The 57,671-nt window shown below is 62.5% G+C and carries 45 protein-coding genes and 1 pseudogene (2 of these 46 cut by a window edge); 23 read left to right on the forward strand and 23 right to left on the reverse strand.

Annotated elements, in window-relative coordinates; translation table 11 throughout:
* From IM737_RS19445 to IM737_RS19470, 6 genes are all read left to right on the forward strand, one after another.
* Positions 1-963, forward strand: the final stretch of a protein-coding gene (locus IM737_RS19445; protein WP_236896919.1) for a heme lyase CcmF/NrfE family subunit. 1,011 nt of this gene lie to the left of the window's left edge; the window shows 963 of its 1,974 coding nt (coding positions 1,012-1,974); the start codon falls outside the window, past its left edge; it ends in the stop codon at positions 961-963.
* Positions 960-1,400: a cytochrome c-type biogenesis protein gene (locus IM737_RS19450; RefSeq protein ID WP_236896921.1), complete on the forward strand. Its 441-nt coding sequence runs from the start codon at positions 960-962 to the stop codon at positions 1,398-1,400. Before IM737_RS19445 ends, IM737_RS19450 begins: the two co-directional genes overlap by 4 nt.
* A gap of 139 nt (positions 1,401-1,539) precedes the next feature.
* Entirely contained in the window at positions 1,540-3,072 is a 1,533-nt protein-coding gene (locus IM737_RS19455; RefSeq protein WP_236899971.1) for a Do family serine endopeptidase, read from the forward strand.
* A 61-nt stretch (positions 3,073-3,133) separates the two neighbouring features.
* Complete coding sequence (locus tag IM737_RS19460) at positions 3,134-3,805, forward strand: response regulator transcription factor (RefSeq protein ID WP_236896923.1); 672 nt, start codon at positions 3,134-3,136, stop codon at positions 3,803-3,805.
* A gap of 3 nt (positions 3,806-3,808) precedes the next feature.
* Positions 3,809-5,236 carry a sensor histidine kinase gene (locus IM737_RS19465; protein ID WP_236896925.1) on the forward strand — a complete coding sequence of 476 codons (1,428 nt, stop codon included), beginning with the start codon at positions 3,809-3,811 and terminating at the stop codon, positions 5,234-5,236.
* Between the two features lie 174 nt (positions 5,237-5,410).
* Positions 5,411-8,293 (forward strand): bifunctional [glutamine synthetase] adenylyltransferase/[glutamine synthetase]-adenylyl-L-tyrosine phosphorylase, encoded by a 2,883-nt coding sequence (locus IM737_RS19470; protein ID WP_236896927.1) that lies wholly within the window; start codon positions 5,411-5,413, stop codon positions 8,291-8,293.
* A gap of 7 nt (positions 8,294-8,300) precedes the next feature.
* On the opposite strand, the gene IM737_RS19475 is transcribed toward IM737_RS19470, so the two are convergent.
* Positions 8,301-9,953, reverse strand: coding sequence for a sensor histidine kinase (locus IM737_RS19475; protein WP_236896929.1), 1,653 nt, complete (start codon positions 9,951-9,953; stop codon positions 8,301-8,303).
* Between the two features lie 179 nt (positions 9,954-10,132).
* Entirely contained in the window at positions 10,133-12,772 is a 2,640-nt protein-coding gene (gene pepN / locus IM737_RS19480) for an aminopeptidase N (RefSeq protein WP_236896931.1), read from the reverse strand.
* Positions 12,773-13,096: 324 nt separating this feature from the next.
* Between pepN and IM737_RS19485 the strand changes: the two genes are divergently transcribed.
* The 3 genes from IM737_RS19485 to IM737_RS19495 all read left to right on the forward strand — a co-directional run bounded on the left by IM737_RS19485 (position 13,097) and on the right by IM737_RS19495 (position 19,233).
* Positions 13,097-14,947, forward strand: coding sequence for an ABC transporter ATP-binding protein (locus IM737_RS19485; RefSeq protein ID WP_236896933.1), 1,851 nt, complete (start codon positions 13,097-13,099; stop codon positions 14,945-14,947).
* A 339-nt stretch (positions 14,948-15,286) separates the two neighbouring features.
* A complete protein-coding gene (locus tag IM737_RS19490; protein WP_236896935.1) occupies positions 15,287-17,149 on the forward strand; it encodes an ABC transporter ATP-binding protein in 1,863 nt (620 codons plus the stop codon).
* 215 nt (positions 17,150-17,364) lie between these two features.
* Positions 17,365-19,233: an ABC transporter ATP-binding protein gene (locus IM737_RS19495; RefSeq protein ID WP_236896937.1), complete on the forward strand. Its 1,869-nt coding sequence runs from the start codon at positions 17,365-17,367 to the stop codon at positions 19,231-19,233.
* 2 nt (positions 19,234-19,235) lie between these two features.
* Here IM737_RS19495 and IM737_RS19500 read toward each other — a convergent pair whose 3' ends face one another.
* Positions 19,236-21,215, reverse strand: coding sequence for a putative bifunctional diguanylate cyclase/phosphodiesterase (locus tag IM737_RS19500; RefSeq protein ID WP_236896939.1), 1,980 nt, complete (start codon positions 21,213-21,215; stop codon positions 19,236-19,238).
* 252 nt (positions 21,216-21,467) lie between these two features.
* Between IM737_RS19500 and IM737_RS19505 the strand changes: the two genes are divergently transcribed.
* Both IM737_RS19505 and IM737_RS19510 read left to right on the forward strand, forming a co-directional pair.
* Positions 21,468-23,990, forward strand: a complete 2,523-nt coding sequence (locus tag IM737_RS19505) for a beta-mannosidase (protein WP_236896941.1) — start codon at positions 21,468-21,470, stop codon at positions 23,988-23,990.
* Positions 23,991-24,098: 108 nt separating this feature from the next.
* Positions 24,099-25,019, forward strand: coding sequence for a DMT family transporter (locus tag IM737_RS19510; RefSeq protein WP_236896943.1), 921 nt, complete (start codon positions 24,099-24,101; stop codon positions 25,017-25,019).
* Here IM737_RS19510 and IM737_RS19515 read toward each other — a convergent pair.
* The 3 genes from IM737_RS19515 to IM737_RS19525 form a co-directional block, all read right to left on the reverse strand.
* Entirely contained in the window at positions 25,016-26,308 is a 1,293-nt protein-coding gene (locus IM737_RS19515) for an NAD(P)/FAD-dependent oxidoreductase (protein ID WP_236896945.1), read from the reverse strand. The two genes, IM737_RS19510 and IM737_RS19515, sit on opposite strands and share 4 nt — an antisense overlap.
* Before the next feature lie 53 nt (positions 26,309-26,361).
* Positions 26,362-27,720 (reverse strand): FGGY-family carbohydrate kinase, encoded by a 1,359-nt coding sequence (locus IM737_RS19520; protein ID WP_236896946.1) that lies wholly within the window; start codon positions 27,718-27,720, stop codon positions 26,362-26,364.
* Between the two features lie 547 nt (positions 27,721-28,267).
* Complete coding sequence (locus IM737_RS19525; RefSeq protein WP_236896948.1) at positions 28,268-29,527, reverse strand: NADH:flavin oxidoreductase/NADH oxidase family protein; 1,260 nt, start codon at positions 29,525-29,527, stop codon at positions 28,268-28,270.
* A gap of 76 nt (positions 29,528-29,603) precedes the next feature.
* On the opposite strand from IM737_RS19525, the gene IM737_RS19530 reads away from it, so the two are divergent.
* Positions 29,604-29,978: a MerR family transcriptional regulator gene (locus tag IM737_RS19530; protein WP_236899972.1), complete on the forward strand. Its 375-nt coding sequence runs from the start codon at positions 29,604-29,606 to the stop codon at positions 29,976-29,978.
* A 380-nt stretch (positions 29,979-30,358) separates the two neighbouring features.
* Here the strand turns inward: IM737_RS19530 and IM737_RS19540 are convergent, their stop codons facing one another.
* The gene (locus IM737_RS19540) at positions 30,359-31,408 is read right to left on the reverse strand and encodes a LacI family DNA-binding transcriptional regulator (RefSeq protein ID WP_236896950.1); all 1,050 of its coding nucleotides are present in this window, start codon (positions 31,406-31,408) and stop codon (positions 30,359-30,361) included.
* A 298-nt stretch (positions 31,409-31,706) separates the two neighbouring features.
* Here IM737_RS19540 and IM737_RS19545 point away from each other — a divergent pair, with 298 nt between their 5' ends.
* Both IM737_RS19545 and IM737_RS19550 read left to right on the forward strand, forming a co-directional pair.
* Complete coding sequence (locus IM737_RS19545; protein ID WP_236896952.1) at positions 31,707-33,494, forward strand: methyl-accepting chemotaxis protein; 1,788 nt, start codon at positions 31,707-31,709, stop codon at positions 33,492-33,494.
* Positions 33,494-33,841 (forward strand): hypothetical protein, encoded by a 348-nt coding sequence (locus IM737_RS19550; protein ID WP_236896954.1) that lies wholly within the window; start codon positions 33,494-33,496, stop codon positions 33,839-33,841. Before IM737_RS19545 ends, IM737_RS19550 begins: the two co-directional genes overlap by 1 nt.
* Here IM737_RS19550 and IM737_RS19555 read toward each other — a convergent pair.
* From IM737_RS19555 to IM737_RS19570, 5 genes and pseudogenes are all read right to left on the reverse strand, one after another.
* A complete protein-coding gene (locus IM737_RS19555; RefSeq protein ID WP_236896956.1) occupies positions 33,799-34,941 on the reverse strand; it encodes an ROK family transcriptional regulator in 1,143 nt (380 codons plus the stop codon). The genes IM737_RS19550 and IM737_RS19555 overlap by 43 nt on opposite strands.
* 273 nt (positions 34,942-35,214) lie before the next feature.
* Positions 35,215-36,111 (reverse strand): ROK family protein, encoded by an 897-nt coding sequence (locus tag IM737_RS19560; RefSeq protein ID WP_236896958.1) that lies wholly within the window; start codon positions 36,109-36,111, stop codon positions 35,215-35,217.
* A gap of 135 nt (positions 36,112-36,246) precedes the next feature.
* Positions 36,247-36,375 (reverse strand): annotated as a pseudogene (locus IM737_RS21085) (MarR family transcriptional regulator); the annotation flags it as partial.
* Between the two features lie 136 nt (positions 36,376-36,511).
* Positions 36,512-36,793 (reverse strand): hypothetical protein, encoded by a 282-nt coding sequence (locus IM737_RS19565; protein WP_236896960.1) that lies wholly within the window; start codon positions 36,791-36,793, stop codon positions 36,512-36,514.
* A 9-nt stretch (positions 36,794-36,802) separates the two neighbouring features.
* Complete coding sequence (locus IM737_RS19570; RefSeq protein WP_236896962.1) at positions 36,803-38,776, reverse strand: methyl-accepting chemotaxis protein; 1,974 nt, start codon at positions 38,774-38,776, stop codon at positions 36,803-36,805.
* 384 nt (positions 38,777-39,160) lie between these two features.
* On the opposite strand from IM737_RS19570, the gene IM737_RS19575 reads away from it, so the two are divergent.
* The 4 genes from IM737_RS19575 (at position 39,161) to IM737_RS19590 (ending at position 43,632) form a co-directional block, all read left to right on the forward strand.
* Entirely contained in the window at positions 39,161-40,201 is a 1,041-nt protein-coding gene (locus IM737_RS19575; protein ID WP_236896965.1) for an HD domain-containing phosphohydrolase, read from the forward strand.
* 9 nt (positions 40,202-40,210) lie between these two features.
* On the forward strand, positions 40,211-40,714 hold the full coding sequence (locus tag IM737_RS19580) for a molybdopterin-dependent oxidoreductase (protein ID WP_236896966.1): 504 nt from the start codon (positions 40,211-40,213) through the stop codon (positions 40,712-40,714).
* Positions 40,715-40,802: 88 nt separating this feature from the next.
* Complete coding sequence (locus IM737_RS19585; protein ID WP_236896969.1) at positions 40,803-42,824, forward strand: ATP-binding protein; 2,022 nt, start codon at positions 40,803-40,805, stop codon at positions 42,822-42,824.
* Between the two features lie 193 nt (positions 42,825-43,017).
* Complete coding sequence (locus IM737_RS19590) at positions 43,018-43,632, forward strand: Crp/Fnr family transcriptional regulator (RefSeq protein WP_236896970.1); 615 nt, start codon at positions 43,018-43,020, stop codon at positions 43,630-43,632.
* Here the strand turns inward: IM737_RS19590 and hemN are convergent.
* The 9 genes from hemN to ccoN form a co-directional block, all read right to left on the reverse strand.
* A complete protein-coding gene (hemN, locus tag IM737_RS19595; RefSeq protein ID WP_236896972.1) occupies positions 43,629-44,975 on the reverse strand; it encodes an oxygen-independent coproporphyrinogen III oxidase in 1,347 nt (448 codons plus the stop codon). The two genes, IM737_RS19590 and hemN, sit on opposite strands and share 4 nt — an antisense overlap.
* 75 nt (positions 44,976-45,050) lie before the next feature.
* The gene (ccoS, locus tag IM737_RS19600; RefSeq protein WP_236896974.1) at positions 45,051-45,197 is read right to left on the reverse strand and encodes a cbb3-type cytochrome oxidase assembly protein CcoS; all 147 of its coding nucleotides are present in this window, start codon (positions 45,195-45,197) and stop codon (positions 45,051-45,053) included.
* Positions 45,194-47,374 carry a heavy metal translocating P-type ATPase gene (locus IM737_RS19605; RefSeq protein ID WP_236896976.1) on the reverse strand — a complete coding sequence of 727 codons (2,181 nt, stop codon included), beginning with the start codon at positions 47,372-47,374 and terminating at the stop codon, positions 45,194-45,196. The genes ccoS and IM737_RS19605 overlap by 4 nt, the downstream gene beginning before the upstream one ends.
* Entirely contained in the window at positions 47,371-47,841 is a 471-nt protein-coding gene (locus tag IM737_RS19610) for a FixH family protein (protein WP_236896978.1), read from the reverse strand. Before IM737_RS19610 ends, IM737_RS19605 begins: the two co-directional genes overlap by 4 nt.
* On the reverse strand, positions 47,838-49,400 hold the full coding sequence (gene ccoG, locus IM737_RS19615; RefSeq protein ID WP_236896980.1) for a cytochrome c oxidase accessory protein CcoG: 1,563 nt from the start codon (positions 49,398-49,400) through the stop codon (positions 47,838-47,840). The genes IM737_RS19610 and ccoG overlap by 4 nt, the downstream gene beginning before the upstream one ends.
* Before the next feature lie 133 nt (positions 49,401-49,533).
* On the reverse strand, positions 49,534-50,424 hold the full coding sequence (gene ccoP / locus IM737_RS19620; protein ID WP_236896982.1) for a cytochrome-c oxidase, cbb3-type subunit III: 891 nt from the start codon (positions 50,422-50,424) through the stop codon (positions 49,534-49,536).
* On the reverse strand, positions 50,424-50,591 hold the full coding sequence (locus tag IM737_RS19625) for a cbb3-type cytochrome c oxidase subunit 3 (RefSeq protein WP_236896984.1): 168 nt from the start codon (positions 50,589-50,591) through the stop codon (positions 50,424-50,426). The genes ccoP and IM737_RS19625 overlap by 1 nt, the downstream gene beginning before the upstream one ends.
* A gap of 7 nt (positions 50,592-50,598) precedes the next feature.
* On the reverse strand, positions 50,599-51,330 hold the full coding sequence (gene ccoO, locus IM737_RS19630) for a cytochrome-c oxidase, cbb3-type subunit II (RefSeq protein WP_236896986.1): 732 nt from the start codon (positions 51,328-51,330) through the stop codon (positions 50,599-50,601).
* Positions 51,331-51,339: 9 nt separating this feature from the next.
* The gene (ccoN, locus tag IM737_RS19635) at positions 51,340-52,944 is read right to left on the reverse strand and encodes a cytochrome-c oxidase, cbb3-type subunit I (protein WP_236896988.1); all 1,605 of its coding nucleotides are present in this window, start codon (positions 52,942-52,944) and stop codon (positions 51,340-51,342) included.
* A 144-nt stretch (positions 52,945-53,088) separates the two neighbouring features.
* Here ccoN and IM737_RS19640 point away from each other — a divergent pair, with 144 nt between their 5' ends.
* Both IM737_RS19640 and IM737_RS19645 read left to right on the forward strand, forming a co-directional pair.
* Positions 53,089-53,541: a hemerythrin domain-containing protein gene (locus IM737_RS19640; RefSeq protein WP_236896990.1), complete on the forward strand. Its 453-nt coding sequence runs from the start codon at positions 53,089-53,091 to the stop codon at positions 53,539-53,541.
* Entirely contained in the window at positions 53,538-54,233 is a 696-nt protein-coding gene (locus IM737_RS19645) for a sulfite exporter TauE/SafE family protein (RefSeq protein WP_236896992.1), read from the forward strand. Before IM737_RS19640 ends, IM737_RS19645 begins: the two co-directional genes overlap by 4 nt.
* Positions 54,234-54,271: 38 nt before the next feature.
* Here the strand turns inward: IM737_RS19645 and IM737_RS19650 are convergent, their stop codons facing one another.
* A complete protein-coding gene (locus IM737_RS19650; RefSeq protein WP_236896994.1) occupies positions 54,272-55,096 on the reverse strand; it encodes a universal stress protein in 825 nt (274 codons plus the stop codon).
* 171 nt (positions 55,097-55,267) lie between these two features.
* Between IM737_RS19650 and IM737_RS19655 the strand changes: the two genes are divergently transcribed.
* Positions 55,268-55,735 (forward strand): pseudoazurin, encoded by a 468-nt coding sequence (locus IM737_RS19655; RefSeq protein WP_442874150.1) that lies wholly within the window; start codon positions 55,268-55,270, stop codon positions 55,733-55,735.
* Between the two features lie 693 nt (positions 55,736-56,428).
* Here IM737_RS19655 and IM737_RS19660 read toward each other — a convergent pair.
* Positions 56,429-57,190, reverse strand: a complete 762-nt coding sequence (locus IM737_RS19660; RefSeq protein WP_236896996.1) for a GGDEF domain-containing protein — start codon at positions 57,188-57,190, stop codon at positions 56,429-56,431.
* Between the two features lie 132 nt (positions 57,191-57,322).
* Here IM737_RS19660 and IM737_RS19665 point away from each other — a divergent pair, with 132 nt between their 5' ends.
* Positions 57,323-57,520, forward strand: coding sequence for a hypothetical protein (locus IM737_RS19665; protein WP_236896998.1), 198 nt, complete (start codon positions 57,323-57,325; stop codon positions 57,518-57,520).
* Positions 57,521-57,536: 16 nt separating this feature from the next.
* Positions 57,537-57,671 carry the start of a tRNA dihydrouridine(20/20a) synthase DusA gene (dusA, locus tag IM737_RS19670; RefSeq protein WP_236897000.1) on the forward strand. Its footprint extends 822 nt past the window's final position, so only the first 135 of its 957 coding nucleotides appear in the window; it begins with the start codon at positions 57,537-57,539; its stop codon lies beyond the right edge, outside the window.

The raw sequence follows: 57,671 nt of genomic DNA on the forward strand, positions 1-57,671 counted from the left end.
GGCGGCCTGTTCGCACCGGTCAGCCGCGAAGGCGCGCTGATCCTCAACAACCTGTTCCTCGCCACGGCTGTCGGCGCGGTGCTGGTCGGTACCCTCTACCCGTTGGTGCTGGACGCCGTTGCGGGCACGACCATTTCGGTCGGCGCGCCCTTCTTCAATCTCACCTTCGGCGCGCTGATGGCGCCGCTGCTGCTGGTGCTGCCCTTCGGGCCGCTGCTGGCCTGGAAACGTGCCGATATCGTTGCGGCGGCACAGCGGCTGATCGGGGCGGCAGCTCTGGCGATCTTTGCCACCATTCTGATCTCCGCTCTTGGCGGCGTCACCATCTCGCTGGCACCGCTTGGCCTGCTGCTGGGGTTCTGGGTGTCATTCGGGGCGATGGCCGAACTGGTTGAGCGCAGCAAGATCGGTCGTATCCCCCTGCGCGAAAGCTGGCGCCGACTTGTCGGCCTGCCGCGCACCGCCTGGTCGACAGCGATCGCGCATTTCGGCATCGGTGTCACCGTGTTGGGTATCGTCGCGACATCCGCCTGGGAAACCGAGCTGGTCACAACGCTCAATCCCGGCGAAAGCGCAGAGCTCTCCGGCTACATAGTCGCCTTCGACAGTTTCGCGCAGAACCCCGGTCCGAACTACGTGTCCGACGAAGGCCGCTTCACCATCACCGCGCCGGGCGGCGCGACGCGCCAGACCATGGCGGACCGGCGCACCTATGTCGCGTCAGGCATGCCGACGACCGAAGCAGCCATCGAGACCTACGGCTTCTCCCAGCTCTACCTTCAACTGGGCGAACCGCTCGATGACACCCATGTCGTCCGCATTTGGCACAAGCCCTACATCACCCTGATCTGGTATGGCGCCATCCTGATGGCGCTGGCAGGCTTGCTGTCGCTCACCGACAGAAAGGCGCGCGTCGGTGTGCCAAGGCGGGCCACCAAGCCCGTAGCGGAGCCGGCCGAATGAACTGGCTGCGCGCGCTGGCGCTTCTGCTCATGCTGTGTGGTCCGGCACTGGCGGTCAGCCCTGACGAAGTCCTGCCCGATCCGGTGCTGGAGCAGCGCGCCCGCGACATCTCCGCTGAGCTCCGCTGCCTCGTCTGCCAGAACCAGTCGATCGACGACAGCGATGCAGACCTGGCCAAGGATCTCCGTGTGCTGGTGCGGGAGCGGCTTATGGCGGGCGACAGCGACGAGGCCGTGCGCCAGTATGTCGTTGATCGTTACGGCGAGTATGTCCTGCTCAATCCGCGCGTCGGAGCCCATACGATTCTGCTCTGGGTTGCCGCGCCGGTCCTGCTGCTTGGCGGACTGCTGACGCTGGCCGTGGTATCGCGTCGCCGGCGTCTCGTTGATGGCGGGCTCAGCGCCGAAGAGCAGGCGACATTGGACGAACTCAAGTAGCGTTCGCCACAATCGCCGCCGCAATCCCGCCTCCAACATTGCCAAAGCTTAATGTTGGCGCAACTTCTCCGAAAGGCGCGGCATTCCATATCTATGCCCACAAGCTGTTGAGGGCTTGCCGAAGGAGAATAACTTGAAGATGCGCTCGTCCATTCTGAAGCGTACCAGCCGCTGGCTCGGGGCATCGGCCCTGGCACTACTGGTCGGTATCGGCGGTGTCTCAACCGCTTTCGTCATGACCGGCCAGGCCGCTACGGCCCAGATCCAGCCCGCCGCCCAGATCGTGGTTCCCCCCACCGCCCAGCCGCATGCCGGCTTTGCCGACCTCGTCGAGGCCGTGAAGCCTGCCGTGGTCTCGATCCTGGTCGAAGCCGTCGAAAGCCCGCGCAACATGCAGCGCGGCGGCCAGGAGTTCAATTTCAACTTCCCCGATCTGCCTGACGGCCATCCCTTCCAGGACTTTTTCGACCAGTTCGGCGGGCCTGGTGGCCCCGGCGGCCAGGGTGGTCAGGAACAGCGCCCTCGTGAGTTCATGGCGGCCGGTTCCGGCTTCGTGATCTCGGCTGACGGCTATGTCGTGACCAACAACCACGTCGTCGAAGACGCCACCAAGGTGACCGTCGTGTTCGACGATGGCACCGAGAAGGTGGCTGAGATCGTCGGTACCGACGAGCGGACTGATCTCGCCGTGCTCAAGATCGAAGGCACCGACCTGCCTTTCGTCAACTTCGAGACCGAAGCCAGCCGCGTTGGCGACTGGGTCGTCGCCGTGGGCAACCCCTTCGGCCTTGGCGGCACCGTGACTGTGGGCGTTATCTCCGGCCAGGGTCGCAATATTGGCGGCTCCAACTACGGCGATTTCCTGCAGATCGACGCTGCCGTGAATACCGGCAATTCGGGCGGCCCGGCCTTCAACACCAAGGGTGAAGTGGTCGGCGTCAATACCGCCATCTATTCGCCCAACGGTGGCAATGTCGGCATCGCCTTCGCCATCCCGGCCGCGACCGTCAAGGGTATCGTCCAGCAACTGATCGACGACGGCAGCGTCACCCGCGGCTATCTCGGCGTGTCCATCCAGGACGTGACCCGCGATATCGCCGATGGTGTCGGCCTGGCCAATGCCAAGGGCGCCATCGTTCGCGAGCCAGCTTCTGACGGCCCGGCCGGTGCCGCCGGCGTCAAGTCGGGCGACATCATCACCGCCGTCGATGGCGATCCAATCGACGACGCACTCGATCTCAGCCGCACCATTGCCGGCAAGGCGCCCGACTCCACCGTCGAGCTGACCATCTGGCGCGATGGGGCCGAGACCAAGCTCTCGGTCAAGCTGCAGACCCTCAATGAGGAAGCTGTCGCCCAGGCCGAGCCGACCCCGCCAACGCCGCCGGCTGAACTGCCGACCGAGACCAGCGTCGGTCTGACCCTCGTGCCGAACGCTGACGGTTCGGGCGGTCTGCTGATCCAGAACGTCGATCCGGACTCGGCGGCTGCCGAAAAGGGGCTTGCCGTTGGTGACACCGTTCTCGAAGTCAACAACACGCCGGTCAACAGCCTGCAGGACTTCGAAGCCGCGATCGACGCTGTTAAGGCCAAGGGGCTGAACACTGCCCTGGTCAAGGCCAGCCGCGATGGCGAAGCCCGCTTTGTCGGCCTGCCGCTGGCGACCGACTAACCAAATATGCCCCGGAGCGCTGCTCCGGGGCACCTTTCCACACGCTGCCTTGGGGGCTCCCGTGAAGATTTTGCTGATCGAAGATGATCGGGAGGCCGCAAGCTATCTCATCCAGGCCTTGGATGAAGCCGGTCACATCACCCACCACGCCGCCGATGGCGAAACGGGATATGCCATGGCCTCGGGCATGGATTACGATGTGCTCATCGTCGATCGCATGCTGCCGCGCCGCGATGGCCTCTCCATCGTCGAGTCGCTGCGCGCCGAAGATGACAAGACCCCCGTCCTTATCCTGTCCGCCCTTGGCGAAGTCGACGACCGTGTGACCGGTCTGCGCGCCGGTGGCGACGATTACCTCACCAAGCCCTACGCCTTTACCGAACTGCTCGCCCGTGTCGAAGTCCTCGCGCGCCGCTCCAGCCCGTCCGAGGCTGCCACCAGCTACGCCGTTGCCGGCCTGTCGCTTGATCGCCTCAGTCGCAAGGTCGAGCGTGAAGGCGAGACCATCCTGCTGCAGCCGCGCGAATTCCGCTTGCTGGAATACCTGATGAAAAATGCAGGCAAAGTGGTGACCCGCACCATGCTGCTCGAAAACGTCTGGGACTATCATTTTGACCCGCAGACCAATGTCATCGACGTCCACATGTCCCGCTTGCGCAGCAAGATCGACAAGGGTCATGCTAGCCCCCTGCTGCACACCGTGCGCGGCGCCGGCTACATGATCCGCGAGTAGGCCTTGCATCGTCTCATCCAACTGTGGCGCACCTCGACGGTCAGGCTGACGGCAACGTTCATCCTGATCTTCGTGCTGTTCTCGATTTTGCTGCTCGGCTTCATCGGTTGGCAGTCGAGCGTCCAAATCCAGCGCCAGCAAGCCAATGACATCGACAACGAAGTGCGGGTGCTGCAACGCATCGACGCCAACCAGGGCATTCGTGCCGTTGCTTTCGCGGTGGAGCGGATTTCCCGCGCGCCGGGGCCGGGCGTATATTATCTCGGCGACGCCTCCGGGCAATACCTCCTCGGCAACGTGGCGGATGTGCCGGCCAATGTGCTGATCGAGCCCGGCACCTATAGTTTCGACTATGAACGCGCCAATGCGCTCGCCGAAGCCCCGCCGGACCCCGATGGTCTGGGCCCGGCGCCGCGGCAGGCAAAGTCAGGCTATGCCGTGGTCCGGTCAGTGGTGCTGAGCAACGGCATGCGCCTGGTTGTCGGCCGCGATGTCGTCGAACGGCGCGGCTTCTCCGCCATTATCGTGCAAAGCTTCCTGTTCGGCGTGCTGGGCATCATCGTGTTCTCGGTGCTCGCCGGCGGGATCACGGCGCGACGGGTGCTCAAGCGCATCGACACCATCCGCGACACCTCGACCAAGATCATGTCGGGTAACCTCAGCGAGCGCGTTCCTCTGACCAAGCGCAATGACGAGTTCGATGGCCTTGCCACCAACCTCAACGCCATGCTCGACCGTATCGAGCAGCTGCTGCAAGGCCTCAAGGAGGTTACCGACAATGTCGCGCATGACCTCAAGACGCCGCTGACCCGGCTGCGCAACCAGGCCGAGACCGCCCTGCGCGAGGGGGCCAGCGATGCCAGCCGACAACAGGCGCTGGAAACTACGATCGCCGAGAGCGACCGCCTGATCCAGACCTTCAACGCCCTGCTGATGATCGCGCGGGCCGAGGCAGGCACCCCCTCGGGGGCGCTCAGCGATATCGACGTCAGCGCCATCGTCGCCGACATGGCCGAGCTCTATAGCCCGGTTGCCGAAGACGAGAATATTGTCGTCGAAAGCGCCATCGAAGAGGGCGTTCACCTCCACGCCAACCGCGAGCTGATCGGCCAGGCCATGGTCAACCTACTGGAAAACGCGGTGAAATACGCCAAACCCGCTGGCGAAGGGCAGGGCCGGATCACCGTCGGCCTGCGCCGGGCCGGTGGCCGCGTGCTGATCGAGGTGGCCGATAACGGCCCCGGCATTCCCGAGGAAGACCGCAAACGCGTGGTTGAGCGCTTCGTCCGCCTGGAAAAGAGCCGGTCCGAGCCGGGATCAGGTCTGGGCCTGTCGCTGGTGGATGCCGTGACCCGGCTCCATGGCGGCACGTTCCGGATTGAGGACAATGCGCCGGGGGTAAGGGCAGTGGTGGATTTGCCGGGGGCTTAGGTGCCACGCCCTCGTGGTTCTGTTCTCGCGAAGCGCTCGCACCTCACCCTGAGGGCTACTGTTAGCGCAATGTACCAACAGCCCTCATGGTGAGGTTCGCTTCTTCAGCGCCTCGAACCACGAGGGCGTGGCACCAGCCTTGCTCCTTCGCCATCCCCAAGCTATCCCTCGCCCATGGTCATCAAGCTCGCACCGCTGCCGCCGATCGAAACGCCGCGCTTTTCCGCCTGGCTGGATGACTTGCCGGCCGATCACCGCGTCACGATCGAGGCCAGCGCCCCCACGCTCGGCCCGCTGCTCGAAGCCGCGCCATACCTGCTCGATCTGGCACGCGCCAATGCCGAGTGGCTCGCCACCACGCTGACCGACACCGCAGACGGTGCCTTCATCGATATTGTCGACATCGTCGATACCCTCGGTCGAACGGCCGGTGACGAGGATGCGCTGGCGCCCGTCCTGCGCATTGCCAAAGGCCGCACCGCCCTGCTGGCTGCACTGGCCGAGGCTGGCCGCGTCTGGACCACGGCCCAATCCACAGCTGCCCTGTCCGACCTGGCCGATGCCGCGCTCAATGCCGCCCTCAACCTGCTGATGCGTCAGGCGGCCGAACGTGGCCTTCTTGCCATCCCAGCCAGCGAGGCGACCGCCGCCAATTCCGGCCTCGCCATCTTCGCCCTCGGCAAGCATGGCGGGCAGGAGCTCAATTACTCCTCCGACATCGACATCGTCGCCTTCTACGACCTCGACAAAGGCGTGCTGGCCGATCCGTCGGAAGCCACAAAGATCTATTCGCGCATGGTGCAGAAGTTGGTCGGCCTGATGGAGGATCGTCGCCAGCACGGCTATGTCTTCCGCACCGACCTGCGCCTGCGCCCCGATCCGGGCGCGACCCCCGTTGCCATCTCCTTCGAGGCGGCGCTTGCTTACTACGAAAGCCGCGGCCAGAACTGGGAGCGCGCCGCCTGGATCAAGGCGCGGCCCTGTGCCGGCGACAAACAGGTCGGCGAGGCTTTCCTCAAGGAACTGGCGCCCTACATCTGGCGCAAGCATCTCGATTTCGCGACCATCGCCGATATCCAGGCGATGAAACGGCAGATCAACATCGCCAAGAATGTCGGCGACATCCGCGTCGAGGGCCACAACGTCAAGCTCGGCCGTGGCGGCATCCGCGAGATCGAGTTCTTCACCCAGACCCAGCAGCTGATCGCCGGTGGTCGCGACAAGGCCCTGCGCGTCAAGCCGACTGCCCATGCTTTGGCGGCCCTGGCTGATGCCAACTGGATAACCCCCAGGGCAGCGACGGAGCTGACCCAGACCTACTGGTATCTCCGCGCCGTCGAGAACCGTCTGCAGATGCTGCGCGACGAACAGACCCACATCATGCCGGGCACACCGGAAGAGGTTGCCGTCATCGGACGCTTGATGGGGGAAGACGACCTGCGCGCCTTCGAGGCCAGCTACCGCGCCGCGCTCGAACTGGTCGTGGGCTATTATTCCGAACTGTTCACCGAGGGCGAGACGCTCGGTGCCGATGGCGGCAACCTCGTCTTCACCGGCAATGACGACGATCCCGGTACGCTCGAAACGCTCGGCGCGATGGGATTTGCCGACGCCTCCAAGGCCATCGAGACCGTGCGCAAGTGGCACTATGGCAGCTACCCGGCCACCCGCGCTTCGGCTGCCCGCGCCCATCTGACCGAATTGCTGCCAGCGCTGCTGACCACGCTCGGCAATGCCGGCAATGCCGACGTGGCTCTGGCCAAGTTCGACGATTTCCTGCAGCGCCTGCCCACCGGCGTGCAGCTCTTTTCCCTACTGCGGGCGCATCCCAATCTGCGCACGCTGCTGGTGCAACTCATGGCCTCGGCACCGCGCATGTCTGAGGCGGTGATCCACCGGGCCCATGTCATGGATGGCCTGATCGACCCGGCCTTCGCCAATGACATCACGCATCGCGACGTGCTGATCGCCAAGGTCGATGCCTTCCTTGCCGAGGCGCGGTCCTATGAGGAGATCATCGACCGGGCCCGCATCATCGGGCAGGAGCAGAAATTCCTCATCGCTGCGGGACTCTTGTCCGGCACCGTCAGCGCCACCGGGGCAGGGGAGCAGTTCACCGCCCTGGCCGAGACGCTCGTCAATCGCCTCTTCGGCAGCGTGCGGGCCGAGTTCGAGCGCCGCCATGGCGTCATCGCGGGCGGCAAAGTCGCGCTGCTCGCATTCGGCAAGATGGCCAGCCGTGAGATGACGGTAACCTCCGACCTCGACTTCATCCTGCTCTACGACGCGCCCGAAGCCGATTCCGACGGCGGCAAGCCGCTGAGCACCAGCCATTACTTCGCCCGTCTCACCCAACGCCTTGTGGCGGCCGTGACCTCGCCGACAGCGGAGGGCGTGCTCTACGAGGCGGACATGCGGCTACGGCCTTCAGGCAATGCCGGGCCACTGGCCACCAGCCTCGGCGGCTTCCGCGCCTATCACCGCGACAATGCCTGGACTTGGGAACATCTCGCACTCAGTCGCGCCCGTGTCATCGCTGCCGATGACGCCATGGGATTCGATGTCGACGCGGAAATTGCCGAGGTGATGTCGCGCCCGCGCGACCACGGCAAGACTGTCGCGGATGTCGTGTCGATGCGCGCGCTGATGGCCAAGGAACGGCCTGCGCGCCACACCTTCGATCTCAAGCTGGCCGAAGGCGGGCTGGTCGATCTCGAATTCATCGCCCAGTCGGCGCAGCTTGTGGCGGGCGCAAGCATCGGCCTGCCACAAGCCCTGACCGCGCGCGTGCTGGCGCGGCTTGGCGAAACCGGTCTCGTCCCCGAGGGCGCGCGCCTGGCCGAAATCCACGAAACCTATTCCACTGTCTTGCAGGTGATGAGTTCGGCGCTGGTCAGCCCGTTCAAGGACGAAGCCTGGTCGGACGCCTTCAAGGAATTGCTGGCCGGGCTGACGCACTACCCCGATTTCGGGCGGCTGGAGCTGGATATTGCGGCGATGAAGGGCGAAGTCAGCGCGGCATCAGCAAAGTGGTACGAGAAGGCGCGGGCGCTTTAGCGGACGCCTATTCGGCAGCCACCAGCACGTCATTGCTGTGTAGCGGCAGGGAGATGGCCACCGTTGTGCCGAGCGAGGGGCTGGAATCGATGGCCATCCGTCCGCCGCTGAGTTCGGCAATAGCGCGGGAGATCGATATGCCCAGCCCTGGGCCGATGCCCTCGCGGGTGAAGGTGGCATCGCCCAGCGCGAAGGGTTGTGACAGGCTGGCCAGCCGATCCTCGCTCATGCCGACGCCCGTGTCGGTCACTTCGATCACCACGCCGTCGCGGGCTGCGAATGCTGCCAGCGTGACCCGCCCGCCCGATGGCGTGAAGCGCAGGGAGTTCTCGACGATATTGGCCACCATGCGGACCAGCCCGAGCCGGTCGCCCTGCACCACGGCCTCGCTCGGCTCGTCCAGCACGAAGGTCAGTCCGGCGCGCGCGGCCTGCTTGCGGAAGCGTTGGACAACGGTTTCGAGCACTTCATCTACCGGCACCGGGTCGCTGCGCATCGGCTTCTGCCCGCTTTCGAGTTCGGCCAGGTCGAGAATGGTCGCAAACGACGCCAGCAGGTGCTCGCCCGATGTCTTGATCGACTGCACATATTCGACATAGCGTGCGTCGCCCAGCGGTCCATAGGTCTGGTGCCGCATCAGCTCGGCAAAGCCGATAATGTGGTTGAGCGGTGTGCGGATGTCGTGGCTGAGATGGGCGAGGAAATTGGTCTTGGCATAGCTCGCCGCCTCCGCCTTGAGCTTTTCCTCATGGTAGCGCCGGGCCAGCAGGCGCTGCTCCTCGCGGATGGAATGGAGCAGCGTATCGGTCTTCTTGCGCTCGGTAACGTCGCTGACCAGCGTCATGAAGCCGCCATCGTCGAGCGGACGTTCGTCGATCAGCAGGCACGATCCGTCCTGCCGATGCAGTTCGAGCAGGCGGTTGCTCTCGTCCTCGTTGATCAGCTTCATATAGCCGCCCTGGATCAGGCGTTTGACCGCGTCGTGATAGGTGACTGACATGCTCGTCAGGTTGAGCCGGTCGCGATATTGCTGATTGCAGACCACCAGTGCGCCGGCCTTGGTCCAGCAGGCCACGCCCATCGGGATTGCGGCCGCCAGAGTGCGATAACTATGGCGCTGCACCATGTCGGGCATATCGCCCTTGCGCCGCCGCCAGGTGAGCAAAGTCAGCAGACCCGCCAGGGCAAAGGCGACGACACCGCGCTGGCCTAGCCCCATCAGGGTGCCGGTTGGTTCGGCCTCCAGGGCCAGCGCACCATGTGGAGCGGCCGGAACGATCTGGCCGAGAAGCGGAAGCTGAGCATCTGGTGATCCGACCAGGCTGGCGCGTGTCACCGTGGCGTATCGATGCGGGGTGTTGCCGATGGCTGCCGTCGCTGCGTCTGGAGCCAGTTCGGCGATCTCGCTGGCGATGGCTGCACCGATGATTGCCAGCTCGTGACGAGCATCCTCGAGGGTACGTGCCGTGTCATAGATGACAAAGAGGGTGGCGGATAGCAGCGAGGTGAGGGCTACGGCGGTCGTGATCGGCGATAGCAAAAGACGGAGTGGTCGCCGCGGCGCTTGCTTGTTCAGGTCGTTGAAGGAGCGCCCTGCCGCCCTGCCTTTGCCAGCGCCGAATCCATCGGCGCCGACGCCGGATTTCTCCGCCGACCGCATGAAATTCTCCGTCATGTGAGGAATTTAGCCTCAGCCCGATTTGCCTTTAACAAACAATGAATCACGGAACCGCGGCTGTCCATACCCCCTTGTGGAGGGGAAATGGGCCAACTCGCGAAATCGCGAGTCGGCTGAATCACTTAGCGGCGAAGAAAAATTCTTCCAACATTACCGGATGTTTAGCTTGCCAACATGCGGGTCAGTATGTCTGCGGTATTGCGGCTCAGGGAATTTACGGACTGCAGGCCGGTAAGCGCCGACTTCGCTGCGTCGCGCCGCTCGCTTTCGAGCATCGGCCACACCCGGAAGCCGGTCAGCACGCGCGCTGCCACCTGCGGGTTGATCTTGTCCACTTCGGCCACGAAATCGGCGACGAAGCGGAAACCAGCGCCATCGGCCCGGGCAAATTGCGTCGGATTGCTCATGGCGAAGGTGCCCATTAGCGAGCGTAGGCGATTGGGATTGGTGCGCGGAAAAGCCGGGTCGGCCAGCACCGTACGGATACGCTCGATCACCCCGTCCTGCGGTACCGAAGCGGTCACCGCCAGCCACTTGTCGTAGACCAGCGGATCGGCGGCAAAGCGGGCATGGAAGTCGGCCAGCATGGCTGGGGCATCAGCCGTCCAGGCGACGGCGCTGGCGCCCAGCGCCGCCAGCCGGTCGGTCATGTTGCGGGCCTCCGCATATTGCTGGGCAGCCAGACTTGCCGCACCAGCCGCTTCGCTGGCAACGAGCAGGCCGAGCAGCCGGTTGCGCAGCGCACGGCGGCCATTGCTGGCAGCATCGGGCGCATAGGGCAGGTCGCTTGCCAAAGCCCGATAAGCCCTGAGCATTGGCAGCGCCAGTGGGCCGAACACGGCCTTTAGCAGGTCGTCACGGACAGCATGAACCTGCGACGGATCGATATCCTTGCCAATGGTCCGACCGATCTGCGCCTCGGCCGGCAGGCTCAGCGCCAGCGCCTTGAATGCATCGTCCAGCGTCTCGCCGGCCAGCGTATCGCCGAACGCGTCGCTGAGCGCCTTGGCCGCCTCAGCACTCCACGGCTTGCCGTTGATTGCATCCACCGCCAGCGCCATGCCGACATCCTGCAATGCCTGCCAACGATTGAAGGGATCGCTGTCATGCCGGGCCAAGAACAACTGGTCGTCCTGCGTCAGGTTGGTTGTCATGTTGACCGGCGCCGAGAAGCCGCGCAGCAGCGACGGGACAGGCTTGTTGGCGATGCCCGTAAACGTCACTTCCGCCGACGCGCCGTTGAGCACGATCATCTCGTCCCGCACCTCGGCGCCACTGACGCCGCCCCACGCCATCGGGCTGCCATTGGGGTCGATGAGACCGAACTTAATCGGCAGCACCAGCGCCTCCTTGGTCGGCTGGCCCGGCGTCGGCAGCGTCTCCTGGCTCAGCTTGAGCGTGTAAGTCTGCGTCGTGGCGTCGTAGCTGTCGCTGACAGTGAGGCGCGGCGTACCTGCCTGCAGATACCAGGTCTTGAACTGCTCCAGGTCGATGCCATTGGCCTCGGCAAACACGGCGAGGAACGCCTCGATCGTCGTCGCCTCGCCATCGTGGCGCTCGAAATAGAGGTCCATGCCCTTGCGGAAGCCGGCTTCGCCCAGCAGCGTCGCCAGCATGCGCACGATCTCGGCGCCCTTCTCGTAGACGGTGGCCGTATAGAAGTTGTTGATCTCGCGATACTGATCCGGCCGGGCAGGGTGGGCCAGCGGCCCGCCATCCTCGGGGAACTGCGCACCGCGCAAGCTCACCACATCCGAGATACGCTTCACTGCGCGCGAGCGCTCGTCGCTGGTGAATTCCTGGTCGCGATAGACCGTCAGCCCTTCCTTGAGGCAGAGCTGGAACCAGTCGCGGCAGGTGATGCGGTTGCCGGTCCAGTTGTGGAAATATTCGTGCGCAATGACCCGCTCGATGCCCTCGTAATCGGCATCGGTCGCCGTCTCCGGCTGGGCGAAGACCAGCTTGTCGTTGAAGATATTGAGACCCTTGTTCTCCATCGCGCCGAAGTTGAAATCGCTGACGGCCACGATGTTGAAGATGTCGAGGTCATACTCGCGTCCGAACCGCTTCTCGTCCCACGCCATCGAGCGCTTGAGACTATCCATGGCCCACAGGCACTGCTGTTCCTTGCCATGCGTGCAGTAGATGGCAAGTTCGACCTTGCGGCCCGATGCCGTGGTGAAGCTGTCGGTGATCGAACCCAGGTCGCCCGCCACCAGCGCAAACAGGTAAGCCGGCTTGGGGAAGGGGTCTTCCCAGATGGCGAAGTGCATGCCGTCTCCGGCATCGCCTTCGCCGACCAGATTGCCATTGGCCAGCAGCACCGGCGCCACATCGCGCGGCGCCACCATGGTCACCTTGAACGTCGCGAGATTATCCGGCCGGTCCAGGTAATAGGTGATGCGGCGGAAGCCCTCGGGCTCGCATTGCGTGCACCACGTGCCGCTGGAGCGATAGAGCCCCATCAGCTTGGTATTGCCCTCGGGCTTGAGATTGACTTCGGTCTCCAGCACAAAGCGCCGCAGCGGTGGCTCGAACACGGTGAGCCCGTTGGTATCTGCAGCATAGGCCGAGAGCACCAGCGGCGCGCCGTCGATGGCGATCGAACCCAGCGCCAGATCGTCCCCGTCAAGCACCAGCGGGGTGCCGGGAGCCGTAGTCTCCTGCGGCTCGATGGTCAGCTGCGAGATAACCCGCGTCCCCTCGGGCAAAATCCGAAAGTCGAGGTCTACTGACACAATCCGGTAGGGGCTGGCAGCATAGTCCTTGAGGTAAATCGTGTGTTCGGTCTCGGTGCGCATGAAGGGGTCCGTCAAAACGTCGGTCTGAAATCGATTGTGGCTGCGCCGCAACAGCAGACTCGGCGCTTTCGTGTATCCTGTTCAGCCAGCGACCTCACAGGCTCACTCTTCTACGCCAATTGGGACGGCATTGGGGAGGGGGCTTCCTCTGGTCGCGACACGTGTCTCCTCTGCGCCAATTGCGGGCGTATCGAGCGCGTTATCCGACATTCCCGAACGGCACGTTGCCTTGGGCCGATCCTGCCTTGACCTCAAGTGCGCTTGAGGTTGTAGAGCGATGGCCAAGCACAACTGCCCCTTCGGGCGTAACTATGGTGGTCGACTATGCTGCGTTGGTTTGAACGGCGTCTCAATCCCTATCCGCTGGGTGAGCCAACCGAGCCACCCAAGGGACTGCTCGCCTTTTGCCTGCACTATAGCCACGGCGCCAAGAAGTGGCTGGCTTTGATGGCCTTCGCGGCTGCATCGGTCGCCATCGGCGAAATCGTCATCTTCGGCTTTATCGGCGATGTGGTGAACTGGCTGGCTGGAGCCGATCCCGAGACGTTCCTCGCCACCGACGGCTGGAAGCTCGCGCTGATGGGCGCAATGGTGGTCTTCATCCTGCCGGTCTTCGCGCTGGTCTCCACGCTGACCATGCACCAGACCCTGCTGAGCAATTTCCCCCAGCGCATTCGCTGGATGAGCCATCGCTACCTGATCCGTCAGTCGATGAGCTACTTCCAGGACGAGTTCGCTGGTCGCATCGGCGCCAAGCTGATGCAGACCTCGCTCGCCGTGCGCGAAGTGGTGATGAAGCTGCTCGATATGCTGGTCTATGTCGTCGTCTATTTCACCGGCGCGGTGATCCTGGCGGCTTCGGCAGATTGGCGCTTGGCTATACCATTCCTGGTCTGGCTGGCCGCCTATGTCTCGATGATGGTCTATTTCATCCCTCGCATGGGCAAGATTTCCGAGGCCCAGGCCGATGCCCGCTCGCTGATGACCGGCCGCATCGTCGACAGCTACACCAACATCGCCACGGTGAAGCTGTTCAGCCATTCCAATCGCGAAGAAAAGTTCGCCAAGGAGGCGATGGACCAGTTCCTCGACACCGCCTATCGGCAGATGCGCCTCTTCACCGTGCTCAACATGCTGGTGCTGTGGTCCAATTCGCTGCTGCTGTTTGCGACCGGCGCCACCGGCATCTGGCTCTGGCTCAATGGCCTGATGAGCCCGGGTGCACTCGCTGTCTCGCTTGGCCTCGTCATGCGCTTCCAGGGCATGAGCCAGTGGGTCATGTGGGAAATGTCATCGCTGTTCGAAAATATCGGCACCGTGCGCGACGGCATCGCCTCGCTCTCGGTGTCCCGCGTCGTCTCCGACACCAAGGGTGCGGAGCCGATCGGCACGGTCAAGGGCGACATCAAGTTCGAGAATGTCGGCTTCCACTACGGCAAGACATCGGGCGTCATCGACAACCTTAACCTGCATATCCGGCCGGGCGAGAAGATCGGCCTTGTCGGCCGTTCCGGCGCCGGCAAGTCGACCCTGGTCAACCTGCTGCTGCGCTTCTACGACCGCGCCGATGGCCGCATCCTGATCGACGGGCACGACATCGCCAAGGTCACGCAGGACAGCTTGCGCGCCAATATCGGCGTGGTGACGCAGGATACCTCGCTGCTGCACCGCTCGGTGCGCGACAACATCATCTACGGCCGCCCCGACGCGACAGAGGAGATGATGCGGGAAGCCGCCGACCTTGCCGAGGCGACCGACTTCATCCTCGGCCTCAGCGACCTGCATGGCCGCAAGGGCTTCGATGCCCATGTCGGCGAGCGCGGTGTCAAGCTGTCCGGCGGGCAGCGCCAGCGCATTGCCATCGCCCGCGTGCTGCTGAAGAATGCGCCCATCCTGGTGCTGGACGAAGCCACCTCGGCCCTCGATTCCGAGGTCGAGGCCGCCATCCAGGGCCAGTTGCAGCTGCTGATGAAGGGCAAGACCGTGATTGCCATCGCCCACCGCCTCTCGACCATCGCCATGATGGACCGGCTGGTGGTGCTCGATCAGGGCAAGGTGGTCGAGACCGGCACCCATGCCCAGCTGCTCGAGACCGGCGGCATCTATTCAAGCCTGTGGCACCGCCAGTCCGGCGGTTTCATCGACGCCGACCAACCGGAAGAGGCGGCGCAATGAACGAGATACCAGCAGTCTGCCCACCCTCCCCCTTGAGGGGAGGGTAGCGCAGCTAGGCCGGAAGGCCGTAGCGAAGCTGGGGAGGGGGTGGCTTAGTGACCACGAACAGACCCCCTCCCTTGATCCCTGCCCTCAAGGGGGAGGGTGTCGACTGAAGCATCCTAACCTCAACCAAGGAGAACCCCAATGGGTGACAATACCGAAACGGCCATTACCGCGAGCGCGGGTCCCGCAACCAATCCCGGGGCACTGAGCCAACGTCGCAAACCCATGGACCGATACCGAACCTGACCTGAGCCAGAAACTCCGTCAGGCGCGGCTCACAATAATGAGCTCAAAATGTTCAACCGCGTCATCGACTATTTCGACCATCTCTATTCGCCCACCGCGCTCGCCAAGGATCGGCAGCCGCCCATGGGCCTCCGTCCTTTCGTCAGCTATTTCATCGATCAGTTCCGCGCGGCCTTCATCATCCGCATTGCGCTGGTCTCGATCGGCTCCATCGCCGACGCGCTGATGCCCGTCTTTGTCGGCCTCGTGGTCGGCATGCTGGCCACCACCAGTCCCGGCGACATGTTCACCGTGAACGGCCAGACCTTTCTCTGGATGATCGTTGTCGTGGTGGTCGTGCGCCCGCTGACCTTCCTGCTCGATACGCTGATCCGCAACCATGGCATCGTCCCCAACCTGGTCGATCTTGTGCGCTGGCAGAGCCATTGGCATGTCATCCGGCAGAGCTGGACCTTCTTCCAGAACGATTTTGCCGGCCGCATCGCCAACAAGATCATCCAGGCCGGCGAAGCCATCGAAATCGGCGTGAACCTCACCATCGACGCCGCATGGTATGCGCTCGTCTTCGTGGTGGTGGCCATCATTGTGCTGGCGCAGCTCGACCTGGTTCTGCTAGTGCCCGTCGGCGTCTGGCTGCTGCTCTATGCCATCCTTTTCACCATCACCATGCCGCTCATCGCCCGCTATTCCGAGGAACTCTCGGAGAGCAAATCGGTGATGACCGGCCGGATCGTCGACAGCTACACCAACATCCAGACGCTCAAGACTTTCTCGACCGGCGAGCACGAAGACCTCTACGTCGCTGACTCGATCAACGACCACGCCGTCAGCTTCCGTAAGCTGATGCGGGTGTTCACCTACATGTGGTCGATCCTGTTCCTGCTCAATGCGGGCCTGGTGGTCTCGGTCACCTGGATTGCGCTGACCGGCTGGAACCAGGGCGTGCTCTCGGCGGCTGCCGTGGCGACGGCCATTCCGTTCGCGCTGCAGATCATGAATATGAGTGGCTGGATCCTCGAAATCGGCTCCAACATCTTCCGCCAGGTCGGCAATGTCAGGGACTCGATGGACACCATCGCCCAGCCCCTGACCATGTTAGACAAGCCGGAAGCCAAGCCGCTCGCGGTCAGCAAGGGCGAGCTGCATTACGACAATGTCAGCTTCAACTACTGGCGGGGCAAGCAGGGGAGCGTGATCGACGCCTTCAACCTGACGGTCGCGCCGGGCGAGAAGATCGGCTTAGTCGGACGCTCCGGCTCGGGCAAGTCGACGCTGGTGAACCTGGCCCTGCGCATGTTCGATGTGCAGGATGGCGCCATCCGCATAGACGGGCAGGACGTTCGCGACGTGACGCAGGAAAGCGTGCGCGCCGCGATCGGTCTGGTCAGCCAGGACACCTCGCTGCTGCACCGGTCGATCCGCGAAAATCTCAAATACGGCCGCCAGAATGCGAGTGACGAAGAGATGATCCGGGCCGCCGAGCAGGCCAAGGTGCATGACGTGATCATGTCGCTGGTCGATCCCAAAGGGTTCACCGGCTACGACGCCCATGTCGGCGAACGCGGAGTCAAGCTCTCGGGTGGCCAGCGCCAGCGCGTCGCCATCGCCCGCGTGCTGCTCAAGAACGCCCCCATCCTGGTGCTCGACGAAGCGACCTCGGCCCTCGATTCCGAAGTCGAAGCGGCGATCCAGGAGCAACTGACGACGCTGATGCAGGGCAAGACGGTGATCGCCATCGCCCACCGCCTCTCCACCATCGCCTCGATGGATCGGCTGGTCATCCTGGAGCAGGGCAAGATCGTGGAAGAAGGTTCCCACGCCCAACTCCTGGCCTCGGGCGGCCACTATGCCCACCTCTGGGAACGCCAGTCGGGCGGCTTCCTCGATCTGGACGCGGTGGCGGCGCAATAGCCGTCCAAAGCAAGCAAGAATACCTCCACCTAGCCTCCCCCTGACAAGGGGGAGGAATCCGGCCGGTGGGGTTGTCCAAAATGTTGCCTCATACCCGATCTGTCCCTCCCCCTTTTCAGGGGGAGGTTAGGTGGGGGTATCCTTCCTTGGTCGCAGCGGAGTGATTTGCACCAGCAACCGTTGTTCGGCCACAGATTGAGCACTAGCGTAATCCCATGAGCCTCTTCTCGCCCCTCCACCGCATATTCGAGTCGTGGCTCGACCCCTTCCGACCCGTCGACAATCTCCAGCCACCGTCCTCGGGGCCGGGTTTCTTCTGGCACTATATCGGCCAGGCCAAGCTGCCCTTCCTGTCGCTGCTGATCCTGGGCGGTGCCGTGGCGCTGGTGGAAGCGGCCTTGTTTTATTATGTCGGCCGCCTCGTCGACATTCTCGATGCCGCCAACCAGGCCAGCGGCTGGTCCGGACTCATCGCCGCCAGCGGCAGCGAGCTGGCGATCATGCTCGTCGTCGTGCTGGGCGTCCGCTTCATCGTCACCTGGCTCTCAGCGGTGGTCGAAGAGCAGACGGTCAATCTCGGCTTCTACAATCTCGTCCGCTGGCAGGCCTATGCCCACGTCATCCGCCAGAACCTGAGCTTCTTCCAGAACGATTTCGCCGGCTCCATCGCGAGCAAGGTCTGGCAGAGCGGCGGCGCGGTGGGCGATTTCATGGTCGCGCTGCTGCAAGTCGTGTGGTTCATCGCGGTCTACGCCATCGCTACCCTGGTTCTTGTCGCCCAGCTCGATTGGCGACTCGGCGTCGCCGTCGCCCTGTGGATTGTCGCTTTCTCGGGCCTCGCCGCCTACTACGTGCCACGCATGCGCTCCCGCTCTGCCGCGGCAGCCGAAGCCGCCTCGGCGTTGACGGGCAGGGTGGTGGACAGCTTCTCCAACATCCAGACGCTCAAGCTTTTCGGCTCCAGCGATCAGGACGATCGCTTCGTCCGTCGCGGCTTCGACAATTTCCTGACCTCGATGACGGCGCTGGCCCGCACGCTCGTCGGCGTGCGCACCGCCATGGGAATGCTGTCAGGCATCGCCATAGCAGGCATCGGCGCTCTCTCGGTGCATCTGTGGACGCAGGGCCTCATCTCGGTCGGCGGCGTCGCCTTCACGCTCGGCCTGGTCCTGCGCCTCTACAACCTGCTCGGCCGCATGATGAACCAGCTCAATGGTCTCATGCGCAATTACGGCACGGCGCAGAACTCAGCCGACCTCATCGCCCGCCCCCTCGGTTTGGTCGATGCGCCCGACGCCAAGCCATTGGTCGTGACGCAGGGCGCCATCAATTTCGAGCGTATCGATTTCCACTACGGCAAGCCGAGCGGCGTCATCGAGCAGCTCGATCTCACCATCGCCCCCGGCGAACGCGTCGGCCTCATCGGCCGTTCGGGCGCCGGCAAGTCGACCCTGGTCAACCTGCTGCTCCGCTTCTACGACCTGCAAGGCGGTCGCATCACCATCGATGGCCAGGACATCTCCCGCGTCACCCAGGCCTCTCTCCGCGCCAATATCGGCGTCGTGACCCAGGATACCGCGCTGCTCCACCGCTCCGTCCGCGCCAACATCGTCTTCGGCCGCCCCGATGCCACCGACGAGGACATGATCAGCGCCGCCCAAATGGCCGAGGCCGACGAATTCATCGACAACCTCGTCGATTTCCGTGGCCGCACCGGCTACGACGCCCAGGTCGGCGAACGTGGTGTCAAGCTTTCCGGTGGTCAGCGCCAGCGCGTCGCCATCGCCCGCGTGCTGCTCAAAAACGCCCCCATCCTGGTACTCGACGAAGCCACGTCCGCGCTCGATTCCGAGGTCGAGGCGGCGATCCAGGAACAGCTCACCACCCTCATGCAGGGCAAGACGGTGATCGCCATTGCCCATCGGCTGTCCACCATCGCTGCCATGGACCGGCTTGTGGTGTTGGAGAAGGGCAGGATCATCGAGCAGGGCACCCACGCTCAGCTTCTGGCTGCGGGTGGGCAATATGCCCAGCTCTGGCAACGCCAGTCCGGCGGCTTCCTCGATCTCGACGCTGCGGAATAAGGCTAGCTGACGGCGCCGAACATGCGGCTGCGACCGCCGCCCCAGTCCTGGCGTTCGTTGTCCAGATGCTTCAGAGCCAGTTCTTCGTTCATCGGGCGGCCGAACAGGTAGCCCTGCATCACGGTGCCGCCCAGTCCAATCAGCGCCTCGAGCTGCTCTTCGGTCTCGATGCCCTCGAACACGCAGGAAATGCCGAGGTTGCGGCACAGGTCGATCGTCGTCTTGATGATAGCGCGACTGGTCGGATCATTGGAGACTTCCGCCACGAAGCTGCGGTCGACCTTGATGCGATCCAGCGGCAGCTTCTGCACATGGGTCAAGCTCGAATGTCCGGTGCCGAAATCGTCCAGCGCAATGCGCGAGCCCAAAGCCAGCAAGGCCAGCAGGGCTTGGTTGGCTTGGTCCATGTCCCGCATAACGGCAGTTTCGGTAATTTCGAAGTCGATCCGGCATGGCTTGCCCGCCTGGGCCACCAACGCAGCAATCGCTTCGATGGCTGTTGCCGAGCCCAGGTCATGCGCCGACAGATTGACCGACAATCGCAGCGGCTTGGGCAGCCTCCCCGACACCGCCAGCGCCTTACGGAGCACCGTCTGGGTGATCTTGGAGATCGTCCCCGTACGCTCGGCCAGCGGAATGAATTCCGCCGGCGACACCTCGCCCAGCACCGGACTACGCCAGCGCGCCAGCACCTCGTAGCCGGTCGTGCCGTTGCTGGCGATATCGAATTGCGGCTGGAACAGGATGTAGAGTTCGGCGTCCAGGTTGGCCGTGTGCAGTGCATGCTCCATTCGCCGCACGCGGTTCAACTCGTCGGCGTGACGATCCGAAAACACCACGGCCCGGCCGCGTGTCTCGCGCTTGGCGACCCAGGTCACGTAGTCGGCGCGGTCGTAAAGCGTGTCCGCCGTATCGCCAGCCCGCGACAGTGCGAAGCCGGCCGATGCCGATAGATGCACCGTGCCAAGCTTGGTCTCGAACGATGGCCGCATGGCCGCCGTCAGCACATCGCCGCAGGCTTGTAGCGAGGCCTCGTCATTGGCGCCATCCAGCACCAGCGCAAACTGGTCCGAGCCAAGCCGGGCCACAAATGTCGACGGCCGCCGCAAAGCATTGATGCGGTGGCCGACTTCGATCAGCACCTGGTCGCCGGCGATCTGGCCAAAAATATCGTTGATCGACTTGAAGCTGTCGAGGTCCAGCCGTGCCACGGCGATCTGGCTGCCATCGGCCTGGGCCCTGGCCAGCGCCTCCCGCAGATGCTGCTCGAACCGTCTCCGGTTGGGCAGGTTGGTCAGGCTGTCGACATTGGCCAGCCGATAATTCTCGTCCGACAGGCGCTGCGTCTCTACCTGCTTGCGCACCATTTCGGACCGCGATGCGACCAGCGCGCTAAAATCGCGATAGTTGTTGAGCATGATGAAGATCAGTGCGGCGAGCACCAGCACCATGTTGATGGCGATGGCCATGAATGTCTGCTGGCCGGCCGTGGCAAACATCACCAGGAATGGACCCATCACGCAGATCGCCACGATCAACGCCGCACCCCGGGCATGCATCAGGCAGAACATGCAGCCAATGCTGGTAATGCCCATGTAGAAGGCGACATGCGACCGTTGATAGGCGTCGCCATACTGAAACAGGCTGAGCGACCATGTTGTGAACCCGATGGCCAGCACCGCTGCCACGACCAGCAGCACGGTGAGCGTTCTTCGGGCCTTCTCGAGGCTGAGGATCACATTGCGACCGCGCCACCAAAAGGTCAGGCGAGCCACGCTGATGACGGTGAGCAAGGCCGGCACATAGGCAGTAAGCATTGCGGGGGCGGTGTGCAGGTGGGTAGCCGCCAGGATAAACGTATTGGCCAGCAGCATCGCATAGAGCAGCGGAATTTGCCGGGACAGGGCACGCGCCTGGGCCAAGACCAGTTCCGGATCCTCCGGAACGGCAAAGAACCGCAACACTGACTTTACCGCCGACATGGCCACGAGCCCCCTCGTTCAAGACCCACGGTACAAGCACAAACCCTAACACATACGTAAACGCTCGCGCTATCGGACCTTCCCTGGCTGATTTCTGCATGTGCAACGATGCAAAACACCCGAAATTTTCACTTTCGGCCCCATTGGAAGCCGCGGCAAGACCGGGTAGAACCCTCCATGAAATCGATTGCGCTGGGAATATCCGGCGCGCCTAAACGCCCGCAATGCGCCGCGCGGCCCGAGGAGACCACGATGCCCATCCCAGCCACTTATTCCGCCCTCGATCTGGCGGGCACCTTCGCCTTGTCCTCGCCGTCAGTGAGCGACATCAGCCTGCCGATCACCCTGCCGGGCGATGTGCATACCGCGCTGTTGGCCGCCGACCGCATCCCCGATCCCTATTACGGCGAGAACGAAAAGACCGTGATGTGGGTCAACGAGACCGCCTGGTCGGTCGAGCGTAGCTTCAACGCCAGCGCCGCCGATATCGACGGCTACCTGACGCTGACCCTGGCCGAGGTCGACTGCATCGCCACCATCCTGCTCAACGGCGAAGTCATCGCCCAGACGCAAAACAGCTTCATCCGCAACGACTTCGATGTGTCAGGCAAGGTCCGCCAGGGCGACAATACCCTGCGCATCGAGTTCGCCATCGCCCCCGACGTCGCCAAGGCCCGCGCCGACGCGCATCCGTTCCCGATCCCCTTCACCAAGAACTACCAGACCAATGGCCTGAAGGGCATCCACATGAACTTCATCCGCAAGGCGGCCTGCCACGCGGGTTGGGACTGGGGCATCTGCATCATGCCCATCGGCATCTATGGCACGATGAGCCTGCGCAAGTCGCGCCTCGCCCGCCAGGAGAGCGTGCAGGTCGATCAGGCCCATGGCCAGAACTCGGTCGAACTCTCGATAAAGACTCGGCTTTTCGCCTTCGCTCACGGTGAGGTGGAACTTGAACACACCATCGATGGCCAGGTGATCACGGACAAGGTCTCGGTGCAGAAGGGCGAGAACGTCTTCACGCACAATGTCACCGTCCACAATCCGAACCTGTGGTGGCCGGCGGGGCAGGGCGAGCAGCCACTCTACGAGCTCGTCACCAATCTTGAAGGCGAAAAGACCACCCGCCAGATCGGCCTTCGCAAGCTCGAATGGATCGTCGAGGCCGACGAGATCGACCACAGCTTCAAGTGCCGCATCAATGGCCGCGACATTTCTATGCTCGGTGCTAACTGGATCCCGGCCGACGCCATCCCCTCGCGCATCACGCCTGCGGTCATTCGCGACCTGCTCGACAGCGCCAAGGCCGCCAACATGAACATGCTGCGCATCTGGGGCGGCGGGCAGTACGAGCCCGACTACTTCTACGAACTCTGCGACGAGCTCGGCATCCTGATCTGGCACGACTTCATGTTCGCCTGCATGAGCTACCCGTCCGACCGGCCATTCCTCGACAACGTCCGGACAGAGATCACCCAGCAGGTCCGCCGCCTCAGCCACCACGCCTCCGTCGCCCTCTGGTGCGGCGACAACGAAGTCATCGGTTCGCTGCACTGGTATCCCGAAACCAAGGCCGCCCCCGAGCGCTACGTCGCCAATTACGACCGTCTGAATTCCATGCTCGGCAACATCGTCGAGGATGAAGACCCAGCCCGTCGCTTCTGGCCGTCCTCGCCATCCATGGGCTACCTCGACTTCTCCGACGGCTGGCACGCCGATACCCGTGGCGACACCCATTATTGGGACGTCTGGCATTCGGCCAAGCCGTTCGAGGCCTACCGCACGGTCAATCCGCGCTTCGCCTCCGAATTCGGTTTCCAGTCCTTCACCTCGATGAACGTCATCGAGACCTTTGCCGAGGAAAAGGACCGCAACCCGTCATCGCCGGTCATGGAAAACCACCAGCGCAATGCCGGCGGCAATGCGCGCATCCTCGAAACCATGACGCGCTACTTCCGCTTCCCGCGCGATTTCGACCAGATGGTGTTCCTCAGCCAGATCCAGCAGGGTCTCGCCATCAAGACCGCCATCGAATACTGGCGCTCCACCAAGCCGCGCTGTATGGGCACGCTGTTCTGGCAGATCAACGACATCTGGCCGGTGGCAAGCTGGTCGAGCCTCGATTACGGCGGGCAGTGGAAGCTGCTGCAATACATGGCCAAGCGCTTCTTCCTGCCGGTCAACGTCGTGGCCGTGCCGCATCACGACGAAGTCGCCACCAATTCGCGCGGCACGCCGGTCGAGAACGCGCCGCCGACATCTATCCTGTTCCGCGGCATAAACGATACCGGTCGCCCGGTCAGCATCGCGCTCGAAGTGCGCGCCGTGAAGATCGCGGGTGGTGATCGCGTGGTCTTCTCCGGCAATACAGCCATCAGCCCGGATGGGGCGATCACCGTCACCTCCATCCCCTTCGACAGCCTTGCTGCCGACGAGTTCCTGTTCTTCTCCTGGCGCGACGCCAAGGGCAACCTCCTCGGCGAAAACGACTACTTCCCCAAGCCCTACAAGGCCTACGAACTGGTCCAGCCTAAGGTCCGCGCCGCCTGGTCCGAAGTCGATGGCCAACTGGTGCTGACCCTTACCAGCGACCAACCGGCTCTCTTCGTCACCGCCACGGTCGATATTCCCGGCTACTTCTCCGACAACGCCGTCACGCTCCTGCCGGGCCGCCAGACCGACCTAACCTTCACCCCCCGACACGGCGCCACGCCGTCTGCGGCAGAACTGGTACAGTCGCTCAAGGTGCGGAACCTCAGCGAGACGTTCTAAACAGCTCTGAGGAACAAGTTTTGCCGCCCTTGTCATTGACAGGGGCGGCAGCATCTTTCATCGCTAGACCAGACAGCGCGCCACCCTCTGCCGCCCTTCGGAACCATCATGTCCGCTCAGATTGCGCCCGTCGAAGAGCGCCACAATTCCGGTATCGGCATACTGCTCTTGTCGCAGTTGATCCTGCTGTTCCTGGACACCTCCGCCAAGTGGATGTCCAATCAGGGCATCCCCACGGGCGAGATCGTCTTCATCCGCTATGCGGTCCACGTTGCGCTGATCCTGGTCTTCGTCTGGCCATTGCGGCGCGGCGGGCTGTTCCGCACCGCCAACTGGAAGCTGGAAGTGCTGCGCGGCGTGTGTCTGCTGCTGACCACCGGTGGCAACTTCCTCGCCATGCGCTACCTGCCGCTCACCGTCACCGGCGCACTCATTTTCACCAGCCCTCTGATGGTCTGCGCGCTGTCCGGTCCATTGCTCGGGGAAACGATTGGCTGGCGGCGCTGGCTGGCGATCATCGCCGGCTTCATCGGCATCCTGATCATTGTACGCCCGGGCACCGAGGCGTTCCAGCCAGCGTCTCTGCTGGCCCTGGTCGCAGCCTTCTTCGTGGCCCTGTTCTCGATCATCACCCGCAAGCTGGCCGGCGTCGATACCGCCCTGACCCAGCAGTTCTATGCCGGCGCGGTCGCCCTGCTGCTCATAACGCCCTTTGCCTTCACCGGCTGGGTTTGGCCGTCAGACGGCATCACCTGGCTGGCCTTCTTCGGCGCCGGTACCGTGGGCATGATCGGCCATATCCTGATTTCGGTGGCACACCGCTTCGCGCCGCCGTCCACACTGGCGCCGTTCAACTACCTGACGCTGCTCTACCTCGCCATCGTCAGTTGGCTGATCTTCAACCAACCACCCGACCAGTGGTTCTACCTGGGCGCCAGCATCATCATCGCCAGCGGTCTCTACATCTGGCTGCGCGAACGCTCGCTCAATAAGCGGGCGACGTCGGTGGACGACGCCATCGTCGACTAGGCCTCAGTCATTTCCTTGATCGGCGCTTTCTTCTCTGCATCGCCCTGCGTGATCAGCCGGGCGCTGCGCTGGCCGCTGAGATAGATCCACAACCAGCTCAGTGCCACGGCGAGCCGGTTCTTGGTGTCGATCAGGAAGTAGATATGGGCGATTCCCCAGACCCACCAGGCCATCCAGCCCTTGAGCTGGAACCGTCCGAAATCGATCACCGCCGCCCGCTTGCCGATGGTCGCCAGGTCGCCGGCATGCTTGTAGCGGAACGGGATCTGTTGCCCGAACCGCCCCAGCCGCGCCTTGATTACCCGCGCCGCATGCTTGCCGCCCTGCTTGGCGCCGTCGCCGACACCGGGCACGGGCTTGCCATCAGGCATGGTGATTGTTGCCGTGTCGCCGACCACGAAAATCTCCGGATGCCCAGGCACGGTAAGGTCCGCCTCGACCTTCACCCGCCCGGCCCGATCCGGCTCCACGCCCAGCCACTTTGCCGCCGGCGACGCCTGCACCCCTGCCGCCCAGATGATGGTCGCGACATCTAGCCGCTTGCCACCATAGACCACGCCACCGGCATCGATCTCGGTCACCGCCGCGCCCAGTTCCACCTCGACGCCAAGGTCGCGCAAGGCCTTGAGCGTGTAGTCCGATAGTTCCTGCTTGAAATTGGCCAGCACCCGCTTGCCGCCCTCGATCAGCACCACCCGCGCCTCGTCCGGCGAGATGCTGCGGAACTCGCCTTTGAGCGTCACCCGCGCCAGCTCGACAATGGCGCCCGCCATCTCGACCCCTGTGGGTCCCGCGCCGATCAGCACGAACGTCAGCAGCGCCTTGCGTTTAGCTGGGTCCGTTTCCCGCTCCGCTGCCTCGAAGGCCAGCAGCAGTTTGCGCCGGATGGTGGTCGCATCCTCGAGCGTCTTCAACCCCGGTGCGAACTGCTCCCATTCGTCATGCCCGAAATAAGCATGTCGGGCGCCGGTCGCCAGGATCAGGCTGTCATAGGGAACGCGGCTGCCATCTTCCAGCACCACCGCCTTTCCGGCTACATCGACGCCGGTGACCGTTGCCAGCAGCGTCGTCGCCTCACTGCGCTTGCGCAGGATATGGCGGATCGGCCAGGCGATTTCCGAGGTGCTGAGCGATGCCGTCGCCACCTGGTAGAGCAGGGGCTGGAACAGGTGGTGATTGCGCCGGTCGATCAGGGTGATGTCGACATCGGCCCTTTCAAGTGCCTGCGCCGCAGCCAGTCCGCCGAAGCCGCCGCCGACGATAACAACGCGATGCCTCTTGCCGGCCATGCTGCCCTCCTTTGGCTGCCCACTATGTGGTGCCTAAGGGCTTGTATGGCAAACTAGATCGTGGCTCGCCACCGCTCAGCGTAGTCGTCGAAGCCGGCATGCTCCAGCGGGGCGATCACCGTCCCCGAACTGCTTCCCGCCGGTCCACCAAACAGCATGCTCGCGCCAAGGCTGGTTCCCGTCGCATCGCCTGAAGCGCTGACTTTCGCGCCCGTTAGCCGCCCCAGGGCAGCGGCAAAAAGCGTGTTCCGCGCCAAGGGTCCCTCAATGATGATTTCGCGGCCCAATCCGCAGAGGCCCAGGCAGGCCTCGGTCACCAGCGCCAGATAAAGCGAAACTGCCGCCGTCCGCTGGCCCGCGCTCAGGGTCTCCGGCTCTACCGTCCAGCGCCCGACCGATTGTGGAAACGGCCCGACGCCCGGCACGAAACTGGGCAGAGCCTGAATGCCGCCAGCGATCACCGCTTCGATATCGTCCGCGTCCGGCGCCACCGCGCCCGGCGCCAACATGTCGAACTCCCGCCCGCCCATGAACCGCGCCGTCGGCACGGGCCGCCCGAATGCATCGACATTGGCCAGGCTATCCCGCAAGGGATCCAGCCGCCCGGTATCGCCACCGACCGTCATCGCAATGGCCCAGGTGCCCGTCGACAGGATCGTGAATGGCGCCTCGTGCTGTCCCAGATGCGGCAACAGCGACGCATTCGAATCGTGGATGCCACACGTCACCGGCGTACCGGCCCGCAGCCCGGTTATCGCCGCGACATCCGCCGTGATCGGTCCCAGCACCGATGCCGCCGGCCGCACCGCCGGAAACAGATCAGCCCAGCCCTCATTCACCACCAGACTCGAAAACGCTGAAGCGTCCGGCGCCCACAGATCGGTGTGGCACCCCAGCGACGTCACTTCGTTCGCCATCACGCCCGTCAGCCGCCACGCCCAATATTGCGGGTACATCAGGATGTCAGTTACCTCGGCAAATCGGTCAGCATAAACCCGGCTCTGCCAAAAAATCTGCGCCCCCAGATTGAGCCCGACCGGCAGTCGCGGCGACAGGCTCTCGGCAAAATCGGGCCGCGCCGCGCCATAGGCCTCGCCGGTCTCCTCCGGCCCGCTATGCTCATAGTCCAATACCGGCAGCGCCAGGCGATTGCCCGCCATGAGCGCCGCTGTCGCCCCATGCGTCGTGATCGACACCCCATCGACGCCATGCTCGGCATGCAGCGCCTTGAGGCTCTCCACGATGAAGCCCCATAGCCGCTCCACATCCATATGCGGATAGAGTCCGTCACGGCGCACCGTGTTTGGCGTGCTGCGCGCCGCCAGCTGGCTCCGCGTCTCCGCGTCGATCAGCACCACCTTGGCATTGGTCTTGCCGATATCGATGACAGCGATGAGGCGGGGCAGGGGCATGGACGAGCTCGTGGAACGTTATCCAGCCGCAATACTGGATTTCAAATCCAAGCGCCATCGCTAACATGTTAGCGTCCGGTGCAATCCGGCTCTGCCGCCAGCGACCGGCCAAAATCCGCATTCTGCGCTATGTGCCCGCCAATGACCTCTATCGCCCGCGCCCGACGCTTCAGCGTAGCCCCGATGATCGACTGGACGGATAATTTAAGGGATCAAAGTAGTTGCATGGCGACGTGCACGCGTCGTGCATACAATGGTTCACCCTCCAATTTCGGAATACCTCTGTTCACCGAAGAGCGTTCGGCCGAGGTGGTCAATGCCCGCATGGGCGCAGATCGAGGACACCCGCGCCGCGATCGCCTGGCAAACGTCGCTACCGCGCCGCCGCCCGGGGCTCTGTCCCCGATGTCACGCAGGTGCGCAAAGCAGGTGAAGTGGATTTGCGAACCGGGGACGAAATCTACCTGACACCCTTCGTTTGCGAAGCTGCGCCTCGACAACCAGGGGATCTCGTCTTCCTTGATCAATTGGGCGAGACTCTCTGCGATCACGTCCGAGATGATATCCACCGGCGGTAATTGCAGTTACTTTTCTGCCCATGCCTCCAGTCCCGGGTTGCATGTAGCAAAGCTGGCCCGGCAAGTCTGGTGCGCTCCGAGCGTCCCAAGCGACGAATTTGCTCCCGAGCCAGGGCAGCTTCAACCAATATAGATACAATTCTCGGTCTCGAAGGCGAACAGGGAAGCTCGACTGTCGCATCGAAGCCAGCAAGCCAACGTCGTGGAAGGTCCGGCTCGAAAACCATGGCCGTCGCGATTCCCACCATGGACACTCCGGCATGCGATCCACCGCCTTCCAAGGCTAGCTCCGCTGTCGATCTATCCAAAATCCCCCCGGTGACCATGATCGGCATCTTCGCTGTACGACTGATCTCGCGGGCAAAGTCGATGTAGTATGCCTCACGCCGAAGGGTGCTATCGGCCTTGTTCACGTTCATTCCGGTGGGGCTTTCATAGCTTCCGCCGGAAATCTCAATCAGGTCGACATCAAGGCTATTGAGGAACCCCACCACCGCTGACGCATCTTCTACTTGAAATCCGCCCTTCTGAAAGTCAGTGGAATTGAGCTTCACCCCCAAAGAGAATTTAGGGGATACCAGCAGCCGTATCGCCTTGATAATCTCGATAAGAAATGTCGCTCGTTTCTCCAAAGAGCCGCCCCAACGATCGTTTCGAAGATTGGTTAGTGGCGACAGGAACTGGCTGATCAAATAGCCATGCGCCGCATGCAGCTCAACCCCGTCAAAGCCGGCCTGTTCAGCCATGGACGCCGAGCGTGCAAACGATTGAACGATTCGTTCTATTTCTTGAGCGCTCAGTTCCTTTGGTGTGCTGAAAAAGAGTGGAGAAAGTCGGCCTAACTTGAGTGCTACTGGCGAGGGGGCGACTGTTGGCTGCCCGAGGTTCGAATAGACTTGCCTGCCGGGATGGCTGAGCTGCAACCAAACTTGGCCACCACTGGGACGTGCGGTAGCGGCCCAGGCTCGGAACGGCTCAAGGGGTTGGAGGGCATCAAGAACGATATCGGCGGAACCCGTCATGGCCGTGCCGTCGATCATCACATTTCCTGTGATGATCAGACCGGCTCCAGCTGCGGACCAGCGCGAATAGAGCCTGAGCATTCTGTCGCCGGGCTGATGATCATCGTCGGCAAGATTCTCTTGGGTCGCGGCCTTGGCAATCCTGTTTGGAAGCACCGTGCCATTGGGCAGCGTGAGCGAATGGAGAAGGGCAGATTGATGAGACATGGGATTTGCGCAGCCAGTTGAAGTAACAGCGCAATCACACTAAACCTTCAACCATGATTGAAGGTCAAGGCAGATGATGCGGATAGGCGAGTTGGCGCGTAGGAGCGGGATTAGGAAATCCAGAATCCGGTTCTATGAGAAACATGGGCTCGTGCAGTCCGCATCTCGCGGCGAAAACGGCTACCGAGAATATGCGCCGTCTGATCTGGAAAGGCTGACAACAATCCTCGACGCGCAAGAACTGGGCTTCACACTGGCAGAGATACGTGAGCTCACGGCACAGCTCTCCAGGGGTGCGGCGCTCCCCGGCGTCGTTGTCCCGGCGCTGGAGGGGAAGATTGCCGATCTCGATGCCCGCATTTCTGCCCTGACGAAAGTGCGGCAACGAATGGCGACACTGCTGGAGGAGGAGCGGAAATGCATCCCTGCCGAAAGCGATGTGAGTGGTTAGACATGATGAACAAGATACCTGAGACATCCGCGAACGAAAACGGGATGCTTTGAACGGCGCCAGGGGCTCCGGGCGTCAGTCGTGAGGCCGTTCCATAGTCCTTTGCCGAAAATCGGTCTCCCCGGACTGTGCCATTCTTGCCGACACCTCGTGCTGGGGCACGAGCATCGCGGATGCGGCGGTAGAAGGCGGCGCCAGACACATCGTCTACAGTTCATCCAATGGAGTGCGTGCCGCGCCCGACGGGTACGACGGCAAGGCCAGAATCGAGGCCCATATACGAGGTCTACCCGTGGTGACCACCATTGTCCGTCCTGCCTTGATGCCAGTCTTTCAAGGCCATAGGTCCGCAAATTTAGGCGGACACCCGATCTATGCGGTCACTTTGGCCCGCGCAGCGGTACGGGTCCCGTGGATTGGCGGACAAGAACGCTCGGTAGTTCCCTCTTCTGCAAGCTTCGCTTCTCAGGATTCCCGTTCAACTGCATCACCAACAGTTCGGCCAAGGGTCGGCAGGCGCCTGTAAGCGGAGAACTGGTGACGGTCAGAGGTGGGGACATCTCGGACGAGTGGTAATGTGGTACGTGGTCATCGTGGGCGATGACGGAAATATCTTGCGGCACCCGGAGCCCCTTCTCCCTGATCGCGCTGAGGGCGCCCGCTGCAATCTGGACAGAACCGCAGACGAACGCAGTGGGGCAACGGAGCCGATCCGACTCCAAAGCACGCATGACAGCCGAATATCCATGCTGTTCGGTCAACTCACCATGCAAGATGGGGGCTTCTGACGACTGGATTCCCAGTTCTGACAGAGTGTCCAAGAATCCAGTTCGACGGTCTACGGCATAAGAGTGGTGTTCAGGTCCATTGATCAATGCAATGCGGCGGTGGCCAAGCCCGCAGAGCATCGTGACTGCTGCCGAGGAAACGTAGTGGTTGTCGATGTCGTAGTAAGCATATTCATCAAGAGGGCTCACGCGACCGTGGACGACAAACGCCAAGTTATGTTCCCGGGCGAGAGCTATTCGGGGATCGTCCAGACGAGGCGAATTGAAGATGAACCCGTCGATCACGCCCTTGGATATGAGGCGGTGATAGGGCGTCAATTCATCGTCGCCAGCGGCAGCCACGTGCAACATCAAGTCGAGATCATGGGCCGCCAGGGCCGTCGATAGACCCGCTACCACGCCGAAGAAACTGGTGTCTTCCGCCAAACTCTCGGCATGAGGCACCACCAATGCGATAATTCCCGAGCGACCACTGACGAGCTTGCGAGCAAGTTGGTTCGGCCGGTACCCCAGGCGCTCGGCTTGTTCCGTCACTCTGATGCGGGTGTTTTCGTTAACCTCTGGGAACCCGTTTAGCGCACGACTGACTGTGGCTGGTGACAAACCGAGCGCGCGCGCTATGTCTTTGAGCGTTGAGGGCATAAGGCGTCCACGTCGATTTGAAGGTCCGCAAGTTGTAGCTGGAAAGCTAACAGAGTGTTAACGGACCCCCGCTGAAGATCGACTCAAAACGTTTTGAGTCGATCTTGGGAAATGGGTCTCGGACTTGATCCAGGTCAATTCGAAACGCTTACCTCTTGGCATAATGCAGACGCGAGAGTCTTGCCAGTATGCCACTTGCTCAAAATGTGAGCAGCTTCGCTTAAATATCAGCGCTCAAGGATTCAATTAACCAATTGGGCCTACCCTCCTGTTGCCCCCAATGAAAGGACGCAGGCTTATGGGTTTCCCCCTCTTCCAACGCGGTAATACAGACAAGAGCCTGGCTAACGCCGACACGCTTGCAGCGCTCCACAAGTCGCAAGGCATCATTGAGTTCCAGCCGGACGGCACCATCCTGACTGCCAATGAGAACTTCCTCGGCGTTGTGGGGTACACGCTGTCTGAGGTTCAGGGGCGGCATCACAGCATGTTCCTTGAGCCTGCCTATGCAGGATCTGCGGACTACAAGGAATTTTGGGCCAAGCTTGTGCGGGGCGAGTTTCAGCGGGCGCTTTTCAAGCGCATCGGCAAGGGCGGCAGCGAGGTCTGGATCGAAGCGTCGTACAACCCGCTTCTTGGCAAGGACGGCAAAGTCTACCGTGTGGTCAAGATAGCCACCGACGTTACCGAGAGGCACAACCAGTCGGTAGACGCGCGTGGCCAGATTGCCGCGATATCGCGCTCGCAGGCGGTCATCGAATTCAGCCTTGATGGAACGGTGCTCACCGCCAACCAGAACTTCTGTAGCGCGCTCGGCTATCACCTTGACGAAATCAAGGGCCAGCATCACCGCATGTTCGTTCGACCACAGGACGTGGCGAGCCCGGAATATGCCGAGTTCTGGCGCAGCTTGGGGCGGGGCGAATTCCAGGCCGCAGAATACTTGCGCATTGGCAAGAACGGGCGCGAGGTCTGGATCCAGGCCTCCTACAACCCGATTTATGATGGAAGCGGACGCCCCTACAAAGTTGTCAAGTACGCAACTGACATCACCGCCCGCAAGGCGGCGGTCAACGAGCTGAGCCATGTGCTGGGTCTACTCGCGGAAGGCAATTTGACATGCCACATCGACGGCACTTTCCCCGGCGAGCTGGACCAGGTCCGGGTGGCATTTAACGAAACAGTTGGGCGCTTCAGCACAATCGTGCAGGAACTACGCCAAACCTCCGGGGCCCTTCGCGCGGCAACGGGGGAAATTCTGGCGGGCGCCAACGATCTGGCGGAGCGGACAACGCGGCAGGCGGCCGCAATCGAAGAGACGAGCGCGGCAGTCGAACAGCTGTCGCAGGCCGTCACTTCCAATGCCAAGCGTGCTGATACCGCCCGCACTACAGCTCGAAGCGTATCGGATGGCGCTAAAGTAGCCGGCGACGTCATGGGGCAGGCCAACGATGCCATGGAGGCTGTCACCACGCAGGCATCCAAGATTTCCAATATCATCGGGCTGATTGACGACATCGCCTTCCAGACCAACCTGTTGGCACTGAACGCTTCAGTGGAAGCGGCGCGGGCGGGTGACGCCGGCAAGGGCTTTGCCGTGGTGGCCGTGGAAGTCCGGCGGCTGGCGCAGTCGGCTGCGAGTGCCTCGAGCGATGTGAAGGGACTGATCGAGCAATCAAGCGTTGCCGTGTCCCAGGGGACCAAATTAGTGGCGTCCGCCACTGAACAGCTCAACTCGATGGTCGGGCGCGTTCAGGAAAACGCCCTGCTGATGGACGAGATAGCCAGGGCCAATGGCGAACAGGCCAGTGCCATTGCCGAGGTCAACACGGCTATCCGCCAGATGGACGAAATGACCCAGCACAATGCGGCTTTGGTTGAGGAGACCAACGCGGCAATTGAACAGACAGAGGGACAGGCCGGCCGCGTCGATACCCTTATCGAAGTGTTCGTGGTCGACGCAACAACGAGCCCGATAGTCAAGGCGAAGCCTGGTCAGAGTCCCAGACCCAGTAAAGCAGCAGCGGCCAGAACTTACCTCACCGATGGTGCTGCCGCCATTGCAGCCGATTGGAACGAGTTCTGATGGGGCGCATCAATCAGACCATCGCGTTTGGGCCGGTTGCCGGAAGCGACAGAAATGTCATTCACCTGTCGCCGGCCCATCCGAGTGCCAGGCAAAATGAGCGTGAGGCCATCGGGCAACTGGCCAGCCATACCAAGGCGCTCGCGGACCTCATGGTCCAATTGAGTGCCGAGGTCGCTACGCTCAATACCTCTGGCGATCTTTCGGGCCATCTGGGGTCCGTCGCAGTCGGTTTCTCCCGACTGGGAAAGACATTCAGCACAGCGGGGACAGCCTTGGATGGTTGGGACATCCAAGCCAAGCCTCAGCCATCAACGGATATCTCGTCAGAGAAAAACGCATTGTAAAGCGGTCTCAAGGCCGCGCCCTTTGCAGGCGCATGAGCGCCTGCCACCCCACGCTTCACATGTGGCGGGTTGGCCCAGGCGTATTGCGGCAGCTGCGAGGTCATCTCGGCGATCAGCGTCCCGACAAGGTCCGGCGGGAGGCTTCCATCGATGACCAACAGGGGCAGGTCCATGGCATCTGTCAATGCCTGTACCGATTGTGCCAGGGCCGCCGCAGCCTTACTTGCCCAACGGGCGACTACCTCGTCCTTGTTGGCCCCGTCAGCCATGGCCACCTCTTGCAGCCATGATTGGGCGCCGACCAAGTCATAGACGCGGGCCGACTGGGCCTCCTGCGCCACCAACATCCGTCCCAACCCGCCATGTCGTGCTTGTGGAGCGACCCAGAGCTTCCCATCCAACAGCATACCCGACTGCACAAACCGGTCGACAAAGAGATAGAGATAGTCGGCAGGACGCGGGTGCGGTGTTGCCGCCAGCTCGGCCCACGCTCCGGCAGCTCCTGTGGAGTACATTGTCACCGGTACGTCGATCGTGCGTTGCAGCTCTGCGCAGAAGGTGCGCTCATCCCAGCCCTCCGAATGTGTGCCCAGGACGGTCTGACACAAGCGGTCGAAGTCTGCCGGTGCGGCGACACCCAGGCCAACGAACCGCTCCCTCACGATGGGTTCCTGCCGTTTCATTGCCAGGTCGAACGCCCGACCGACCGCCGCGGCGACATGGCTATAGGAACACTGTTCGATGGCGAATTCCTGCTCATGCAAGATCTGTCCACCAAGGGAGCGGATGAAAAGGTAGCACTGGCCAAAGCCGATTTGGCATCCGGCCGAGTAGGCTCCTTCCGGATTTAACCACAGCGCCAGTCCTGGTTGCCCGCGCCTGCCGCGTACTCGGTCACCCTGAAGGAGTAGATTGCGGCCCAAAAGATCGTCGATCAAACGACTGACCGTCGCCGGGCTTAGGCCGGTGATGCGCCCAGTGTCCGCTGCGGTGCTGCCGGGGTTGGCGGCAATGGCCGCCAGGACGGACCGCAGGTTTGAGCTGTGCACCGCACTTGCGTCCAGCCGCTTTGGACCGGGTTCAAAAACTATGCGCCGCAATAGCACCCCCCATTCAGCCTGACGCCAAGCATGACCAAGGCTCGCGCATCCTTCGTGCGTTCAATAGCCGGGGAAATTGGTGGTTTTCCCAATCCTACGGTCGGCCCATGCAGTGAATGGCCTCGGGATGAAGCCTCACGATGGCTGACACCAGGTCGAAACGGGCGGACGATCAAGCGAGGTGACCAGCCGGTGGGGCTTCGAAAGCTGGTACACTGGTTGCGTTTTGCCGGCCCGCTACATGCGCGGCTCGCAACCTTGATGGGAGCAGGTTCAATCCACAATATCTGCGGCATCCCGTGAAAAGAGCCGGCGGAAGATCGGCTTGAGCGCGGCACCGCGCGCCGCCGCCGCCCCTCCGAGGCGACCAATTTCGACAATAGGCTTGTCCGAGCTCAACACAGGAAACTCTTGCACGCGCTGGCAAACGAGATCCACCAACCGCTCTACCACAGGCCGAGACATAACCCCATCAACGATGGCAACGCTGAACTCCATGACGGCAGACGTGTTGATGATGACCTTGGCAAGGGCGCGGCTTGACTCGTCAAGCCACTCGCCAAGTTCTGGCTCCAAGGCACTCCAGTCCCAATCGATCGGATTTCCTTTCGGCACCGGCTTGCCCGATGCCTTCAGGCGCTGCTCAAGAGCGAAGACGGACGCCGTCAGATGGACGAACTGCTGCTTGCCGTCGCGGTCGGTAACCATCATAGAACCCAGGTTCGCAGAGTTCCCAGATGGCCCTTCCCACAAACGTCCCTCGGCAACCAGACCAGCGCCAATGAAGGTCCCCACCTGCAGGTAGGCGATGTTGTTCGGGCGCGGCACTGGATGTGCAGCCAGTTCCGCCCAGCACGCAGCATTGCCGTCATTGAACGCGTAGACGCGCAGTCCGGTCAGTTCTTCAATCTTTGCCGCGACGTCGAGATTGAGCCACGCCTTCGCGACATCGACTGGAGTATCGAGCAGACTGGCACTGCTGGCAATTCCTGTGGGCATGGCCAGGCCGATGCCCAGGATGCGCGAGCGATACTCCGCCGGCACCAGGCCGACAAGAAGCTGCGTGAGTGACGCGATCTCCTTCAAGACGGTCGACGCCTGCGGAAAATCGTATTCCTGCCGATGCTCGCCCAGGATCTCGCCGCCCAGATTGCGGATGAGGATATGCATGTGCCGCCTGCCGATCTCACAGCCAACGCAGAAAGCGCCAGCCGGATCCATGTAGATCGGCACAGCGGGCTGTCCACGCTGTCCACGGCGCGCGTCACCACGATAAACGAGTCCGACGCTCTCCAACTCGCTAAGGATGCGCGAAACCGATTGCGGACCCAAACCGGTCCTGCGCGCAATCTGCGCCGCCGAAGAACCAGGATCCGTCGCCACGACCGTTAGTACGGCACGCTCATTGTTCTGGCGTAGACCAGACGATGCCATACGTCGGGCCAAAGGCTCGAAAACGTCGCGCTTGCTCAATGCGATTCCCACAATGCACCGCCGCTCGGGCGAACAGTTCCAGACTGGAACTAATGCAGCGCATGCGAGGAGTTGTGAAGGCCACAGTGCAATTTGGCTATGGAATCGGTTGAGATTCTCTCGTTTGAACGTTGAGAATACGTATGCATTCTGAAAGTTCCCGAGCTATTCCGTCCAGCAGTTGAACTATGTGCTCATGATTCGCCAAAGGGATCCCTTCCAGATCATGCAACTGGATGACGAGATTGAGCATGCGCAGCGTTGTGCGCACACTTTCCAGATCGGCCGCAGCGGCAGCGGCATTCTCCACGATTGTCGTGGCCCGCAGGAGCGCCACCCGCGCCTGCAGGTCGATGACGTTTGACGTGATGTCGTCCATCAGAGTGGATCAGAACTCATTCCAGTCGACGGCCAAACCATCGCGCCGAACCGTCGGCCTTCGGGGGGCGGCGACCAGTTTGGGGGTGGGGACGATAACGTGGAGCGGCCTCACGCCGAGCTTGAAGACATCGATCAGGCTTTCAAGATTTGCGGCCTGGCCTTCTGTCTGTTCGATGGCGGCGTTGGTTTCTTCCACCAGGGCGGCATTGTGCTGGGTCATCTCGTCAAGTTGCCGAACGGCTGTGCTGACTTCGGCGATTGCCGCCGCCTGATCACGGCTTGCCCCGGCAATCGATTGCATCGTCTCGGCGCTTTGCTTGACGGTCGCAAGGACGTTGGCAATCCGCGCAGCAGCTCCACTCACCAGTTGCGTGCCCGTACTGACCTCGTTTGAGCTCTGTTCGACCAGCCCTTTGACCTCTGTCGAGGACTCGGCGGCTGACTGAGCCAGGCGCCGGACTTCCTGAGCGACCACGGCGAACCCCTTGCCGGCCTCTCCGGCGCGCGCCGCTTCCACCGACGCATTGAGCGCCAGCAGGTTGGTCTGGAAGGCTATATCGTCGATCATGCCGATAATGTTGGATATGCGTTTGGACGACGTGTTGATGCGCTCCATGGCCTGATTGGCCTGCTCCATCGACGCGCCGGTTTCCGCCGCGCCGTCCACGGCGGTAATCGCCAGCTTGGATGCGCTTTCGGCTTGACGGGCATTGTCGGCAACGGTCGCCGCGAGCTGCTCCATTGCAGCCGAGGTTTCCTCGATCGTTGCAGCCTGGCGGGTCGTGCGTTCGGCGAGATCGTTGGCGCCAGCCAGGATTTCGCCGGTTGCAGTTCGCAATGCCCCCGAAGTCTCGCGCAAGTCACTCACGATTTCGCTGAGCTTGTCGGCTACGGCATTGGTGTCGCGCTGCAACTGGCCGAAAGCACCCTCGAAGTGTCCCTCGACGCGGCGGTCGAGTTCAGCCCGCGCCAGGGCCGAAAGGACGCTGGCCGTCGCGTCCAGGCCCTGCTCGACCGTGCCGAGCAACCTGTTGACGTCTTCGGCCAAGAGGTTGAGCTCGCTGTCGGCGAAATCGGCAACCACGCGCTGGCTAAGATCGCCAGCGCTGGCGGCGGAAACCACTGTGCCGAAAGCGGACTGCAACTGTGCCATCATCGCCCGACGGTCTGTGTCACGGCGCGCGCGTGCCGCTGTCTCCGCTTCCGTCAATTCGGCCACCTTGAGGCCGTTGAGGCGGAAGATTTCGGCCGCGGCCGCCATGCGACCGATCTCGTCCTGACGGCTCGAAAACGGAATGGCGTTGCCGAAGTCACCGGAGGCTACCGAAGTGAGCGCTTTCTCCATCTGGCGCAACCGGTTCGCCACACTCTTGAGGATCACATAGGCGCCATAGCCGATGGCAATGGCAGCGATCAGCGCCGCGCCGACCATCGCCCATTGCACGAGCGACTGCAGCGCGGCCTGGCTCTCGATGTCCTCAACCGCTTCTTCTTCCAGCAGGGTAATGTACGCGGCAACGGCTGTGCTGACCGGATCGATGGCGGGGTAGAGGCGTTTCTCTGCGAATTCGACGAGCGCCTCGGCGTCCTGCGCCTTGATAATGGCATCCAGTTCGGCCACGGCCTCGTCTGCCGCAACCATTGTTAATTCGATAGTTTCGGCTGCCGCCTGCTCAGCCTCGGTGCGCGCAACATTGGCCGACCAGGCCATCATAATCGTGGATTTTGCCTGGTTCGTAATCTGGCCCGACTTTGCCCAGTCGACAGTGCCGGCGCGCGTCTTGTGGACATTGTCGACAATGGAAACGGCGTAGGAGTCCACCATCGTCTTGAGGTCGCGCATGGGCTCAATGTGAGCTGCCAGCAGGCTTCTGGTCTGAGCGCTCAGTACGTTGAGCGTAACAAAGCCCGCCCCTATCAGCACCACGATGATGGCCGATAACAGCGAGAGAGAGATGATCAATCTTGTCTTGAGCGACATGAAACCGGCGTCCTGTGCCGCGAGATCGTGGTGAGAGTCCGGGCGGCGGCGGAGCAATCACGCAATGGGGGCTTGCACCTTCCAACGCGTCCCAACGCGTTAGGCAGGCGGGAACGAGGGACTGGCTTACGCGCCTTTTCCGTTAGATTCGTTCCATAGAAATATTTAATACGTATGCAATTTTAACAAATGTTTACAAGAGCGCCCTTCGCCAGGGCAAATGCTCGATTTTGCCGCCAAGTGGAGCGCATATATTGGGGATTTCGGCGGTTTGTGCACTAGGGAGTGTGGGCGCGTCTTAACGTTGGGGAAACGATCTCGGCACGCTTCAATAGTATTCCTTCCTGGAACTTATTATAAATGACGATGTTTTGGAGATGGCCGATGCGTGTGATCATCGTTGAAGACAACTCAACCAACCTGGCGGTGCTAAGTGGCATTGTTAGTCGTATGGAGGGCGTCCTCTGCGTCGGCTTCACCGATCCCGGCGAGGCTATGGCGGATCTGCTGACCCAGCCCTGCGACCTAGCGATTGTCGACTTCTTCATGCCCGGCCTAAATGGCCTCGAACTCATCCAGGCGATGCGTTCAATGCCCCAGCACGCCCATGTGCCCGTCGTCATGATCACCGCGGACGCCGACCGTAAGCTCCGGCTGGACGCCATAGCCAGCGGCGCCACCGATTTCCTGACCAAGCCTGTCGAGCCGGTTGAGCTGCGCTCGCGCGTCACCAATCTCCTGGCTTTGCGCAAGGCCCAGAATTCCCTTGCCGAGCGGGCTCAGAGTCTGAAGGCCGAGGTGGATCTCGCAACTGAGCATCTGCAGCGCCGCGAGGAAGAAATCGTCTATCGGCTGGCGCGCGCCATCGAGTTTCGCGACAATGAGACCAGCGAGCACGTGGGTCGCGTTGCTCAGGTCTCCCGGCTCATCGCCGAGGAAATGCAGCTCAACGAGAGCTTCGTCCGTGTCCTGGCCCTGGCCGCGCCGCTCCATGATGTCGGCAAGATCGGTGTTCCGGATTCCATATTGAACAAACCCGGGAAGCTTGATCCGGACGAACGCGCGATCATGCAGCGACACGCTTCCATCGGCGCCCAAATTCTCGCCGATGGCGATTCCGATCTGGTTCGAATGGCGGCGGCAGTCGCTGCCAGCCACCATGAGCGCTGGGACGGCAAGGGCTATCCCCAGGGTCTGGAGGGTACCGAGATTCCTTTGTCGGCCAGAATAACCGCAGTTGCCGATGTCTTCGATGCCCTGTGCAGCGAGCGCAGCTACAAACCGGCCTGGCCGATCGAGGTCGCCCGGGAAGAAATTATGCGCTCGTCCGGGAGCCATTTTGACCCCGCCTGCGTGGCCGCGTTCGACCGCGCCTGGTCGCGTATTTCGGCCACTGTCACCCCCCCCCTCGTCATCGCCGCCTAAGGATTCCCAATGCGAACTCCGCTCGCCAGCACCCTGATTGCCCTTGCTCTGCTGCCTCATTCCGTTCTTGCCGAAACGCTTTCCCTGCCCAGCGACCCCGTGGTTCTGACGGTGAGCGGTAGCATTGCCAACACCAATATCGAGCAGACGGCACAGTTCGACCTCGCCATGCTTGATGCCCTGGCCCAGCGTACGACGGTGACCGAGACACCCTGGTACGATGGCGAACAGACCTTCAGCGGCCCACTGGCAGCGGCACTTCTCAAAGCGGTTGGTGCTGAGGGCAGCGTGGTCATAGTCACTGCCCTCAATGGCTATTCTGCCGAGATACCATTGACCGACTTCCAAGACAGCCCCGTCATCTTCGCGTCTCGTCTCAATGGTGAGGTCCTCTCGGTCCGGGACAAGGGGCCGCTCTTCGTGATCTACCCGTTCGACGCCAAGCCCGATCTCTACAACGAGGTCTATTTCGGTCGGTCGGTCTGGCAGGTCACCGCAATATCCGTCCAATAGAATGTCCAGGCGCCTGTTCAAGTCGCGACGGCTGGTTTCTCGTCGCATCGGCGCCGGCATCATCCTGCTGGCAGTGGCCAGCGCCGTCTTGCTGGTCGCGACGGTCTGGCTGTTTGTCAGCCTGCGCGAAAGACAGGACAGCGTGGCGCAAAGCGTTCGAGAGGACGCAGTCTGGGCCGCATTTCAGGCCGACCGAGAAGCCGCGCGACTGATCGAGGCCGCACTCGATCCAGTAGGGTCCACACCCGAGCGCCTGACGCTGCAATACGACCTGCTCTACAGTCGGATCGGCTTGCTTGGTGGTGGCAAGTACGTCATTGCCTTCGGCGAGGCGCCAAGCGTTTCGGACAGCGCCGCGTTAGTGTCGGAGCGCGTTCTTGCGCTGGCTCCAACGATGGATTCAATTGCCGCCGATCCTACGGCAGCGCCCCGCGAAGTCGCGGCCATCCTGGCGCAGGCCAGGCACATTCAAGAGGCGACTGGAAAGCTTCTTATGGCAGCAAATGCTGCAGTCAACGGCATGCGCGTAAAGGAGCGCGCTGAGGCTCTGGTCACCTATGGGTGGATTGGCGCATCCGTTACGGCGCTAACTTTGGTCCTGGTTCTGATCGTAGCGCTGCTGGCGGCGCAACTGGTGCATATTTCTCGAAGCGGTCGCGAGATCGAATTGCTCAGCCGGCGGCATGCCCGCAGTGCGGAGCACGCGCAGGCGGCCAACCGGGCAAAGTCGAGTTTCCTCGCCACCATGAGCCACGAAATCCGAACACCGCTCAACGGCATTATCGGGATGGCCGACGTTGTCGATGCCACCGTCCTCACCACCGAACAGCGCCAGCAACTGCAGGTGATCCGCCAGTCCGGCTATGTTCTCCTCGATGTCATCAACGACATACTGGACTATTCCAAGCTTGAAGCGGGAGCGGTGACAATCGACAGGCGCAGCTTTGCGCTGGCTGATATCATGGAGTCGATCCGCGCGATCATGCAGCCTCGGGCAGCCAGTGCGGGTCTTGTGCTTGCCATTCACTACCCCGACGTCGCGCTCACCACAGACGCCGGACGGCTCCGCCAGATTTTGATCAACCTGGTGGGCAATGCCATCAAGTTCACCGCGGCGGGTGAGGTATCCATCAAGGCTGAGATCGTGGGAGAGAGGCTGGTCTGCAGCGTCAATGATACCGGTCCCGGTATTGGCACCGACGACATGCCCCGCCTATTCAAGGATTTCAGCCAGCTCGACAGCTCCAACACGCGGTCGCACGGTGGTACCGGGCTGGGCCTTGCCATCTGCAAGCGCCTTGCGAAGGCGTTGGACGGGGATGTCGGCGTCGAGAGTCAGTTGGGGCAGGGAAGCCGGTTCTGGATCGACATTCCCGTGGCGGATGTGCATGCGGCTTCGCAGAGCGAGAAAACACAGCCAGCGCCCGATCCAGTTATGCGATCGGGAACGGCCCTGGTCGTGGACGACAACGAGGTCAACCGCACTGTCGCAGGCGCCCTGCTGAAGCGAATGGGGTACACCGTCCTCTTTGCCAACAATGGGCAGGACGCCCTGGATTGCCTCGCCAAAGCCGGCCCCGATGTTGTCTTCATGGATATGCAGATGCCCGTACTCGATGGGCTGGAAGCGACGCGCCAGGCGCGCGCTATGGGACTGAGCACCCCAATTATTGGCTTAACGGCCAATGCCTTCGATACGGACCGGAGGGCCTGTCTCGCGGCTGGTATGAACGAGTTCATCGCCAAGCCGGTTACCCGCGACAAGCTCGCGGCCGTGCTCGACAAGGCGCAGCCACCATCCGAGATACAACTGCCGGCTTCGGAGGTCATCGTCGACCTGGAATATCAGCGTGTTCTTGTGGATGAACTGGGTCAGGACACGTTCGACGCGTTGCTCGCACAGTTCCGCCAGGACGCGGTGAGCCTGATCGACCAGGCTTTGAGCGCTCGGGCCGAACTGGACGGTGACAGGCTGGACGGCGTCTTGCACACCCTCAAAGGGGCCTCGCTTACGCTCGGTTTCCGGCGGCTCGCCGAACAGGCCGAACACCTGCGACACGGTGAAACCAGTCCGTCGGCAATCGAAAATCTGCGCCGTTTCGCTGCCTGACAAATGCGGCTGCGTTAGACCTAGATCAAAGGGCGCAGCCCGGAGATGCGCTAGAATCCCACGATTGCGTCTCAAATCGTGGTGACCAGTGTCGATAAACCAGCCAGATTCAGCTGAACCGCTCGCCTGCCGCCACTGTGCCGTGCGGCGCGCGGGCGTGTGCGGCGCCCTCAGCAATGAGGAGCTTCAGGTCATGTCGCGCCATACGCGGACCGTCGTGTACCAGGCCGGGACCGAGGTGTTTGGCGATGAAACTGCCATCACCGGCTATTCCAGCGTAGTCAGCGGAGTGATCAAGCTGCTCAAGGTATTGGAAGACGGGCGGCAGCAGGTTGTCGGCCTCAAATTCGCCCCTGATTTCGTGGGGCGTCTGTTTGCTACCGACAATATGCTTTCGGCCGAGGCCGCGTCCCTGGTCAGGCTGTGCCATGTCCCGCGCGCGGTGCTGGAGGGCCTGCTGCAGCAAAGCCGTCCTCTGGAGCGCCGACTGATGTCGGAGGCACTGCGGGAGCTCGACGAGGCTCGCGAATGGATGGTCACCCTGGGCCAGAAGTCGGCTTCCGAGCGGGTCGCCAGCTTTCTCTACTTGATTGGCGTGCATCTCTGCCCGGAATTCAGCGTGGTCCCCGGCACGATCAGCTATGAACTGCCATTGACCCGTCGCGACATTGCAGACTTCCTGGGCCTCTCGATCGAGACCGTCTCGCGCCAGCTCACCGAGCTGCGGCGCCTTGAGATCATCGCCATTCGCAACAAGCGGCACATCACTATTCCCGATATCGGGCGGCTGCGCGGCCGCTGCGGCTAAACGGCCTTTGAGTAGCGCGCCGCGCCGGAGTCGAGATAGGCGTCCAGACCGGCGGCCACGGTCCGCACGAAGGGGCGGCCAGCATCGGTGACTTCAAGGCAACCCGGCAACAGCCGGACCAGCCCGAGTTCATCGTCCATCGCGATCGCAACCGCATCCTCGATCACGGCCTCCGCGCTCCCCCCGAAGCGCGCGCGCAGGTGGGCGAAGTCGAGCCGGAAATCGCAAAGCAGGCGCTCGATGGCATAACCGCGCAGGATATCGTCTGCGGTGAACGCGACGCCGCGATCCACCGCGCTTTGGCCCGCCTGCACCCGCCGCTGATACTCGTGCGTCGCCACCACATTCTGCACATGGCCCTGCGGCAAACGGCTGATGGCCGAGGCACCCAGTCCTATAAGCGCGTCCTGCTCGTCGGCAGTATAACCCTGGAAATTCCTGTGCAGGCGACCCGACCGGTTGGCCACGGCGAGCGTGTCCTCAGGCAAGGCGAAGTGGTCGAAGCCGATGCGTTCGTATCCGGCGGCGACCAGCACTTCCACTGCGGCATGGCTCTGCCGATAGCGGTCGAGGGCGCCTGGGAGCGCTGCCTCGTCGATCATTGTCTGGTGCTTCTTCATCCAGGGCACATGGGCATAGCCGAACAGGGCGACCCGATCGGGGGCAAGGGCCGCAACCTGCAGGGCGGTTTCCGTTGCCCCCGCGACGGTCTGGTGCGGCAGCCCATAGAGCATGTCGATATTGACCGATGTCACCCCGACTGCACGCACCGCATCGACGACGCTGCGGGTTTGCTCGAAGGTCTGGATACGATTGATGGCGGCCTGCACCTTGGGATCGAAATCCTGTACGCCAATGCTCGCGCGCGTCATCCCAGCCTCGGCCCATGCCGAAAAGCGATCCGCGGCCATGTCATTGGGGTCCAGTTCCACACTGAACTCGACCTGCTCGCCGAACGCAAAGGAACGGCGCAGGGCTCCCGCCATTCGCACGATGTCATCGGCAAGCAGCAGCGACGGCGATCCACCGCCCCAGTGGACGGCAGTGACCTGCCGGTCGCCCAGCAGCGAGCCGATCCGTTCGATCTCGGCCTCGAGCGCGTCGAGATATGCCACGACCGGCGCATGGCGATTGACCTGTTTGGTGTGGCAACCACAGAACCAGCAGAGCCGATCGCAGAAGGGCACATGCAGATAGAGCGACAGCCTTGCCTCGTCCGGCAGCGCGCGAAGCCAGCCTTCATGGGTTTCTGGCCCAATGCCAGCATGGAAATGCGGCGCGGTCGGATAGCTGGTGTAACGCGGCACGGGCTTGGTCAGGAGGGTGGCAAGGTCTTCGGTCATGGTCGTCTCGGGTTTGGCGCGCTTGGTCTAGCGCCGATCTGCGAAACTCACTTTGATCCCGGTCAAGCCGTTCGGTCAGGGATAGTCGTCGTTGAGCAGGATGCGCTCGCCGGCTCCCTCCACATCGTCATACTGGCCGCTACGCAAGGCCCACATGAAGCCTGCCAGGGCGAGCAGTCCCAGACCCATTGCCGAGAGCACGAGGAGGACGAGACCGTTCATGTTGGCATTCCATTGGCTGAGGGCGCGCCTGCAAACCGCAGGCGCATGGCATTGATCACAACGATCATCGAGGATGAGGACATGGCGATGGCGGCCCAGAGGGGGGTGACCAGTCCGGCGGCCGCCAGAGGCAGGACGACCAGGTTATAGGCGATGGAGAGCCCCAGGTTCTGGCGAACCAGGCGATCAGCCTTACGCGCGAGCCACAGGGCATAAGGCACGCCATCGAGTCGGTTATTGGTCAGCACGAAGTCGGCTGCTGCCCTGCCCGCATCGGCAGCCGATGCGGGGGCAAACGACACGTCGGCAGCGCGCAGGGCCGCAGCATCGTTGATGCCGTCGCCAACCATGGCCACGAGGCCGGTCTCATGCATGCGGGAAATGGCTTCGGCCTTTGACTGCGGTGTCATGGCGTGAGTGTGGTCGGCAATGCCGAGTTGCAAAGCTATGGCCGAGACGGCCTGTTCGCGGTCGCCAGACAGAAGATGTGTTGCGACTCCCTGCCGATGCAATTGGGCGACCACCGACGCAGCCTCGGGACGTGTCTCATCTGCAAATTCGAAAGCGGCTACGGGGTCGCCGTCGGCAGACAGCCACGCGACCGGGCCAGCGGAGGCAATCTGATTGGCGCCGCAAAACTCAGCGCTACCGAGCCGCCACAAAATGCCATCGCGGCGCAGTTCCACGCCGCGCCCCGGGCTTTCCACGCAGCCCGGAAAGACGGGGACGCGACAAGCCCCGGCCAAGGCGGCAGAGAGCGGGTGGCTGCTGGCACCGGCAAGCCCTGCCGCAACCGACAGCAAGGCTGGATCGCCGAATACCTGTCCTGACAGGCGCAGGTTGCCGGTGGTGAGCGTGCCGGTCTTGTCGAAGGCGACATGCCGGACATCGGCCAGCCGCTCCAATGCAGCGCCGTCCTTCATCAGGATGCCGCGCGCAAAGAGCCGGCCAGCGGCGACGACATGCACGATCGGTACCGCCAGCGCCAAAGCACAGGGGCAGGTTACGATCAGCACCGATACCGCATTGAGCAGGGCGGTGCGCCATCCGGCACCCAAAGCGAGCCAGGCCAGCAGTGTCGCCAGCGACGCGATGTGGATCACCGGTGCGTAATAGTCTGCTGCCCGATCGGCGATGCGGCGATAGCGTGTGCGCGCGCCTTCGACTGCCTCCATCAGTGCCGTCGTGCGCGACAGGAATGAGTCCTGCACCGGCCGCAACGCGGTGACCTGCAGCGCCGAGCCGACAATCAGGCCACCTGCGGGCAGCGCGTCGCACGCCTTGATGTCCTGCGGCATCGCCTCGCCATTGACCAGCGACAGGTCGGCCGTGCCCCGGCCCGCCGCGACAATGCAATCCACCGGAATGCGATCACCGGCCCGCAGCAGCAGGTTCATGCCCGGCACGATATCGGCCGAACGAACAAAGCTCATGGTGCCGTCATCAAGCATGCGCAAGGCGCCGCGCGGCGCCAGTCGGGCCAGGTTCGCCGCCGCGTTGCGCGCCTGTCCACGCATGAGGTGATCGAGCGTGCGCCCGATCAACAGGAAGAACAGCAGCATGGTGGATGCGTCGAAATAGGCATGCGCGCCGCCCAGCTTCGTTTCGACCAGACTGATCGCAGTGGTGGCGATCAGGGCAATGGCGATAGGCACATCCATATTGGCCCGTCCGGCGCGGAGGGCATTCCAGGCCGAGCGGAAGAAGGGCATGCCGGCATAGGCCACGGCAGGCACGGCTACGAGTGCCGAAAGCCAATAGAACAGGATGCGCGCGTCACCCTCGACACCCGACCAGACCGCCTCGGAAAAGAACATGGTATGGGCGGTGGCGAAGCCGGAAACGACGAGCGCGGACACCAGTTCGCGCAGGGCAGGGTCCCTGGTGCTGGTATCGCGCGGGTCGAGCGGGTGGTTGCGGTAACCGTTGCGTTCGACCACGCGTGGCATTTCCGCCAGGTTGGCAGCATCGTCAAAATCGATCTGCACCCGCCGCCTGCCCAGATTGACCCGGGCGGCATGAACACCGGGCATGCTCGAAAGCGCGCCTTCGATCGTGGCAATGCAGGCGGCGCAATAGGCGTCCGGCACGGCCAGGCAGATGCGCCGTGTGCCATCGGGACCCGGCTCGACAAATTCCTCCAGCGGGAGAGCGTTGTCGGCTGTTGCTAGGCTCATGGTACGCTGATCCGCGCCTCACGTTCGACCACGCCAAGCGACGTCGGTGCAGTGGTGATGCTTACATCCCAGGCGCCCGATGCCAGGTCTATTGGCGCTTCATAGCCGCGCGGCGTTGCCGACAGGGCTATGGTGGCATCGTCATGCCCGCCAACGGGCCGGTGGATGAACGCCTGCACATCGGCCAGTTCCAGCGATCGGGCATTGCCCTCCGACGTCAGCACCAGAACGCCAGCTTCATAGCTGATGCCGAACGACCAGCCGGCTTTATGCTGGGCGCTGATGGCATCGGCTTTCTCCTGAAACTCCTGGCTGGCCACGTAGCTGTTCTGCACCACCAGGCCCGTCCAGGTGCGCGACGCCGACACCGCCATGATGGCGTTGACGGTGACAATGACCCCGAAAAAGGCCACCGTGATCAGCAGCATATGCCGCCCGGTGAACTCGCCGCTCGATGCCTTGCTCATTGCTGTTCCTCGGGTGCTTCAAAATGGACCCCGGCCGAAGCCGTCGCAGTCCCGTCGGCCGCCGTGACCGTCATCACGAAGTCGGATTTCGAGGCCAGTTCCCCGGCCGGCGAGCGGACATAAACACGCAGGGCCAGCACGACGTCGGGTTCCACGGTGACATGCAGTTCCCGTGTCGGCTCTTCGGCAACACCCGGGCCGGTCATGGTTGCGCCCGGCAACCCTTCGAGGGTCAGGACAAGATCGCGCGGCTGGGTCGTCATGTTCAGCAGCTTGATGTCATAGCCGTTCTGGATCGACCCATCGGCCAGCATGACATAGAGCGGATTGCGGTCGTGCAGCACGTTGAGCCCGACGCTGGGCCGCAAGGACAGGGCGGCCAGCATGGCCAGCCCGATGGCGGCCCAGATGACAAAGTAGACCAGCGTTCTTGGCCGCAACACGGAACGCCAGTTCGTGGTCCGGATGGCCTCGACAAAGCCGCGGCCGGCACCTCGCACCCGTTCGGGATGGATGGCGCCATTGGCGTCCTGGGCAACGCCCATATTGGTGCTGTAGTCGCTGAGCGTGGCGTAGGATATCAGGCCGCGCTCGCGCCCGAGTTTATCCATCACGCTATCGCAGGCGTCGATACACAGGGCACAGGTGATGCATTCCAGCTGCTGCCCGTCGCGGATATCAATGCCCATGGGACAGACGGCGACGCAGGCGTTGCAGTCCACGCAGTCGCCGACCGACTTGCCAGACGTGGTCTTCTTGGCGGCCTTGCCGCGCGGCTCGCCACGCCAGTCATTATAGGTCACGGTGAGGGAGTGCTCATCGAGCATGGCGGCCTGGATGCGCGGCCACGGGCACATATAGGTGCACACCTGTTCGCGCATCAGCCCACCGAAGGTGTAGGTGGTGGCGGTGAGGATGGCGATGGTGAAATAGGCGATCGCCGGCGCATCGAGCGTGACCAGATCTGCGGCCAGTGTGCGTGCATCGGCGAAGTAGAAGATCCAGGCGCCGCCCGTGGCCGCGCCGATGATCAGCCAGATACCGTGCTTGAAGATGCGCTTGGTGAGCTTGGCCGCCGACCAGGGGGCGGCGTCGAGCTTGATGCGCGCGTTGCGATCGCCTTCGATGGCCCGTTCGACGGCCATGAACAGATCGACCCACACAGTCTGCGGACAGGCATAGCCGCACCAGGCGCGGCCGACTGTGGAGGTGATCAGGAAGAGGCCGACGCCTGCCATGACCAGCAATCCGGCGACATAGTAGAACTCGTGCGGCCAGATCTCGATGAAGAAGAAGTAGAATCGACGATTAGCCAGGTCGAGCAGAACGGCCTGATTTGGCGCGTAGGGCCCCCGATCCCAGACCAGCCAGGGGGTCACGTAGTAAATCGTCAGAGTGATCGCCATGACCAGCCATTTGAAACGGCGGAAATGGCCCTCGGCTCCCTTGGGAAACACCTTGCGCCGCGCCGCATAGAGCGGCTGTTGCCGCCGCTTGGCGGAGTTGACCGCCTCTACGTCATGCTGCTCATGGGTTTGGGTGTTGTCGATGATAATCATGCCTTGATCCTCGATCGCACCATGCGGTGCGCCACGCCGCCCGCCCTTGATCTGCGTCAAGCGGGAAACAAGAAGGGGGCGCCACGACGCCCCCTTTCACCCCTGCCGCTTCTGCATGTCGGCCGACGGTGATCTAGAGGCCGCCTCCCAGGCCATGGACGTAGACGGCAAGTTGCTTGAGCGTCACGTCGTCCAGCTTTTCGGACCAGGCCTGCATCATGCCGTGGCGCGGGCGGTTGATCTGGGCGGTGATGGCCTCTAGCGTGCCCTCGTAGAGCCAGATCTTGTCGGTGAGGTCGGGCCCACCGAGTTCGGTCATGCCGCCCCCGGTCTCGCCGTGGCAGGCGGCGCAATTGTCGGCGAACAACTGTGCCGCCTCCGGCGTCGCTGCACCGCCCTCGACCCCGGCCAGGTTCGCAACGTAGCCTGCAAGCGCCTCGAGCGAGGCGGTGTCGAGCAATTCGTCCGCGCCGAAATTGGGCATGAGGTTGAAGCGCGTGTCCGGATCGGTCGGCGAACGCACCCCATGGGCGATGGTGAGGTAGACCTCTTCGATCGTGCCGCCCCAGATCCAGGAATCGTCATTGAGGTTGGGATAGCCCGGGCTGCCTGCAGCTCCGGTGCCATGGCACTGCGAGCAGTTGACCTTGAAGGCTGACGCACCGGCGGCCGTGGCGAAACGCGCGAGTTCTGGATCCGCCAGCACCTGATCGACCGGCAGTTCGGCAATGCGGGCCACTGTCACCGCATTGGCCGTGTCCACTGCCGCCATGGTATCGGCGAATTCGGCACGGCTCGAATATCCCAGCACGCCCGTCGTTGCCGAACTCAGCAATGGCCAGGCCGGATAGAAGACCGTGTAAGCCACGGCCCAGATGATCGTGCCGTAGAAGGTCCATAGCCACCAGCGCGGCAGAGGATTGTTCAGCTCCTTGATGCCGTCCCACTCGTGTCCGGTTGTCTCCACGCCACTCATCTCGTCGACGGGCTTGCTGTGATCCGGTTTGGTGTCGTTCTTGCTCATTACATGTCCCCCCGCTCGTCATTGCGCAGTGGAATGAGGGCGGCCTGCCGGGCGCTTTCGCGGGCGCCCGGACGCAGCATGAAGGCGCCGACGGCCAGGAAGATCGCGAAGAGGTAAAGCAGGCCCCAGGAATCGGCGAAGTGCCGCATGGTTTCGTAGCTCATCATTTCGGTCTCACCTGTAGTTGGCTTCGGCCTGGTAGCTGTCGAAGTCGACCAGCGTACCCAGCATTTGCAGATAGGCGACCAGGGCATCCATCTCCGTGATCTCCATGGCATTGCCGTCAAAATCGCCGACAACGGCCTTGGGATAGCGCTCGAGCAGGGCCGAGGTGTCGGCATCGGTCGTCGCCTGGGCAATGAGGTCGAGGCTGGCAGCCTCGATCATCTCGGGCGAGTACGGCACCCCGACCGTGGCATTGGCCCGGAGCATGCCGCCTATAGTGTCGAAATCCAGCGCGGCCTGCCCCAGGAAGGCGTAGCTGGGCATCACCGACTCCGGCACCACCGAACGAGGGTCGGTCAGGTGCTGCACCTGCCATTCGTTGGAGTAGCGGCCGCCGACGCGGGCCAGATCCGGCCCGGTGCGCTTGGAGCCCCACTGGAAGGGGTGGTCGTACATGGACTCCGCGGCCAGCGAGTAGTGGCCGTAGCGCTCCACTTCGTCGCGGAACGGCCGGATCATCTGGCTGTGGCAGACGTAGCAGCCTTCGCGGATATAGATGTCGCGTCCGACCAGCTCGAGCGGCGAATAGGGACGCATCCCCTCCACCTTTTCGATTGTGTTCTGGAAGTAGAACAGCGGCGCGACCTCGACGATGCCGCCAATGCAGACCACCAGCAGCGAACCGACAAGCAGCAGGGAGGCATTGCGCTCGATAACGCCATGTTTTTCAATGAGGGACAAAGCGTTCTCCTACTCTGCCGGTTGCATCTGGACGGAAACGGGCATGGGCTTCTCGGTACGCACCCGCCCGGCAATGGTCATGGCGATGTTGAAGGCCATCACCAGCGCACCGGCCAGGTAGAGCGTGCCGCCTATGGCGCGCATGATGTAGTAGGGGTGCAGTGCCGCCACCGTTTCGGCGAAGGAATAGACCAGGAAGCCCTGGCTATCGTATTCGCGCCACATCAGGCCCTGCATGATGCCGGCCACCCACATGACGGCGGCGTAGATGACGATGCCAAGCGTCGCCAGCCAGAAGTGCCAGTTGATCATGCGCAGCGAATAGAGGCGTTCGCGGCCCCACAGCTTGGGTACCATGAAGTAGATGGCGCCGAAGCTGATCATGCCCACCCAGCCTAGGGCACCCGAATGCACGTGGCCGATGGTCCAGTCGGTATAGTGGCTGAGCCCGTTGACCGCCTTGATCGACATGACCGGCCCTTCAAAGGTCGACATGCCATAGAAGGCGACGGCGATGACCATCATGCGGATGATCGGATCGGTGCGCATCTTGTCCCAGGCGCCGCGCAGGGTCAGCAGGCCGTTGATCATGCCGCCCCAGCTGGGCATCCACAGCACGATCGAGAACACCATGCCCAGCGTCTGCGCCCAATCGGGCAGAGCGGTATAGTGCAGGTGATGCGGGCCGGCCCAGATATAGAGGAAGATCAGGGCCCAGAAGTGGATGATCGAGAGCCGGTAGGAGTAGACCGGCCGCTGCGCCTGCTTGGGCATGTAGTAATACATCATGCCGAGGAAGCCTGCGGTGAGGAAGAAGCCCACCGCGTTGTGGCCATACCACCACTGCGTCAGCGCATCCTGCACGCCCGAAAACAGCGAGTAGCTCCGCGACCCGAAGGGCGACACGGGAACGGCCAGGTTGTTGACCACATGCAGCAGCGCGACCGTGACGATGAAGGCCAAGTAGAACCAGTTGGCCACGTAGATATGGGGTTCCTTGCGCTTGAGCAGCGTGCCCAGGAACACGATCAGGTAGGCGACCCAGACAATCGTCAGCCAGATGTCGACATACCATTCAGGCTCGGCATATTCGCGGCTCTGGGTGATGCCCAAGAGGTAGCCGGTCGCGGCCATCAGGATAAAAAGCTGGTAGCCCCAGAACACGAACCAGGGCAGGTCGCCGCCGAACAGTCGTGCCCGGCAGGTGCGTTGCACCACGTAAAAGCTGGTCGTCACCAGTGCCGTCCCGCCAAAGGCAAAGATCACCGCGCTGGTATGGAGCGGGCGCAGTCGGCCGAAGTTGAGCCAAGGGCCGAAGTTGAGCTCCGGAAAGGCCAGTTGTGTGGCCACCAGAACGCCAACGAGGAAGCCGACGATCCCCCAGAACATCGTCATGATCGTGCCGATTCTGATCGGTCCGTCCATGTAGCCCGGCTCGGCCTCCGCCACCGCAGCCGGCTGCGGCAGGCGTATGGCGACGATCGTAGCCACCCCCAGCACGAAGCTCAAAATGCCCATGTGAATCCGGAAGGGGTCATCGACCGCCAACCCGGATAGCGTGACAGCCAGGAAGGTTCCTGCTGCCAGTCCAATGATCCAACCCGTGTATCTCACGACGCCCCCTTGAAGATTCGGCCGGTCATCGGGCTGACCAGCACCTTGGGCTTACCGTCACGGCCGCACGTCCACTTTGACATTTGTCAATGTGAGGACGGCACGCACGAATAAGTCTGCATGTGTTTTCCTAGGGAGGTTCGCATGCTGGAAAGATTGGACAGATCGGTCCTGCGCGAGATGGTGCTGGGGCACAATGAGCAGTTGGGGCTCTGCAAGACGCTAGAGCGAATTGCCGATGCTCTGCCGCATGACCTTGACCCCCAAACATGCAAGGAGGCCGCTGGCGCGATCCATCGCGTCATGACCCGGGTCGCTATGGTCGAACAGGACCTCATCAGTCGGCAACTGGCGGAGGGCGGCTCCGTTTTGGCAGTCAATTTGGCCCCCACGATCGCGCGTCTGCGACGAGAAAACGCTGAAGATCTCAGCTATGCCGAAGAGCTGCAGGAAACCCTGCGAGACTACGGGACCGACAAACCCAGCGTATCGATCGATGCCCTGGGCTACATGCTGCGCGGCTTCTTTGAATCGCGCCGCCGCCGGATCGCCCTGGAACGGGAAATCCTCGACGCTCTCGCGCCACCACCACAATGATCTCCTCGCCGCTGATCTGGGGCCTGCTGCTCGGGCTGGGCTCCAGCCTGCATTGCGCCGGTATGTGCGGCCCGATTGGGTGCTCGCTTTTGTCGCTCGGCCCCGAGACGGAGTCCCGACAGGCGCTGCTCCTGCGCGTAGCTCTGATGCAAGTGGGGCGGATTGCCGCCTATGTCCTGCTCGGTTTGGCAGTGGGGCTTGCGGGGGCAGGCATGCTGGTGACCTGGGATCTGACGCCGGTTCACCAGGCGCTGCAATGGGCCGCGGCATCCGTCGTAGTCTGGCTTGGCCTGGCCACCGCCGGCCTCGTGCCATCCATGGCCATCGCCGATCGAGCCCTGATACCGATCGCGCAGGGCGTTGCGCGCCTGCGCTTATCGCTTTCGGGTGGGGGACCCGAGCTGGCTCTACTGGGTGGCATGGTCTGGGGCATTACGCCCTGCGCCATGGTCTATACGGCACTGTTCAATTCCCTGCTGACCGGAGATGCCGCGGACGGCGCGCTACTGATGCTGGCCTTCGGCCTGGGCACCATCCCCGCCGTCATTGCGTCCTCACTGGCTCTATATGGCGCACGCCGCATGCCCAGGCCGGGGCGACAGGCTGCCGGACTGCTCATGGTTGGTGCTGGCGTCCTCGCCTTGGCACTCACGGTCCCCGGCAGCCCGCTCTGCCTTACGAGCCCCGGCTAATCGGCGATCCAACGCAAAATGATGACCGCCAAAGCGGGTCAATGCGCCATCAAAACCGGGATTCTGGCATGCTGCAGCACGGTTCTGGTAGCGCCGCCGAGGACCCATTCGCGGAAGCGGGAATGGCCAAAGGCGCCCATCACCAGGAGCTGGGTGGCGGTCATGTCGATCTCATTGAGCAGCGCCTCTCCCACATCCCGGAAGCCGGTAATCCGGCGCGCCTCGACTGAGACACCGTGGCGGCTGAGATAGCGGCCGACATCTGCGCCCAGCTCGACGCTGTCCCTCGCGGGCGTGGTTCCATTTTCCACCATGGCCACGATGACACGCTGAGCCGAAGCCAGCAGGGGAATTGCTTCCGCCATGGCGCGCGCTGCCTCCCGCGTGTTGTTCCAGGCGACCATCGCAGTGTCGAGCCGCATAGTTTCGGGTTGGCCGGGTGGAACCAACAGGCAGGCGCGGCCGGCTCGGAACAGCACTTGCTCCTCAGCCGCCGCGAACCGGCTCCATTCCTGATCGGGGCGTGTCCCCACGAACAGATCAGCAAGCCTTGCTGCGTCCGATAGAACCTGCCCATTAGCACCCGCCTGGCATTCGACCGTCCTCAGGTCGAACCGAATGTCGAGGGCCGACATGGTCTGCCGAAGCCGGTCGGCAGCGACAACCGCATCGGCCCGACTGCTCTCATAGGCGTCGGCGAAATAAGCCGCCGCACCTTCACTAAGGACTTGCGGTTCGGGCAGCGTGCTGACCAGCAGGCCGGTGAGGTGCGCATCGAAGCGACGCGCCACACTGGCCGCCGCATTGAGCCGGCCGTCGTCCGAAGCCGTTCCGTCGAGATGGACAAGTATGGTCTTGAGCATGGCTGCCTCCATTTGTACCGCCAATTCTTGCAGTCCTGGACGCCTCGCAACTTGATCAAACGCAAGATCGCGTCACTTTTCACGTGACGCTGGCGGGAAAAGCCCGGTCAAGTTGACATGTGTCAAAGAAGCCCGCTCCGCCACGCAGGAAAAGGGCACCAAGAGGCGCGAATGGATCGCATCTCGATCCAGGAGAACATCATGAGCATCGTCCAGGCCGCGCTGTCGGCACTGCTGCTTGCACTCGCTACCCCCGCGCTTGCGGCAAATTTTGAAGTTCAGATGCTCAATAAGGGACCCGATGGTACAGCCATGGTATTTGAGCCGGCTCTGGTTCGGGTGGCTGTCGGCGACACGGTCACCTTTGTGCCAACCGACAAAGGCCACAATGCCGAAACGATCAAGGATATCCTGCCTGAAGGGGCCGAGGCCTTCAAGGGCGCCCTGGGCAAGGAAGTCGTCGTGACCTTTACGGTCGAAGGCATATACGGCGTCAAATGCTCCCCCCACTTTGCCATGGGCATGGTCGCAGCTATCGTCGTGGGCGAGGCGGTCAGCACTGACGCTGCACTAGCGGCCAACCTCCCCGGCAAGGCACGCGAACGCCTCGAGGCTGCCCTGACTGCCGCAGGCCTTTAGTGCAGAACTGCTGACCGGCGATGACCCCGATATTGGGTGCGGCGACGTGCAGGCGCCCTGGCCTAACTGCGCTCCCGTCGATTGTGACGACCCAGGGCCGTGTCGTGCGTGTCCGAAGCGACCCGGGCCGGTTATGGACGTCCCACGTCCTGAATTTCCGGTTTCATCAGGTTTTCCGCCAGCAGCAGCCATTGGCAGCCGGTCCGCTTTCAGGTGGCCTACGACCCCATTTCTGACGTTCAGGCGTAGGTTTATTTTCACAAGGGCTGACGATCCGCTCAAGCGCCCGCGAGGTCGCAAAGGGCTGGATTCCGGTTCAATTAACTCAAGATCGTCAAGAGCTTCATCAGCGACATCTTCGGAACAAGCGAGGCGCGAACTTCGTGCGCCCGGCCCGTGCAATCCTGGCATTCCGTTGGCATGCAAGTGACAGCCGAGCCTGCGCCCTCTGCTCGTTCTCTCGCGGTCCCGGCCAAGCGTCGGTAACTATGACGACAATCAGTAACTGCCGTCGCCGTGCCTGCAATTTTCTGTGGCTGACCCCAAGAGCGCCGATATGCGGCTGGCTCAAAGGGGCAGGGAACAGGTCCAGAAGTGCCTTGGCGCCCGTGGCCGGTATCGGCGGACTGAACTGCAGCGGCGAGTTTGAGCCCGTCCCTGCCACCCTGGCCGTTTGAGCAATTCGACGCTTGGCTAACCCGCGGTCATCGCAAGCATTTTCACCCGATTTCGACCTTGCTCCTTTGCCTCATAAAGACGTTGATCTGCATGATGAAAAAGCTCGTCGAAGGCGACATGGCAGACGAAACTGGTGCCTCCCACACTCACGGAAAGTGGTACTGAGGTGCCCTGCGGTCGAAAGTCTACCGCTGCGATCGATGAGCGGATGCGTTCCGCGATACCGAGGGCATCATTTCTGCTGGAACTCGGCAAGAACACCCCGAACTCCTCGCCGCCAATCCTACCGACCAGATCAACGTCTCTAACCGACGCCTTTATGGAGTGTGCAATCAGCCTGAGGGCCGCGTCACCGCGCGCGTGCCCGAACCTGTCGTTGATCTTCTTGAAATGGTCCACGTCCACCACCAACAGCGCCCCGGACTCTAGCAATTGAGATGCGCGCACTTTGGCAAGATAGGTGTCTACGATCAGGGTGAAGGCACCCCGATTTAGCACCTGGGTAAGGCTGTCTGTGCTGGCCAGTATGGTGAGTTCATGCTTGGCGATTGCGAGCTCGCGCAACTTCATCATGAGAAACGAGAGCATTGGCGCCGCCAGCGCGATCGGCAGGAGGATATCCACCAGAACTGCGCGAAAGCGAGCCGCCTCATCAAGTTGGGAGAAGGTGAAACTGTCGACAAAGAGCGCCGCCGACACGCAAAGGAACGTGCCAGAGAGGGTGACCACGATCACTCGTCCCCAACCGCGGGCCGACAAATTCCAAGCGCGGCGCATCCACTCGTATCCTGATTGGTTAAACAGTCTTTACCGATGACGCCCTCTGAGAATGGAGCCTCCGGGTTAAGGAAGCCCTCTGTTCCTGGGGCGCAATTGATTGCTCGATTTGGCGCGGTCAGTGCCTGCTGCATGCGCCGCCAGTTGCATCCGGAGGCCGATGGGCTTGCCGACAGACTTCATGTCTTCAATATGAAGGTCTATAAGGTCGCCAAGATTGATATCCCCTCAACTCTTTTGGCGCCGGATATCCGAGCGTACAATGGCCAACTTGTGCACGTTTATCGCCTTGAAAAAATAGTCAAAAACCATGATAAATCAAGCTCGTAGGTTCTCCGTGGCGCCCATGATCGACTGGACGGACCGGCACTGCCGCTACCTCCATCGGCTGCTCACGCGCGAAGCTCTGCTGTTCACCGAGATGATCACCGCCGCCGCCATCGTCCACGGCGACGCCGATCGCCATCTTCGCCTCAACGTG

The sequence above is a fragment of the Devosia sp. SL43 genome, from assembly GCF_021729885.1.
GTDB lineage: Bacteria > Pseudomonadota > Alphaproteobacteria > Rhizobiales > Devosiaceae > Devosia.

Coding starts and splice junctions, on each gene's coding strand:
- IM737_RS19660 (WP_236896996.1), bottom strand. CDS start 57,190: ATGCGCCGCGCTTGGAATTTGTCGGCCCGCGGTTGGGGACGAGTGATC.
- ccoS (WP_236896974.1), bottom strand. CDS start 45,197: ATGAACGGTCTCGTCCTCCTCGTGCTCTCGGCAATGGGTCTGGGACTG.
- IM737_RS19470 (WP_236896927.1), top strand. CDS start 5,411: ATGGTCATCAAGCTCGCACCGCTGCCGCCGATCGAAACGCCGCGCTTT.
- IM737_RS19610 (WP_236896978.1), bottom strand. CDS start 47,841: ATGAGCAAGGCATCGAGCGGCGAGTTCACCGGGCGGCATATGCTGCTG.
- IM737_RS19550 (WP_236896954.1), top strand. CDS start 33,494: ATGGGGCGCATCAATCAGACCATCGCGTTTGGGCCGGTTGCCGGAAGC.
- IM737_RS19540 (WP_236896950.1), bottom strand. CDS start 31,408: ATGCCCTCAACGCTCAAAGACATAGCGCGCGCGCTCGGTTTGTCACCA.
- ccoG (WP_236896980.1), bottom strand. CDS start 49,400: ATGATTATCATCGACAACACCCAAACCCATGAGCAGCATGACGTAGAG.
- IM737_RS19520 (WP_236896946.1), bottom strand. CDS start 27,720: ATGCCCCTGCCCCGCCTCATCGCTGTCATCGATATCGGCAAGACCAAT.
- hemN (WP_236896972.1), bottom strand. CDS start 44,975: ATGACCGAAGACCTTGCCACCCTCCTGACCAAGCCCGTGCCGCGTTAC.
- IM737_RS19575 (WP_236896965.1), top strand. CDS start 39,161: ATGCGTGTGATCATCGTTGAAGACAACTCAACCAACCTGGCGGTGCTA.
- IM737_RS19665 (WP_236896998.1), top strand. CDS start 57,323: ATGCGCCGCCAGTTGCATCCGGAGGCCGATGGGCTTGCCGACAGACTT.
- IM737_RS19500 (WP_236896939.1), bottom strand. CDS start 21,215: ATGTCGGCGGTAAAGTCAGTGTTGCGGTTCTTTGCCGTTCCGGAGGAT.
- IM737_RS19475 (WP_236896929.1), bottom strand. CDS start 9,953: ATGCGGTCGGCGGAGAAATCCGGCGTCGGCGCCGATGGATTCGGCGCT.
- IM737_RS19450 (WP_236896921.1), top strand. CDS start 960: ATGAACTGGCTGCGCGCGCTGGCGCTTCTGCTCATGCTGTGTGGTCCG.
- IM737_RS19605 (WP_236896976.1), bottom strand. CDS start 47,374: ATGAGCCTAGCAACAGCCGACAACGCTCTCCCGCTGGAGGAATTTGTC.
- IM737_RS19490 (WP_236896935.1), top strand. CDS start 15,287: ATGTTCAACCGCGTCATCGACTATTTCGACCATCTCTATTCGCCCACC.
- IM737_RS19565 (WP_236896960.1), bottom strand. CDS start 36,793: ATGGACGACATCACGTCAAACGTCATCGACCTGCAGGCGCGGGTGGCG.
- ccoP (WP_236896982.1), bottom strand. CDS start 50,424: ATGAGCAAGAACGACACCAAACCGGATCACAGCAAGCCCGTCGACGAG.
- IM737_RS19545 (WP_236896952.1), top strand. CDS start 31,707: ATGGGTTTCCCCCTCTTCCAACGCGGTAATACAGACAAGAGCCTGGCT.
- IM737_RS19625 (WP_236896984.1), bottom strand. CDS start 50,591: ATGATGAGCTACGAAACCATGCGGCACTTCGCCGATTCCTGGGGCCTG.
- pepN (WP_236896931.1), bottom strand. CDS start 12,772: ATGCGCACCGAGACCGAACACACGATTTACCTCAAGGACTATGCTGCC.
- IM737_RS19495 (WP_236896937.1), top strand. CDS start 17,365: ATGAGCCTCTTCTCGCCCCTCCACCGCATATTCGAGTCGTGGCTCGAC.
- IM737_RS19525 (WP_236896948.1), bottom strand. CDS start 29,527: ATGTCTCATCAATCTGCCCTTCTCCATTCGCTCACGCTGCCCAATGGC.
- IM737_RS19580 (WP_236896966.1), top strand. CDS start 40,211: ATGCGAACTCCGCTCGCCAGCACCCTGATTGCCCTTGCTCTGCTGCCT.
- IM737_RS19645 (WP_236896992.1), top strand. CDS start 53,538: ATGATCTCCTCGCCGCTGATCTGGGGCCTGCTGCTCGGGCTGGGCTCC.
- IM737_RS19505 (WP_236896941.1), top strand. CDS start 21,468: ATGCCCATCCCAGCCACTTATTCCGCCCTCGATCTGGCGGGCACCTTC.
- IM737_RS19485 (WP_236896933.1), top strand. CDS start 13,097: ATGCTGCGTTGGTTTGAACGGCGTCTCAATCCCTATCCGCTGGGTGAG.
- IM737_RS19515 (WP_236896945.1), bottom strand. CDS start 26,308: ATGGCCGGCAAGAGGCATCGCGTTGTTATCGTCGGCGGCGGCTTCGGC.
- IM737_RS19510 (WP_236896943.1), top strand. CDS start 24,099: ATGTCCGCTCAGATTGCGCCCGTCGAAGAGCGCCACAATTCCGGTATC.
- IM737_RS19650 (WP_236896994.1), bottom strand. CDS start 55,096: ATGCTCAAGACCATACTTGTCCATCTCGACGGAACGGCTTCGGACGAC.
- IM737_RS19560 (WP_236896958.1), bottom strand. CDS start 36,111: ATGCATATCCTCATCCGCAATCTGGGCGGCGAGATCCTGGGCGAGCAT.
- IM737_RS19640 (WP_236896990.1), top strand. CDS start 53,089: ATGCTGGAAAGATTGGACAGATCGGTCCTGCGCGAGATGGTGCTGGGG.
- IM737_RS19590 (WP_236896970.1), top strand. CDS start 43,018: ATGTCGCGCCATACGCGGACCGTCGTGTACCAGGCCGGGACCGAGGTG.
- IM737_RS19655 (WP_442874150.1), top strand. CDS start 55,268: ATGGATCGCATCTCGATCCAGGAGAACATCATGAGCATCGTCCAGGCC.
- IM737_RS19570 (WP_236896962.1), bottom strand. CDS start 38,776: ATGTCGCTCAAGACAAGATTGATCATCTCTCTCTCGCTGTTATCGGCC.
- IM737_RS19530 (WP_236899972.1), top strand. CDS start 29,604: ATGCGGATAGGCGAGTTGGCGCGTAGGAGCGGGATTAGGAAATCCAGA.
- IM737_RS19455 (WP_236899971.1), top strand. CDS start 1,540: ATGCGCTCGTCCATTCTGAAGCGTACCAGCCGCTGGCTCGGGGCATCG.